At 48.9% G+C, this 57,671-nt stretch carries 50 protein-coding genes, 2 rRNA genes and 2 riboswitches; of the genes, 47 read left to right on the forward strand and 5 right to left on the reverse strand.

The features are described from left to right. The 22 genes from BW42_RS13655 to ligA all read left to right on the forward strand — a co-directional run. Positions 1-99: ribosomal RNA gene (locus tag BW42_RS13655) — 23S ribosomal RNA — on the forward strand; the annotation flags it as partial. Positions 100-146: 47 nt separating this feature from the next. Further along, positions 147-262 (forward strand): 5S ribosomal RNA (gene rrf / locus BW42_RS13660). 99 nt (positions 263-361) lie between these two features. Further along, positions 362-559: an NETI motif-containing protein gene (locus BW42_RS13665; RefSeq protein WP_023467064.1), complete on the forward strand. Its 198-nt coding sequence runs from the start codon at positions 362-364 to the stop codon at positions 557-559. 208 nt (positions 560-767) lie between these two features. Beyond that, a riboswitch (purine riboswitch) is annotated at positions 768-869 on the forward strand. Positions 870-958: 89 nt separating this feature from the next. Then, positions 959-1,450, forward strand: a complete 492-nt coding sequence (gene purE, locus BW42_RS13670; RefSeq protein WP_035412271.1) for a 5-(carboxyamino)imidazole ribonucleotide mutase — start codon at positions 959-961, stop codon at positions 1,448-1,450. Further along, on the forward strand, positions 1,447-2,550 hold the full coding sequence (purK, locus tag BW42_RS13675; protein WP_035412274.1) for a 5-(carboxyamino)imidazole ribonucleotide synthase: 1,104 nt from the start codon (positions 1,447-1,449) through the stop codon (positions 2,548-2,550). Before purE ends, purK begins: the two co-directional genes overlap by 4 nt. Then, a complete protein-coding gene (gene purB / locus BW42_RS13680) occupies positions 2,547-3,842 on the forward strand; it encodes an adenylosuccinate lyase (protein ID WP_035412277.1) in 1,296 nt (431 codons plus the stop codon). The genes purK and purB overlap by 4 nt, the downstream gene beginning before the upstream one ends. Before the next feature lie 59 nt (positions 3,843-3,901). Further along, complete coding sequence (purC, locus tag BW42_RS13685) at positions 3,902-4,609, forward strand: phosphoribosylaminoimidazolesuccinocarboxamide synthase (RefSeq protein ID WP_035412280.1); 708 nt, start codon at positions 3,902-3,904, stop codon at positions 4,607-4,609. Next, the gene (gene purS / locus BW42_RS13690; protein ID WP_023467069.1) at positions 4,606-4,854 is read left to right on the forward strand and encodes a phosphoribosylformylglycinamidine synthase subunit PurS; all 249 of its coding nucleotides are present in this window, start codon (positions 4,606-4,608) and stop codon (positions 4,852-4,854) included. The genes purC and purS overlap by 4 nt, the downstream gene beginning before the upstream one ends. Then, positions 4,851-5,534 (forward strand): phosphoribosylformylglycinamidine synthase subunit PurQ, encoded by a 684-nt coding sequence (gene purQ, locus BW42_RS13695; RefSeq protein ID WP_035412283.1) that lies wholly within the window; start codon positions 4,851-4,853, stop codon positions 5,532-5,534. The genes purS and purQ overlap by 4 nt, the downstream gene beginning before the upstream one ends. Further along, entirely contained in the window at positions 5,515-7,734 is a 2,220-nt protein-coding gene (purL, locus tag BW42_RS13700) for a phosphoribosylformylglycinamidine synthase subunit PurL (protein WP_035412286.1), read from the forward strand. The genes purQ and purL overlap by 20 nt, the downstream gene beginning before the upstream one ends. Then, positions 7,710-9,119 carry an amidophosphoribosyltransferase gene (gene purF / locus BW42_RS13705; RefSeq protein WP_035412745.1) on the forward strand — a complete coding sequence of 470 codons (1,410 nt, stop codon included), beginning with the start codon at positions 7,710-7,712 and terminating at the stop codon, positions 9,117-9,119. Before purL ends, purF begins: the two co-directional genes overlap by 25 nt. Before the next feature lie 16 nt (positions 9,120-9,135). After that, entirely contained in the window at positions 9,136-10,170 is a 1,035-nt protein-coding gene (gene purM / locus BW42_RS13710; protein ID WP_035412289.1) for a phosphoribosylformylglycinamidine cyclo-ligase, read from the forward strand. Beyond that, positions 10,167-10,742 (forward strand): phosphoribosylglycinamide formyltransferase, encoded by a 576-nt coding sequence (gene purN, locus BW42_RS13715; RefSeq protein ID WP_035412293.1) that lies wholly within the window; start codon positions 10,167-10,169, stop codon positions 10,740-10,742. The genes purM and purN overlap by 4 nt, the downstream gene beginning before the upstream one ends. Continuing rightward, positions 10,739-12,259: a bifunctional phosphoribosylaminoimidazolecarboxamide formyltransferase/IMP cyclohydrolase gene (gene purH / locus BW42_RS13720; RefSeq protein ID WP_035412295.1), complete on the forward strand. Its 1,521-nt coding sequence runs from the start codon at positions 10,739-10,741 to the stop codon at positions 12,257-12,259. The genes purN and purH overlap by 4 nt, the downstream gene beginning before the upstream one ends. 15 nt (positions 12,260-12,274) lie before the next feature. Then, positions 12,275-13,537, forward strand: coding sequence for a phosphoribosylamine--glycine ligase (gene purD, locus BW42_RS13725; protein ID WP_035412298.1), 1,263 nt, complete (start codon positions 12,275-12,277; stop codon positions 13,535-13,537). A gap of 211 nt (positions 13,538-13,748) precedes the next feature. Then, positions 13,749-15,488 carry an adenine deaminase C-terminal domain-containing protein gene (locus BW42_RS13730; RefSeq protein WP_035412301.1) on the forward strand — a complete coding sequence of 580 codons (1,740 nt, stop codon included), beginning with the start codon at positions 13,749-13,751 and terminating at the stop codon, positions 15,486-15,488. 68 nt (positions 15,489-15,556) lie between these two features. Further along, the gene (locus BW42_RS13735; protein ID WP_023467078.1) at positions 15,557-15,871 is read left to right on the forward strand and encodes a YerC/YecD family TrpR-related protein; all 315 of its coding nucleotides are present in this window, start codon (positions 15,557-15,559) and stop codon (positions 15,869-15,871) included. A gap of 37 nt (positions 15,872-15,908) precedes the next feature. After that, positions 15,909-17,288 (forward strand): TrkH family potassium uptake protein, encoded by a 1,380-nt coding sequence (locus BW42_RS13740; protein WP_035412305.1) that lies wholly within the window; start codon positions 15,909-15,911, stop codon positions 17,286-17,288. A gap of 12 nt (positions 17,289-17,300) precedes the next feature. Continuing rightward, positions 17,301-17,525, forward strand: a complete 225-nt coding sequence (locus tag BW42_RS13745; protein WP_035398958.1) for a hypothetical protein — start codon at positions 17,301-17,303, stop codon at positions 17,523-17,525. A gap of 62 nt (positions 17,526-17,587) precedes the next feature. Next, positions 17,588-18,283, forward strand: coding sequence for a heptaprenylglyceryl phosphate synthase (locus tag BW42_RS13750; RefSeq protein WP_023467081.1), 696 nt, complete (start codon positions 17,588-17,590; stop codon positions 18,281-18,283). Positions 18,284-18,328: 45 nt separating this feature from the next. After that, positions 18,329-20,554, forward strand: a complete 2,226-nt coding sequence (pcrA, locus tag BW42_RS13755; RefSeq protein ID WP_035412308.1) for a DNA helicase PcrA — start codon at positions 18,329-18,331, stop codon at positions 20,552-20,554. A gap of 14 nt (positions 20,555-20,568) precedes the next feature. Then, positions 20,569-22,563, forward strand: a complete 1,995-nt coding sequence (gene ligA, locus BW42_RS13760) for an NAD-dependent DNA ligase LigA (protein ID WP_035412310.1) — start codon at positions 20,569-20,571, stop codon at positions 22,561-22,563. Between the two features lie 74 nt (positions 22,564-22,637). Here the strand turns inward: ligA and BW42_RS13765 are convergent, their stop codons facing one another. Beyond that, a complete protein-coding gene (locus BW42_RS13765; protein ID WP_035412313.1) occupies positions 22,638-23,219 on the reverse strand; it encodes a class D sortase in 582 nt (193 codons plus the stop codon). A gap of 134 nt (positions 23,220-23,353) precedes the next feature. On the opposite strand from BW42_RS13765, the gene BW42_RS13770 reads away from it, so the two are divergent. From BW42_RS13770 to BW42_RS13780, 3 genes are all read left to right on the forward strand, one after another. After that, complete coding sequence (locus BW42_RS13770) at positions 23,354-24,532, forward strand: CamS family sex pheromone protein (protein ID WP_035412315.1); 1,179 nt, start codon at positions 23,354-23,356, stop codon at positions 24,530-24,532. Between the two features lie 260 nt (positions 24,533-24,792). Beyond that, positions 24,793-25,647, forward strand: a complete 855-nt coding sequence (locus BW42_RS13775) for a MurR/RpiR family transcriptional regulator (RefSeq protein WP_035412318.1) — start codon at positions 24,793-24,795, stop codon at positions 25,645-25,647. A gap of 13 nt (positions 25,648-25,660) precedes the next feature. Then, entirely contained in the window at positions 25,661-26,836 is a 1,176-nt protein-coding gene (locus BW42_RS13780) for a M20 family metallopeptidase (RefSeq protein WP_035412321.1), read from the forward strand. 55 nt (positions 26,837-26,891) lie between these two features. Here the strand turns inward: BW42_RS13780 and BW42_RS13785 are convergent, their stop codons facing one another. Then, positions 26,892-27,086, reverse strand: coding sequence for a YwbE family protein (locus BW42_RS13785; protein ID WP_023467094.1), 195 nt, complete (start codon positions 27,084-27,086; stop codon positions 26,892-26,894). 195 nt (positions 27,087-27,281) lie between these two features. On the opposite strand from BW42_RS13785, the gene BW42_RS13790 reads away from it, so the two are divergent. The 3 genes from BW42_RS13790 to glsA all read left to right on the forward strand — a co-directional run bounded on the left by BW42_RS13790 (position 27,282) and on the right by glsA (position 31,782). Beyond that, the gene (locus BW42_RS13790; protein WP_035412324.1) at positions 27,282-28,139 is read left to right on the forward strand and encodes a DnaJ C-terminal domain-containing protein; all 858 of its coding nucleotides are present in this window, start codon (positions 27,282-27,284) and stop codon (positions 28,137-28,139) included. A gap of 6 nt (positions 28,140-28,145) precedes the next feature. After that, positions 28,146-30,722 (forward strand): ATP-dependent chaperone ClpB, encoded by a 2,577-nt coding sequence (gene clpB, locus BW42_RS13795; protein WP_035412327.1) that lies wholly within the window; start codon positions 28,146-28,148, stop codon positions 30,720-30,722. Between the two features lie 127 nt (positions 30,723-30,849). Continuing rightward, the gene (glsA, locus tag BW42_RS13800) at positions 30,850-31,782 is read left to right on the forward strand and encodes a glutaminase A (protein ID WP_035412330.1); all 933 of its coding nucleotides are present in this window, start codon (positions 30,850-30,852) and stop codon (positions 31,780-31,782) included. On the opposite strand, the gene BW42_RS13805 is transcribed toward glsA, so the two are convergent. Next, on the reverse strand, positions 31,773-32,561 hold the full coding sequence (locus tag BW42_RS13805; RefSeq protein ID WP_035412333.1) for a CHAD domain-containing protein: 789 nt from the start codon (positions 32,559-32,561) through the stop codon (positions 31,773-31,775). The two genes, glsA and BW42_RS13805, sit on opposite strands and share 10 nt — an antisense overlap. A gap of 92 nt (positions 32,562-32,653) precedes the next feature. On the opposite strand from BW42_RS13805, the gene BW42_RS13810 reads away from it, so the two are divergent. The 5 genes from BW42_RS13810 (at position 32,654) to BW42_RS13830 (ending at position 40,098) form a co-directional block, all read left to right on the forward strand. After that, positions 32,654-34,009 (forward strand): MATE family efflux transporter, encoded by a 1,356-nt coding sequence (locus BW42_RS13810; RefSeq protein WP_035412336.1) that lies wholly within the window; start codon positions 32,654-32,656, stop codon positions 34,007-34,009. Beyond that, positions 34,006-36,564 (forward strand): bifunctional lysylphosphatidylglycerol flippase/synthetase MprF, encoded by a 2,559-nt coding sequence (gene mprF / locus BW42_RS13815; protein ID WP_035412340.1) that lies wholly within the window; start codon positions 34,006-34,008, stop codon positions 36,562-36,564. The genes BW42_RS13810 and mprF overlap by 4 nt, the downstream gene beginning before the upstream one ends. 184 nt (positions 36,565-36,748) lie before the next feature. Continuing rightward, entirely contained in the window at positions 36,749-37,906 is a 1,158-nt protein-coding gene (gene nagA / locus BW42_RS13820) for an N-acetylglucosamine-6-phosphate deacetylase (protein ID WP_035412343.1), read from the forward strand. Next, positions 37,903-38,664, forward strand: a complete 762-nt coding sequence (gene nagB, locus BW42_RS13825; RefSeq protein WP_035412346.1) for a glucosamine-6-phosphate deaminase — start codon at positions 37,903-37,905, stop codon at positions 38,662-38,664. Before nagA ends, nagB begins: the two co-directional genes overlap by 4 nt. A 324-nt stretch (positions 38,665-38,988) precedes the next feature. After that, positions 38,989-40,098 (forward strand): LCP family protein, encoded by a 1,110-nt coding sequence (locus BW42_RS13830; protein WP_231496922.1) that lies wholly within the window; start codon positions 38,989-38,991, stop codon positions 40,096-40,098. A gap of 56 nt (positions 40,099-40,154) precedes the next feature. Here the strand turns inward: BW42_RS13830 and phnF are convergent, their stop codons facing one another. Next, positions 40,155-40,889, reverse strand: coding sequence for a phosphonate metabolism transcriptional regulator PhnF (gene phnF, locus BW42_RS13835; RefSeq protein ID WP_081780439.1), 735 nt, complete (start codon positions 40,887-40,889; stop codon positions 40,155-40,157). Between the two features lie 128 nt (positions 40,890-41,017). On the opposite strand from phnF, the gene BW42_RS13840 reads away from it, so the two are divergent. From BW42_RS13840 to lysA, 12 genes are all read left to right on the forward strand, one after another. After that, positions 41,018-42,166 (forward strand): DHHA1 domain-containing protein, encoded by a 1,149-nt coding sequence (locus BW42_RS13840; RefSeq protein WP_035412347.1) that lies wholly within the window; start codon positions 41,018-41,020, stop codon positions 42,164-42,166. After that, complete coding sequence (locus tag BW42_RS13845; protein ID WP_035412350.1) at positions 42,163-42,591, forward strand: GNAT family N-acetyltransferase; 429 nt, start codon at positions 42,163-42,165, stop codon at positions 42,589-42,591. The genes BW42_RS13840 and BW42_RS13845 overlap by 4 nt, the downstream gene beginning before the upstream one ends. A gap of 118 nt (positions 42,592-42,709) precedes the next feature. Beyond that, positions 42,710-43,915 (forward strand): argininosuccinate synthase, encoded by a 1,206-nt coding sequence (locus BW42_RS13850; RefSeq protein ID WP_035412353.1) that lies wholly within the window; start codon positions 42,710-42,712, stop codon positions 43,913-43,915. Then, positions 43,912-45,282 carry an argininosuccinate lyase gene (gene argH, locus BW42_RS13855; RefSeq protein ID WP_035412358.1) on the forward strand — a complete coding sequence of 457 codons (1,371 nt, stop codon included), beginning with the start codon at positions 43,912-43,914 and terminating at the stop codon, positions 45,280-45,282. Before BW42_RS13850 ends, argH begins: the two co-directional genes overlap by 4 nt. Positions 45,283-45,352: 70 nt before the next feature. Beyond that, a riboswitch (Lysine riboswitch) is annotated at positions 45,353-45,530 on the forward strand. A 112-nt stretch (positions 45,531-45,642) separates the two neighbouring features. Further along, positions 45,643-46,842 (forward strand): aspartate kinase, encoded by a 1,200-nt coding sequence (locus BW42_RS13860; protein ID WP_035412361.1) that lies wholly within the window; start codon positions 45,643-45,645, stop codon positions 46,840-46,842. A 13-nt stretch (positions 46,843-46,855) separates the two neighbouring features. Beyond that, the gene (locus tag BW42_RS13865) at positions 46,856-47,848 is read left to right on the forward strand and encodes an aspartate-semialdehyde dehydrogenase (protein WP_035412364.1); all 993 of its coding nucleotides are present in this window, start codon (positions 46,856-46,858) and stop codon (positions 47,846-47,848) included. Positions 47,849-47,865: 17 nt separating this feature from the next. Beyond that, positions 47,866-48,747, forward strand: a complete 882-nt coding sequence (gene dapA, locus BW42_RS13870; protein ID WP_035412367.1) for a 4-hydroxy-tetrahydrodipicolinate synthase — start codon at positions 47,866-47,868, stop codon at positions 48,745-48,747. Next, positions 48,744-49,490, forward strand: a complete 747-nt coding sequence (gene dapB / locus BW42_RS13875) for a 4-hydroxy-tetrahydrodipicolinate reductase (RefSeq protein WP_035412370.1) — start codon at positions 48,744-48,746, stop codon at positions 49,488-49,490. Before dapA ends, dapB begins: the two co-directional genes overlap by 4 nt. Further along, the gene (gene dapD, locus BW42_RS13880) at positions 49,477-50,184 is read left to right on the forward strand and encodes a 2,3,4,5-tetrahydropyridine-2,6-dicarboxylate N-acetyltransferase (protein WP_035412373.1); all 708 of its coding nucleotides are present in this window, start codon (positions 49,477-49,479) and stop codon (positions 50,182-50,184) included. Before dapB ends, dapD begins: the two co-directional genes overlap by 14 nt. A gap of 25 nt (positions 50,185-50,209) precedes the next feature. After that, the gene (locus BW42_RS13885; protein WP_023467124.1) at positions 50,210-51,142 is read left to right on the forward strand and encodes a branched-chain amino acid transaminase; all 933 of its coding nucleotides are present in this window, start codon (positions 50,210-50,212) and stop codon (positions 51,140-51,142) included. Then, positions 51,139-52,197: an alanine racemase gene (alr, locus tag BW42_RS13890; RefSeq protein WP_035412376.1), complete on the forward strand. Its 1,059-nt coding sequence runs from the start codon at positions 51,139-51,141 to the stop codon at positions 52,195-52,197. Before BW42_RS13885 ends, alr begins: the two co-directional genes overlap by 4 nt. A 13-nt stretch (positions 52,198-52,210) precedes the next feature. Next, positions 52,211-53,527, forward strand: a complete 1,317-nt coding sequence (gene lysA / locus BW42_RS13895; RefSeq protein WP_035412379.1) for a diaminopimelate decarboxylase — start codon at positions 52,211-52,213, stop codon at positions 53,525-53,527. A 122-nt stretch (positions 53,528-53,649) separates the two neighbouring features. Here lysA and BW42_RS13900 read toward each other — a convergent pair whose 3' ends face one another. Continuing rightward, a complete protein-coding gene (locus BW42_RS13900) occupies positions 53,650-54,645 on the reverse strand; it encodes a LysM peptidoglycan-binding domain-containing protein (RefSeq protein WP_035412382.1) in 996 nt (331 codons plus the stop codon). Positions 54,646-54,837: 192 nt separating this feature from the next. Here BW42_RS13900 and BW42_RS13905 point away from each other — a divergent pair, with 192 nt between their 5' ends. Both BW42_RS13905 and BW42_RS13910 read left to right on the forward strand, forming a co-directional pair. Next, complete coding sequence (locus BW42_RS13905; protein ID WP_035412384.1) at positions 54,838-55,965, forward strand: ABC transporter ATP-binding protein; 1,128 nt, start codon at positions 54,838-54,840, stop codon at positions 55,963-55,965. Continuing rightward, positions 55,962-57,545, forward strand: a complete 1,584-nt coding sequence (locus BW42_RS13910; RefSeq protein ID WP_035412388.1) for a glycine betaine ABC transporter substrate-binding protein — start codon at positions 55,962-55,964, stop codon at positions 57,543-57,545. The genes BW42_RS13905 and BW42_RS13910 overlap by 4 nt, the downstream gene beginning before the upstream one ends. The last annotated feature ends 126 nt before the right edge of the window (positions 57,546-57,671 follow it).

Below are 57,671 nucleotides of genomic sequence, written 5' to 3' on the forward strand. Positions count from 1 at the left end.
AAGAAAGACCCCTCAGAGACGATGAGGTAGATAGGTCACGGGTGGAAGCATGGCGACATGTGGAGCTGAGTGATACTAATCGGTCGAGGCCTTGTTCTAGCAGATGCTTTGTTGATGACTTCAGTTTTGAGGGCGCGAGCCCGTCGTCTGGTGACGATAGCCAAGTGGTCACACCCGTTCCCATGCCGAACACGGAAGTTAAGCACTTGAACGCCGAAAGTAGTTGGGGGCTTCCCCCTGTGAGGATAGGACGTTGCCAGGCAAACGGTGGTTCTGGAGCATACGCTCAAGGGCCGCCGCTTTTTTGTGTCTTTTTGTAGAAAGACATGTATCCATTTTAATGAAGGGACTGAACAGGGATATGGCGAAAAAAACGAAACTACGCGTAGCCGTCGAAGAGAACGAGACGATTGGTGCTTGTTTGGATCGTATCGATGCCATGGGATACCGCCCGACGGTCCGACGAGAAGAACCGATCTTTGGATTAGACGCTAATGGCGAACCGTATCCAATTCGTCAACAAATCGTCTTCGATTGTAAAGTGAAAGAGAATGAATAACTGCCTAGAGCATCCTCCGATTCATGTGGAGGATGCTCTTTTCGTTCTTGATTCCATGTGATGCCTTTCAAGAAAATAAACTCCGAATGGACAATCGATGAAATCAGAAAAACCGCTTTTAAAACCGAACGATAAATTTTCAGACAATTAAATTGTTCGCCTTTGGTTGACGCCTTGGGATGGACTTGTTAAGATGAAGTCGTGACAGGATGATTGAATATAAACACCTCGTATAATAGCAGGGATATGGCTTGCAAGTTTCTACCCAACGACCCTAAATCGTTGGACTATGGGGTATATGGATGTTCGTCGATATTTCTTTGGCGTACCTTTTTATACCCTAAGCCACCCTTTTAGCCGTGGTTTGGGCTTTTTTTATGCACAAAGGAGGAAACAGCGATGGGAAATGTAGAAGTCGGCGTCATCATGGGAAGTCAATCGGATTGGGAAACGATGAAACATACATGCGATGTGTTGGAGCAACTTGAGATTCCGTATGAAAAAAAAGTCGTCTCCGCACACCGGACACCGGATCTGATGTTTCGTTATGCTGAATCAGCACGTGAACGAGGACTGAAGGTCATTATTGCCGGTGCAGGCGGTGCCGCTCATCTACCAGGCATGGTCGCCGCTAAAACGACATTACCCGTCGTCGGTGTTCCTGTGAAGAGTAAAGCGCTCCAAGGAATTGATTCCTTGCTCTCGATTGTTCAAATGCCAGGTGGTGTACCGGTCGCAACAGTCGCGATTGGAGAAGCAGGCGCAAAAAACGCTGGATTGCTAGCCGCTCAAATTCTGTCGATTCAAGATGAACGAGTTGCCCGTAAGCTCGATCATATGCGTGTTGAACTCGAAGGGGACGTCATTGCATCTGGAGGGAACCTACTATGAAGCGAATCGGAATATTAGGTGGAGGTCAACTCGGTCGAATGATGGCACTGTCCGCCCGTGAGATGGGCTTTGAGATTCTGACACTTGATCCAACGGACAACGCACCGTGTGCGCAAGTGGCGGACCAACATATCCAAGCTGCTTTCACGGATGTCGAGGCAGCGAAACAACTCGCAGCTAAATCAGATGTCGTCACCTACGAATTCGAGAACATCTCGACAGAAGTCGCTGAAGCGATCGGAACAAAACTGATTCACGGAACGGATCTTCTTTTTCAAACGCAACACAGGGTACGCGAAAAAGAGATGATCGAACGCATCGGGCATTCCGTCGCTCCATACTATCCGGTGACAGATCCTGCTGACTTAGAGGAAGCGAAGCAACGACTCGGGTTACCATTCGTCTTGAAGACAGCACGATTCGGCTACGACGGAAAAGGACAGACCGTCATTCGGACGGAAGAACAGTTCCAAGCGGCAATCGAACGATTCGAACCGACTGAGTATGTCGCGGAGCAATGGTTACCGTTTGATCAGGAAATTTCCGTCATCGTCACTCGAAGCGCAACAGAGACTCGTGTTTTCCCGGTCAGTGAGAACATTCATCGGGAAAATATCTTGCATCTATCGATCGTACCGGCTCGCATTTCGGAATCGCTCGAACAAGAAGCAATTGCGCTCGCTGAATCGATCGCGGATGCTGTCGGGTTGATCGGTACACTCGCCATCGAGTTGTTCGTCGTAGGTTCTAGATTGATCGTCAATGAACTAGCACCTCGACCACACAATTCGGGTCACTATTCAATCGATGCTTGCGAAACATCCCAATTCGAGCAACATATCCGTGCCATCAGTGGTCTTCCACTCGGTGATACCCGTCTGACGACACCGGTCGTCATGGCGAACATCCTGGGTCAGCACGTCACAGCATTATACGAGCAACTGCCGAGACTGAACGCTCGGACGAAAGTTCACTTATATGGAAAAGCAGAAGCCAAGACAGGTCGCAAGATGGGACATTTAAACATCCTTGCGGACACGGTCGACGATGCTTTGGCAGAAGTCGAACGCCTGTCGATATGGAAGGAGACAGTTCAATGATCGAACGGTATACACGTCCTGAGATGAAAGCGATCTGGACCGAACAAAACAAATTCGAGGCTTGGTTAAAAGTAGAGATTCTTGCGTGTGAAGCATGGAGTGAACTAGGAGTCATCCCGAAAGAGGACGTTCAATTACTTTGGGACAATGCCTCTTTTGATGTCAACCGCATCCTTGAAATCGAACAAGAGACACGTCATGATGTCATCGCCTTTACGCGTGCTGTCTCTGAAACACTCGGAGAAGAACGCAAGTGGGTCCATTACGGACTAACGTCAACGGACGTCGTCGATACAGCACTCTCATATCTGTTGAAGCAAGCAAATGACATTCTTGCTGCGGATCTCGATCGATTCATCGACATCTTAAAAGTCAAAGCGAACGAACATAAATATACGGTCATGATGGGACGAACGCATGGCGTACATGCAGAACCGACGACGTTCGGTCTGAAACTAGCGCTTTGGTACGAAGAGATGAAACGAAACAAAGCCCGTTTCGAAGCAGCACGTGAGACGGTCGAATACGGCAAGATGTCAGGAGCCGTCGGAACATTCGCGAATATCGATCCGTTCATTGAAAAATACGTCTGCGAAAAGTTAGGAACAAAACCAGCTCCAGTTTCCACACAGACGTTACAACGCGATCGTCATGCACACTATATGTCGACGCTTGCTCTGATCGCGACATCGATTGAAAAGATGGCAACGGAGATCCGCGGTCTACAAAAGACGGAAACGCGTGAAGTCGAAGAATTCTTCGCTAAAGGTCAAAAAGGATCATCGGCGATGCCGCACAAGCGGAATCCGATCGGCTCTGAGAACATGACAGGTCTTGCCCGAGTCATCCGTGGACACATGGTGACGGCGTACGAGAACGTCTCACTCTGGCACGAACGGGATATCTCGCACTCTTCGGCAGAACGCATCATTCTTCCGGACGCAACAGGACTGCTCAACTACATGTTGAACCGTTTCGGAAACATCGTGAAGAACTTGACGGTCTTCCCGGACAACATGAAGCGGAACATGGACCGGACGTTTGGGGTCATCTTCTCTGGACATGTCTTACTCGCTTTAATCGAAAAAGGCTGGTCGCGTGAAGCAGCGTATGATTTCGTTCAACCGCGTGCGATGCAGGCGTGGGAAGAGCAAATCATGTTCCGTGACTTATTGTGGCAAGAACAGGACATTCAACAGCTGTTCACAGAAGAAGAGCTTGATGCGTGTTTCGATCCGACGTACCATACGAGTCGTGTCGATGAAATTTTTGAACGGTGTGGCTTGAACTAATCAACCTGAGACGGGGCACTTGCCCCGTCTACATCTTAGGATCATGGGGGACGAAAGCGATGCAACCACTTTATGAAGGAAAAGCAAAACGATTGTACACGACGCAGGAGCAGGATGTGCTCCGGATCGTCTATAAAGACGAGGCCACGGCATTCAACGGCGAGAAAAAAGAAGTATTTGCTGGAAAAGGCGAATTGAACAACCGATTGACGAGTCATTTCTTTGAAATCCTCGAACAAGCGGGCATTCCGACACATTTCATTGAGCGTGTCTCGGAGCGCGAACAGCTCGTACGTCGTGTCACTATCATTCCACTCGAAGTCGTCGTCCGGAACGTCGTCGCAGGAAGCTTGAGTAAACGGCTCGGTATCGAAGAAGGTACGGTGCTCGAAACACCAATCGTTGAGTTCTACTATAAAGATGATACGTTAGGCGATCCACTCGTCACCTCATCACACATCAATTTACTGAAGATTGCGACTTCTGAGGAGCTAGAAGAGCTGTCGGACAAAGCACTTCGCGTGAATGAAGTCTTGCACCCTTACTTCCGTCAAAACGGAATCACGTTGATTGATTTTAAATTGGAATACGGCAAGACGGCAGATGGAACGATTCTACTGGCTGATGAGATTTCACCTGATACATGCCGCCTTTGGGATCAGGAAACTGGAGAACATCTCGATAAAGATGTTTTTCGACGCAACATTGGTTCACTGACAGAGACATACCAAACACTATTCAATCGCCTAGGGGGAAACACACAATGAAAAAAGTCATCGTATCGATCGCATTACGGGAAAGCATTTTAGATCCACAAGGAGTTGCTGTAAAAGGCGGATTGCAACAGCTTGGTTTTACGGGTGTCGAGAGTGTTCGAATCGGAAAACAGATTGAACTGCTCGTTGAAACGGAAACGACAGAAGCGATGATTCATGAGATGTGTCAAAAACTACTCGTTAACACGGTGATGGAAGATTATCAGATTACGATCGAAGAGGTGACGCCAGCATGAAGTTCGCGGTCATCGTCTTTCCGGGATCGAACTGTGATTTAGATATGTACCATGCGGTTAAGGATGCGCTCGGAGAAGAAGCCGAATACGTCTTCCATACCGAAACCTCACTTGAGGGTTATGACGGCGTCCTGTTACCAGGAGGATTTTCCTACGGAGATTACCTTCGTTGCGGGGCAATCGCACGCTTCTCACCGATTATGGAAGAGGTCAAACGTTTTGCAACAGAAGGAAAAACCGTCCTTGGTGTCTGTAACGGATTCCAGATTCTTGTCGAAGCGGGACTCTTACCAGGTGTCTTGCATCGAAATAACGGTTTGAAGTTCATGTGTCGGACGGTCGAACTGAAGGTTGAAAACACGAAGACGCGGTTTACATCAGATTATCTGCCAGGCGAGACGATCTCGATTCCAATCGCACATGGCGAAGGAAACTACTACTGCGACGATGCGACTTACGCGATGCTCCAAACGAACGGGCAAATCGCCTTCACATATGTCGATAATCCGAACGGTTCGCGCGGCGATATCGCCGGGATCACGAATAAAGCTGGCAATGTTCTTGGGATGATGCCACACCCAGAACGAGCAGTCGAGCTATTGACTGGCGGAACAGATGGATTGAAACTCTTTACTTCACTCGTCAAACAGGGGGCACACCATGCTAAAACAACAGTCTGAACCAACACCAGAATTGATTCAAGAGCAACGCGTTTATGCCACGATGGGCTTAAGTGATGCGGAATACCAGATGGTCGTCGATTTACTCGGACGCCAACCGAACTACACAGAAACAGGACTATTCTCGGTCATGTGGTCTGAGCATTGTTCATACAAGACATCTAAACCCGTCCTTCGTCAATTCCCGACGACTGGACCACGTGTCTTACAGGGACCGGGTGAAGGAGCAGGAGTCGTTGATATCGGTGATGAGCAGGCTGTCGTCTTTAAGATTGAAAGCCACAACCATCCATCCGCTGTTGAACCGTATCAAGGCGCTGCAACAGGCGTCGGCGGTATCATTCGTGACATCTTCTCGATGGGCGCACGCCCAGTTGCGCTCATGAACTCGCTTCGTTTCGGTCATCTCGGTACACCGCGTGTTAATCAACTGTTCGAACAAGTTGTTGCAGGGATCGCGGGTTATGGCAACTGTGTCGGTATCCCAACGATCGGTGGCGAAATCGGATTTGATCGCTCGTATGAAGGAAATCCACTCGTCAATGCGATGTGTATCGGTTTGATCAACCATGCCGATATTCAAAAAGGTCAGGCAAAAGGTGTCGGGAACTCAGTCATGTATGTCGGTGCAGCGACTGGACGCGATGGTATTCATGGTGCGACGTTTGCCTCGGAAGATCTCGGAGAAGATACGGAAGCAAAACGACCGGCTGTTCAAGTCGGCGATCCGTTCATGGAGAAGCTATTGATTGAAGCTTGTCTTGAGATCGTTGGTCATCCAGCACTGGTCGGGATGCAGGATATGGGCGCTGCTGGACTAACATCTTCTTCAGCAGAGATGGCTTCAAAAGCAGGCATGGGCATCGAGATGCACCTCGATGACGTCCCGCAACGGGAGACAGGGATGACAGCCTACGAAATGATGCTCTCAGAATCACAAGAGCGAATGTTACTCGTCGTTAAACGGGGGCGCGAAGCAGAGATTGAAGCAATCGTCAGCAAATGGGGACTCCATGCCGTTCACGTCGGAGAAGTCATTGAAGAGAAAGTCTTACGGTTGATCCATCATGGGGATATCGTGGCGGAAGTTCCGGTTGACGCGTTAGCGGAAGAAGCACCAGTCTATGAAAAACCATCTCGCATTCCTGCGTATTATGAAGAATTTCAAGCGATGGAAGAGACACTTCCAGTCGTCGAGGACGTTGTTGAGACATGGCGAGCACTACTCCGTCAGCCGACGATCGCTTCAAAACGCTGGGTCTACGATCAGTACGATCATATGGTCCAGACATCGACGGTCGTCGCACCGGGATCAGATGCAGCCGTCATCCGTGTCCGTGGTACGAACAAGGCACTCGCCATGACGACCGACTGTAACAGTCGCTTCGTCTACTTGGATCCATATGTCGGTGGACAGATCGCCGTTGCAGAAGCAGCTCGTAATATTGTCGCGAGTGGGGCGACACCACTTGCCATCACGGATTGTCTGAACTTCGGAAATCCGGATAAACCAGAAGGCTTCTGGCAGTTGCAGCAAGCAACAGCTGGTATGGCGGAAGCATGTCGTGTCCTTGAGACACCGGTCATCGGTGGAAACGTCTCGCTCTACAATGAGTCAGCTGGTCAAGCGGTTCACCCGACACCGGTCGTTGGAATGGTTGGATTACACGAGCAGACAGAATGGATTACGACACAACACGTCAAACAAGCAGGTGACCAGATTTATCTGTTAGGCGAAACAACAGCCGAGTTTGGTGGTAGTGAGCTTCAATATATGCAATTCGGTAAATCATTCGGTCGCGCACCACAAATTGATTTAGCGATCGAATACGCACGCTTACAATTGTTACAACAAGCAGTACAAGCAGGTGAAGTCAATGCGATGCATGATGTTTCAGAAGGTGGTCTCGCAATCGCCCTCGCTGAGATGACGTTTGGAACGAACTTTGGGTTGACGGTTCAGTTTGATGGACCAACGTTACATCTGTTCAGTGAATCGCAATCACGTTTCGTCGTCACTGTGCCACAAACGCACGTTGCAGCATTCGAACAACGGACCGGTGCTCAAGCGATCGGTGTCGTCACGAACGATGAGCTTCTTGTCATCGAGACGGCAGACACACGAATCGAAGCAGACCGTTCGACCTTACAGGGAGACTGGGAAGGAGCAATCGCGTGTTATATGACATCAAAGGACTAAATGAGGAGTGTGGCGTCTTCGGGATCTTCGGACAACCGAATGCAGCGCAACTCGCTTACTACGGCTTGCATAGTTTGCAACACCGGGGACAGGAAGGGGCAGGCATCGTCACGAGTGACGGCGACGACCTCTTCCCGCACCGCGGGCAAGGACTGGTGACGGAAGTCTTTTCGGAAGAGATACTGACGAATCTTAAAGGACATCATGCGATCGGACATGTTCGGTATTCGACAGCAGGTGGAAACACGCTTGAGAATACCCAACCGCTGCATTTCAAGTCGCGGACGGGAGATCTCGCTCTCGCACACAACGGGAACCTCGTCAACGCGGATTCACTGAAGCATCTACTCGAAGCAGAAGGTGCAATCTTTCAGACGACGAGCGACACAGAAGTCGTCGCCCATCTCGTCAAACGCAGTAAGCTCGACACACTTGAAGACCGGATTGCCGACAGTCTCGCGCGTCTTGTCGGGGCATTTGCCTTCCTCTTTTTAACGGAAGATACGTTATTCGTGGCGGTTGATCCACACGGACTGCGTCCACTGTCACTCGGGAAGACACCGGACGGCGGCATCGTATTTGCGTCAGAGACATGTGCCTTTGATATCGTTGGTGCAGAGTTCATTCGTGATATCGAGCCGGGGGAGCTCGTGACGATCACAAAACACGGCATGTCGTCTCGTCAATACATGGAACCACGCGAACGAGCGATGTGTTCGATGGAATACATCTACTTCTCACGTCCGGATTCAATCATTGATGGCGTCAACGTTCATACGGCTCGGAAAGCACTCGGGAAAAAGATGTATGAAGAAGCACCGGTCGAAGCAGACGTCGTTACAGGGGTACCGGATTCCAGTATCTCGGCAGCGATCGGTTACGCGGAAGCGAGTGGTATTCCGTATGAAATGGGATTGATCAAGAATCGTTATGTCGGACGGACGTTCATCCAGCCGTCACAGGAGTTACGGGAACGTGGGGTCAAAATGAAGTTGTCTGCGTTACGCGGTGTCGTACAAGGGAAGCGTGTCATCATGGTCGATGATTCGATCGTCCGGGGAACGACGAGTCGCCGCATCGTCGGTTTATTACGTGAAGCCGGTGCAACGGAAGTTCATGTCCGCATCACGGCACCACCGATTACGAATCCATGTTATTACGGGATTGATACATCGTCAAAAGACGAGTTGATCTCTGCCCGGTTGATGCCGGAAGAAATCCGTCAAGAAATCGGTGCTGATTCACTTGAATTCCTAACTGTACCGGGGATGGTCGATGCAATCGACCGCCCGTTTGAAGGACCATTAAAAGGACAATGTACCGCTTGCTTCACAGGAGAGTATCCGACACCGCTCGGTTCGCTCGAGTTAGAAGCTAAACTTTGATAGATGGGGGAAGAACATGAGCAAACATTACGAAGCAGCAGGTGTGAGTCTGACGGCAGGATATGAGTCCGTCACTCGAATGAAAAAACACGTCGCCCGTTCGATGCGCAAAGAAGTATTAACGGGACTCGGTAGCTTTGGTGCGATGTTCGACCTCAGCCAATTGCAGTTGAAAGAACCGGTCCTCGTCAGTGGGACAGACGGGGTCGGTACGAAACTCAAGCTTGCCTTCGCACTCGAACAACACGATACGATCGGGATCGACTGTGTTGCGATGTGTGTGAACGATATCATCGTCCAAGGTGCAGAACCGCTTTATTTCCTCGACTACATCGCGCTCGGTCAGGCGATTCCAGCGAAGATCGAACGGATCGTCGCCGGTGTTGCTGAAGGATGTGTCCAAGCGGGCTGTACGTTGATTGGTGGTGAGACGGCAGAAATGCCAGGGATGTATGCGGATGGCGAATACGACATCGCTGGTTTTGCCGTCGGTGCCGTTGAGAAGCAAAAATTGATTACCGGTGACAAGGTCGCAGCAGGCGATGTCATTCTCGGTCTTGCTTCGTCCGGTGTCCATTCGAACGGCTTTTCACTTGTCCGTAAAATTGTCGCCGAGAGTGGTCTTAGCTACGAAGATGAAGTCATGATGCTCGGTCATACGCTTGGTAATGCGCTTCTCATGCCGACACGTATCTACGTCGAAGCGGTCAAAGCTGCCCTTGAGACGGAAAAGATTCAAGCGATGGTCCATATTACAGGTGGCGGTTTCTACGAAAACGTACCACGCGTCTTGCCAGAGGGTCTTGGTGCATCGTTTGATCCGAAAAAGTGGCCGACGTTACCGGTCTTCGACTGGCTCGAGCAAGCAGGTGATCTGCCACGACATGACATGTATAATGTCTTCAACATGGGGATTGGTTTCATGTTGATCGTCAAACCGGAAGATGTCGCGGAAGTAACAGCACGCCTCGCTCGTGAAAATGAGACGGCGTACGTGATTGGTCACGTGACCGATCAAGAAGGTGTCCGGATTCAAGGGGTCGACGCATGAAGATCGCCTGTTTTGCATCAGGAAGCGGTAGTAATGTCGAAGCACTTTTTGAAGCAATCGAGGCAGGGACGTTACATGCCTCGATCGAACTAATCGTCTGCGACCAACCGGACGCAACAGTCATCGAGCGAGCAAAACGACGTGGATGTGACGTCTTCGTCTTTCGGGCAAAGGACTATCCGGATAAACCGAGCTTTGAGCGGGAGATCATCGCTCGTCTTGAAGCAAAAGGTGTTGAACGGATCATCCTTGCCGGTTACATGCGTTTGATCGGGGAAGAGTTGCTCGGACGATACGCAGGGCGAATCGTCAACATTCATCCGTCGCTGCTTCCGGCGTTCCCGGGAAAAGATGCGATCGGACAAGCGTTTCGTGGCGGAGTTAAAATCACAGGTGTTACAATTCATATAGTCGATGAAGGAATGGACACAGGACCCATCATGGCTCAAGAAGCCGTTCGGATTACAGAAGAGATGACGCGTGAAACGTTGCAACAAGCGATTCAGCGTGTCGAACATAGACTGTATCCGCAAGTCATCGAAGAGTGGATGAAAGAGGAGGCAAACGTATGAGAGCGTTAATTAGTGTGTCGGATAAAACAGGGATCGTCGAACTAGGACGAGCGTTTCACGAAGCAGGTATCGAGCTTGTCTCGACAGGCGGAACACATCAAGCATTAGAGGAAGCTGGGCTTCCGGTCATTGGTATCAGTGAAGTCACACAATTCCCAGAGATGCTCGATGGACGTGTCAAGACACTTCATCCGATGGTCCACGGTGGACTACTTGGTCGTCGTGATCTTGAATCCCATCGCGAACAGATGGCTGCGCAACAGATCCAACCGATTGATTTCGTCGTCGTCAATCTGTATCCGTTCAAGCAAACAGTTTTACAAGAAGACGTTGCGTATGCGGATGCGATTGAGAACATCGATATCGGTGGTCCAAGCATGTTGCGATCTGCAGCGAAGAACCACGCGGCTGTGACGGTCGTCGTCGATCCAGCTGATTACGAAACAGTCGTTGCTGAGGTTCGTGAAGGTGGAACAACGTTTGAGACACGCCAACGTCTTGCAGCGAAAGCCTTCCGTCATACAGCGGCGTACGATGCGTTGATCGCGGATTATTTCTTGACGCAAACAGGCGAGAAGTTCCCGGACCAGTTGACGATCACGCTTGAGAAAGTCCAGGATCTCCGTTACGGAGAAAATCCACACCAAGAAGCAGCCTTTTATAAAACACCAATTTACCGTGGGGCTTCCCTCGCTTCAGCGAAACAGTTGCATGGTAAAGAGTTGTCGTATAACAACATCCAAGATGCGAACGCTGCACTCGAAATTCTCGACGAGTTCCGCGAAGCAGCAGCCGTCGTCGTCAAACACATGAACCCGTGTGGTGTTGCCGTCGGTCCAACGATCGGAGAGGCATTCCGTCGCGCGCATGCAGCCGATCCGGTTTCGATTTTCGGAGGCATCGTCGCCTTGAACCGTGAAGTCGACTTAGAGACAGCAGAACAACTAAGCGGTATCTTCCTTGAGATCATCATTGCCCCGTCCTTCACGGAAGAAGCCTTCGCATTATTGTCAGCGAAAAAGAACATTCGTCTGCTTGAACTCGACGTCAAACGTGTCCAAGCGATCCGCTATACAGCAGTTGCAGGCGGTATGCTCGTCCAAGACAGTGACGATGAGACATTAGATGATGCAGCAGCACGTGTCGTGACAGACCGCAAACCGACAGCAGCGGAATGGGAAGACTTGAAACTCGCATGGCGCGCTGTCAAACACGTCAAGTCGAATGCGATCGTTCTCGCAAAAGACGAAGTAACCGTCGGTGTCGGTGCAGGACAGATGAACCGTGTTGGTTCAGCGAACATTGCAATCACGCAAGCTGGAGAAAAAGCGATCGGCGCGTCCCTTGCTTCCGATGCCTTCTTCCCAATGGGCGATACGGTCGAAGCGGCAGCAGCAGCTGGCATTACAGCTATCATTCAACCAGGCGGCTCGATTCGCGATCAAGAGTCGATCGATGCGTGTAACCAACACGGCATCACGATGGTCTTTACGAACGTTCGACATTTCAAACACTAAGCGGAGGCGATTTGAATGAAGATATTGGTGATTGGTAAAGGAGGGCGTGAACACGCGCTCGTCTGGAAGCTGGCACAGGATGAACGGATCGAGACAGTGTATGCTGCGCCTGGGAATGCCGGGATGACACAAGCTACATGTGTTCCGATCGCCGAAAATGCCATCGATGAACTCGTGGCGTTCGCACAAGACGAACAGATTGATTGGACGATCGTCGGACCAGAAGGACCACTCGTTCTCGGGGTCGTTAACGCCTTTCAGGCAGCGGGACTGCAGGTTTTCGGACCGACACGGGAAGCTGCGGCAATCGAGGGAAGTAAGCAGTTCGCGAAAGAATTGATGGCGCGTGCCGGTATTCCGACCGCTGCTCACGCCGTCTTTACTTCAGCAGCAGAGGCAGAAGCGTATGTTCGCAAAGCGGGTGCACCGATTGTCATCAAAGCCGACGGCCTCGCTGCCGGAAAAGGGGTCACGGTCGCAGAAACTGTGGACCAGGCACTTGCAGCGATCCACGATACGTTTGCCGGGGAATACGGGCAGCAAAGCCGCGTCGTCATCGAAGAGTGTTTGGTCGGGGAAGAATGTTCGTTGATGGCGTTCGTCCACGAGGAGACGGTCATTCCGATGGTGTTGTCGCAAGATCATAAACGGGCATTTGACGGTGACTTAGGTCCGAACACAGGAGGAATGGGCGCGTATTCACCGTTACCTCAGTGGGACGAAGCAGCGTTGACGACAGAAGCTGTTGATCGCATCATACAGCCGCTCGTCGATCAGATGGCAAGCGAAGGAATACCGTTCACTGGCTTCCTCTATGCCGGTCTGATGTTGACGAAACAAGGACCGTTCGTCATCGAGTTCAATGCTCGGTTCGGTGATCCGGAAACGGAAGTCATTCTCCCACGCTTAGAGACACCGTTACTTGATGTCATCAGACCACTGATGGACGGACAGACACCAGAAGTCGTTTGGACGGACCAAGCAGCTGTCGGTGTCGTCGTCGCTGCAGAAGGATATCCAGAAGCGCCAAAAACGGGACAAATGATTCCACTCGATCAGATCGGGGATGACCTTCTCGTTTTTCATGCCGGAACAGCAGAACAATCCGGTCAACTTGTCTCAGCCGGTGGACGTGTCCTCGTCTGTGTCAGTCGTGCAGAGACGATCGAGCAAGCTGTCGAACAGGTCTATGCGAACTTACCAGACGTAACGGATCAGCCATTCTTTTACCGAACTGATATCGCTCAAAAAGCCTTTCGTGCCTCACATGAATCATGATAGTTGAACCGGACGCACTCGACAGAGTCTCGTCTGGTTTTTTTATTTCTTGGCGAAGTGCACGAAAAGATTTGTCTTCCATGGCGAATTTGTGTTATTTTGACCAAATGAATCCGGAACGGGGCAAAACTTCTTGAAACTTACTTAGCAACATTTTAGTATAAGAACTATAAGAAAGCGTTTTCAATAAAATAAAGGAGGTCGAGCTTTCGTGAAAAAAAATTGTGGAAGATCCCCTTGGACGAAATCTGAAGTACGAACACACCAAGCGGTCATCAGCGGAAAGCTTGCACCGACACTTGTCATACAGAATGCCACTTACCTAAATCATGGCGTCAAAGCATGGCGGACGGCGAACATCTGGATCAGTGGCGACCGGATCGTCTATGTCGGTCCAGAGATGCCGGAACAAGCCGATGCCTACCATGATGCGACAGGTCAATATATCGTACCCGGTTACATTGAACCTCATGCCCATCCGTTTCAACTTTATAATCCAGCGAGTCTTGCAAAATTCGCAGCAGAGCGAGGAACATCGACCCTCGTCAACGACAACATGTTGTTATTATTAGAGCCGACGGAGCAAGCGTTTGCTCAAGTCGAGGCGCTAGCGGACCTACCGACCTCGATGTACTGGTGGGCACGACTCGACGCGCAGACCGAGCTTGATGCCGATAGTATCTCGATCGATAATCGCCGGATTCAAGCATGGCTTAAACATCCACAAGTCATCCAAGCGGGTGAGTTGACGGGATGGCCACGTCTCTCGCAAGGGGACGATGAACTGCTCCACTGGATGCAGGATGCGATCAAACTTGGAAAACCAATCGAAGGTCATTTTCCTGGTGCTTCAGCGAAGACGCTGACAAAGATGGCGCTGTATGGTGTGACGAGTGATCACGAGGCAATGACGGTCGAAGAAGCGATGACACGTCTTGAACTTGGTTATACGACGACGATTCGTTATTCATCGATTCGTCCGGATCTACCGGATATCTTTAAGGGGCTTGTCGAAGCGGGATTGACGCAGTTCGATAAGGTACTAGTGACAACAGATGGTTCGACACCGTCCTTTTATAAAGCGGGTATGATGGATGAGACGATCCGACTGATGCTCGAGGCAGGCATTCCGGTCGAAGAAGCATACCGGATTGCGTCATACAATGCAGCACGTCATTTTAATCTCGATCATCTACTCGGAAGTATCGCGCCAGGACGGATTGCACATCTCAATTTCCTTGAGGCAAAAGATGCTCCGACACCTGTCGCTGTACTTGCGCGCGGCATATGGGTCCGTCAAGCCGACATTCCATGTTACCCAGCAGAAGCGCTTGATGCTGCTTATGCCCTTATGCCACGATCAGAAGTCCAGATTTCCTTAACGGAGCAGGATTTTTCATTCAGCATGCCGGTTGGTCTTGAAATGGTCAATTCCGTCATCATGAAGCTCTATCAAGTCGAGCATGACACGAGTGTACCTATGCTACCAGCAGGTTGCGATGAATCCTTCCTGATGCTACTGGACCGCGAAGGGAAGTGGCGTTTGAATACCGTCTTGAAGAACTTTGCGACACAAGTCGGAGGTCTCGTCAGTTCGTACTCGATTAGTAGTGATATTTTGATGATCGGTAAATCAAAACGAGATATGCAAGTCGCGTTTGAGCGGATGAAAACATTTGGCGGTGGAATCGTTCTCGTCGAAGACGGAGAAGTCATCGCTGAAGTTCCATTGACCTTAATGGGGCAGACGTCCGACTTACCACTCGAGGATTTGATCGTTCAAGAAACCGCTTTACGGGAGGCATTATTTGCCCGTGGATATGCCTTTGAAGATCCGGTCTATACGTTGCTATTCTTAGCATCGACACATCTACCATATGTGCGAATCACACCACAAGGTATTTACGAAGTCCTTCGGAAAAAAGTCCTTTTCCCGGCGATTTTGCGATGACGCTTGAATTTTAAAACGTCGCGCTTTAAACTATTAAAGAGCAATTGAATGGGAAAGGGAGTCACAAGATGCAACTCGATAAATTGCGTGGAAAAGAATTAGATCAGTTATTTACAGCCATCATGAAGATGGATTCATTAGAAGATTGTTATACGTTGTTCGAAGACTTAGCGACCGTCAACGAAATCCAGGCGCTTGCCCAACGTCTGGAAGTCGCACGTCAATTACGTGAAGGCAATACGTATCACAAAATCGAAAAGGCGACCGGTGCTTCAACAGCAACGATCTCGCGTGTCAAACGTTGCTTGAACTACGGTTCTGGTGGTTATGACTTAGCACTCGCCCGTTTAGGTCTTATCGAGCAAGAAGTAGCGGATAACTAATGTTATCCGCTACTTCTATGAAGGGGGGCGCACCGATATGGATTTTGCGTTACAACAAAGAATTCAACATTTCATTCGAAAGCTGACGCCTATCCAGTCGCTCGTCATCATCTACTTCGTTGCTGTCATCATTGGGATCATTCTGCTCGGCTTACCGTGGTCGACGAAAGGAAATTACGACTGGGACTTCACGGACCTGGTCTTCATGGCGGTCAGTTGTGTTAGTGTCACCGGTCTGACGACGGTCTCGGTTTCGGATACCTTTACGACGTTCGGGTACTTCATGATCATGATTTTAGTACAAGTCAGCGGGATCGGCTTGATGTCGCTTCATATCGCGATGTGGGTCATCCTCGGAAAACGAATTGGCTTTCGGGAACGTCAACTTGTCGTCCGAGATCAAAACCAGACGACGATGCAAGGTGTCGTCAAATACATTCGGGAAGTCATCTTGATCATCGTCTCGATTGAGTTGATCGGAGCATTGATTCTCGGGCTGTACTACACAAAGTATTTTCCGACGCTCGGAGAAGCGATGCTTCAAGGGTTGTTCGGATCGGTCAGTGCGACAACGAACGCCGGTTTTGATATCACGGGAGAATCGTTACTGCCGTTTCGCGGGGATTTGTTCGTCGTCTTCATGCAAATTCTGCTTTTGACGCTCGGCGCGATCGGTTTTCCGGTACTCGTTGAAGTCCGGCGTTATATTTCGTACCGGGCAACACGTCAGGCGACACGTCAACCGTATCATTTTTCACTGTTCACGAAATTGACGGCGTCGACGTTCTTCATTCTCGTTCTCTTTGGAATGGTAGCACTACTACTATTCGAATGGAACCAATCCTTTAAAAGCTTACCAATCGATGAGAAGCTCGTCGACGCCTTGTTCCAATCCGTTACGACTCGTAACGGTGGATTGACGACGATCGATATCACGTCCTTCTCACAAGCCTCGATTTTTGTCTTGTCGCTCTTAATGTTCATCGGAGCGTCACCGTCTTCCGTTGGTGGGGGGATTCGAACGACGACGTTCGCCGTCGCTGTCTTGAGTGTCATCGCCTTCATACGAGGGGAATATGGTATCAAAATCTTCGGTCGTGAGATTGGTCAATCGGATATTTGGAAAGCCTTTGTCGTCATCGTCGTCTCGACTGGCGTGACGATGGTTGGATTGATCGTCTTGTTGATCGTTGAGGACGCGCCGTTCCTGGTGCTGTTCTTTGAAGCGTGTTCAGCGTTCGGTACGACCGGTCTATCACTCGGCATCACGGATCAATTATCGGATATCGGAAAATGGACGTTGTCTGTGCTGATGTTCATTGGTCGAATCGGTGTCATCTCGTTCGTTCTTCTGTTGAAAGCGAACCAACCGAAACGTAACTACAACTATCCGAAGGAATCCGTCATTATCGGATAAGGAGGCTCTTGTATGAAACGTGCCTTTTGGATCAACTTCGCGTATATCTTTGCTGTGCCTGTCTTACCGTTTTTGGCGCTCGTCAATGGGCGAGCGCTCTGTTCGCCAGATTCACCGTTACTGGACGTTCCGGTACTCGGCTTCTTTTTGGCAGAACCGTGGGCATTCGTGCCGGTATATGCCGTCTTTGCGTTGTTACTGGCGTCACTGTTGACGAAACGACGGACACACGTCTGACCATCTCGCTCTGCGCGAGATGGTTTTTTGTTTTATACTGAATGTGGAATGAGAAAGAGAGGATGGGACGAACCGTGTTATTACCTTTTAATGAATGGCGACATGTCTTTAAACTAGATCCAGCAAAACCAATTGATGATGCTAGCCTACAGGCGATTGCGACGTCCGGAACGGATGCGATTCTTGTCGGTGGAACAGATGACATCACACTCGATGCAACGCTTGATCTCTTAATGCGTTTGCGACGATATCCAGTCGCGGTGGCACTTGAGATTTCAGAACTCGAAGCCGCAACGATGGGATTCGATACGTATTTGACGCCGACGGTCCTGAATGCGGGAACATTAGAGTATGTCGTCGAAAAACAGGTCGAGGCATTAGAACAAGTCGGTCATATGCTGGCGCACGCTGATCTTGTCGGGGAAGGGTATATCGTCCTGAATCCTGATGCGAAGGTCGCGCGTGTGACACAAGCAAAGCCGTTAACGTTGGATGAAACCGTCGCTTACGCACAACTTGCGGATAGCGTCTTCCGCTTACCGGTCGTCTATCTCGAATACAGTGGCGTTTACGGGGAACCGGAACGAGTAGCAGCCGTTCGCGATGTGTTGAAGCAGGCACGCCTGTTTTACGGCGGCGGCATCGACTCCGAGGAGCGGGCGCGTGAGATGTTGCAGTATGCGGATACGATCGTCGTTGGGAACGTCATTTATGAGGATTTAAAAGCAGCGCTTGCGACCGTCGCAGCGACACGATAAAATATAGGAACAAAAGTTCGGAATATAAGAAATGAGGCTATTGATATGTTTAATTTGAGTGAACAGCTCGTCAGTGGACTAAACCCTGAGCAAGCAAGAGCAGTCAAGCATACGGAAGGTCCACTGCTGATCATGGCAGGAGCCGGTTCCGGGAAGACACGCGTCCTGACACACCGGGTCGCTTATTTGATGGCGGCTAAACAAGTCGCGCCGTGGAACATCCTTGCGATTACGTTCACGAACAAGGCAGCGCGGGAAATGCGGGACCGGATTGGTCGTTTGGTCGGTGGTGTCGCAAACGATATTTGGGTCTCGACCTTCCACTCGATGTGTGTCCGGATGTTACGTCGCGACATCGATCAGCTTGGATACGATCGCAACTTCACGATCCTTGATTCAAGTGATCAGCAATCGGCGATCAAGCTCGTCTTAAAGGAACAAAACTTGGACCCTAAAAAATGGGATCCGCGATCGATGCTGACGATCATCTCGTCACAGAAAAATGAATTACGCAGTGCTGAATTCTACGCCTCGATCGTGACGAGTCCGTATGAGAAGACCGTTGCTGAAATCTATAAAGGATACGAAGCGGTCCTACGCCGGAACAACGCGCTCGACTTTGATGATCTAATCGGAAAAACGACAGAGTTATTCAAGAAGAGTCCGGATGTCCTTGCGTACTATCAGAAGAAGTTTCGCTACATTCATGTTGATGAGTATCAAGATACGAACAAAGCTCAGTATGATCTCGTCAATCTGTTAGCTTCGGGACATCAGAATCTCTGTGTCGTTGGGGACTCGGATCAGTCGATTTACCGCTGGCGTGGTGCTGACATTGCGAACATCCTCTCGTTCGAAGAGGATTATCCGAATGCAGCCGTCATTCTACTCGAGCAAAACTACCGTTCCTCGAAACGAATTTTGGAAGCGGCCAACCATGTCATCCAAAACAACTCAACACGTAAAGATAAGAAACTTTGGACGGATAACGACGAAGGCGAGAAGCTGATCGTTCATACGGCAGAGAACGAGCGGGAAGAAGCATTTTATATCGTCCAGGAAATTCGGAATTCACTTCGCTACGGGATGAAACTGAGTGATATCGCGATTTTATACCGGACGAACGCACAATCGCGTGCGATCGAGGAAACACTTCTCAAATCGAACGTTCCGTACAAAATGATTGGCGGCACGAAGTTCTACGATCGTAAAGAGATCAAAGACGTGCTCGCTTATCTCCGTTTAATTTCGAATCCGGACGAAGACCTGTCCTTCGCGCGAATCGTCAATGAACCAAAACGCGGTATCGGCGCGACGACAATTGATAAGCTGCGTGATTTCGCCGATTTACAAGGCGTGTCACTGATGGAAGCGATTCGCGATATCGAATTGTCGAGTATCGCACCAAAAACGGCAGCGAAATTGACGGATTTCCGGACGATGATTCTCGGACTCAGTCAAATGCAAGAATTCATCAGTCTTTCAGAACTGGTTGAAGAAGTGCTTGAGAAATCGGGCTATCGTCAAGTGCTGAAGGAAGATAAGACGCTTGAAGCACAGAGTCGTCTTGAGAACATCAACGAGTTTATCACCGTTGCACAGAACTTTGAGAAGGAGACGGCAAAAGCCGATCCGGAAGACCGGACGATCATCGCCTTCTTGACTGACTTGACACTCGTCGCCGATGTCGATTCACTCGACGAGACGGATCCGGAAGAACAAGTCACGTTGATGACACTCCACTCGGCAAAAGGACTCGAGTTTCCAGTCGTTTTCTTGATTGGGATGGAGGAAGGTTTGTTCCCGCATAGCCGTTCGCTTCAAGATGAAGACGAGATGGAAGAAGAACGTCGCCTCGCGTATGTCGGGATCACACGTGCTGAGAAACGTCTTTACTTGTCACATGCGCGGATGCGCTCCCTGTACGGACGAACGAACGCAAACCAAGAATCAAGGTTCCTAGCGGAGCTGCCGGAAGTCGTCATCGAGCGGACCGGTAAAAAAGCGAAGCCACTCCCATGGGAAGATCGCCCTGTCCCACAAGGCAAAGCGGTCATCGGTCGTTCAATCAGTAAACCGACAGCAATGAAGACGTCAGGTGCGGAAACGCTCGGTTGGTCGGTCGGAGATAAGGCAGAGCATGGGAAATGGGGACTCGGTACAGTCGTCCAGACTCGGGGTGAAGGAGATAATCTTGAAATCGATATCGCATTCCCAGCAGTCGGAATTAAACGATTGCTCGCAAAATTCGCACCGATTAAAAAGGTATGACGGGAGGTCCACAGATGGATGCAAGCCAGCGTATAGATGAGATTCGTCAAACATTGAACCGATATAGCTACGAATATTATGTACTGGATCAACCAACGGTACCAGATGCGACGTACGATCAATTGCTTCGTGAACTGACGGAGCTAGAAACAGCGCACCCGGAACTGATCACACCAGACTCGCCAACGCAGCGCGTCGGTGCAGCACCGCTTGAAGCGTTCGAGAAAGTGACGCATGACTTACCGATGCTGTCACTCGGAAACGTCTTTGATGAGACAGAAATTCGCGAATGGGTCGCTCGGATTGAGCGGTCGCTCGGACGTTCGACAACTTATGTCGCCGAACTGAAATTCGATGGACTTGCCATCTCGCTGAAATACGAAGACGGTCGATTCGTTCGTGGGGCGACGCGGGGTGATGGAACAGTCGGCGAAAACATCACGCAGAATCTACGGACAATCAAAGCCTTACCACTTCGTCTGCAGGCAGAAGAGACGGTCGAAGTTCGCGGTGAAGCCTATATGCCGAAACAATCGTTCGAACGATTGAATGAAGACCGGGCAAGCCGGGAAGAGACGTTGTTCGCGAATCCACGTAACGCGGCAGCAGGTAGTCTGCGTCAGCTGGATTCGTCGATCACGGCGTCGCGTAATCTGTCGTTGTTCGTGTATGGCGTCGGCGTCAATACGTTGACGGCTCGTTCACATAGCGAAGCGATGGCACAACTCGCTTCACTTGGCTTACCGACCAATCAACATATGCAGACGTGTGAGACGGTCGAAGAGATTCTTGCCTACATCGCACATTGGACAGAAGCACGTGCGAGCCTGCCATATGAGATCGACGGAATCGTCCTGAAAGTCGATCGATACGATGATCAGGAAGAGCTCGGCTTCACAGCAAAAAGTCCCCGCTTCGCGACAGCCTATAAGTTTGCGGCGGAAGAAGTCATGACGACAGTCGAAGACGTTGATTTCAGTGTCGGTCGGACCGGGAAAGTGACACCGCGTGCCCGTTTTGCACCGGTCGTCGTTGCAGGATCGACGGTGACGTATGCAACACTGCATAACGCTGATTTCATCGCCGAAAAAGATATTCGCCTTCAAGATTCGGTCATCATCAAAAAAGCGGGAGATGTCATCCCGGCAGTCGTACAAGTCGTCACGGCAGAGCGAACGGGAGAAGAGACACCAATCGTCTTCCCGACCCATTGTCCGGCCTGTCAATCGGAACTCGTCCGTCTCGAAGGCGAAGTCGACATCCGCTGTGTCAGTCCGGAATGTCCAGCGCAATTGATGGAAGGTATCATTCACTTCGTTTCGCGTCAAGCGATGAACATCGATGGTCTCGGTGAAAAAGTCGTCCGTCAATTGTATGACCATGAAGCAATCCGGACGATTGCCGATTTATATCGACTCGATCGCGACGAGTTGTTGACGTTCGACCGAATGGGTGAGACGTCCGTTGATAAATTACTTGCGGCGATCGAAGCCTCGAAGCAGAACTCAGTCGAACGTCTCTTGTTTGGTCTCGGAATTCGACTCGTCGGTCAAAAAGCGGCGTATCTCTTAGCGGAACGTTTTGATTCGTTAGCAGGGATTGCGGCAGCTAGCTACGAGGAGATCGTCGCGATCGATGGTATCGGTGGGAAAATCGCGGACTCCATCGTAAAGTACTTCGAGCACCCAGAAGCACAAGCATTGATTCGTGATTTGGAACAACTCGGTGTTAATCAACAGTTCCTTGGTGAACGAGTTGATCAGACGAATGCACCGCTCGGTGGAAAAACGATCGTCTTGACGGGAACACTCGAAAGCCTAAAACGGTCAGAGGCAGGGAAGCGTCTTGAAGCACTTGGTGCCGATGTGACGGGAAGCGTCAGTAAAAAGACAGACGTGCTCGTCGCAGGGGAAAAGGCAGGTTCTAAGCTGACGAAAGCAGAATCGCTCGGCATCGAAATTTGGGATGAAGCGCGTCTGTTAGAAGAATTAGCCAAACACGAGGCTTAAGACCACTGCTATATGAACTAAATGAATAAAGGAAGGCGGGATTCCGCCTTCCTTTATTCGTATTGATCCAATTGTCACGAAGCAATCGTCTCGCTTCGAATTAAGGTACCTTGTTTGATGAGACGATTCGTTGCCGTTTCCGGTGGATCGCAAGTGATCAACGTAATCGTCGGAGAGGCGACGGATTGATTGAGAACGGACAACGTCGTCGGTGTGACGAGACGACTTGACGTGATCCGGTACGTATACCGATGTGTTTTCGTCGTGACGATAACGGTATCGCCTTTCTTGACGTCAGGCAGACGATTGAAGTGGAGACCTTCTGTGAAGCTTCGGTGTCCGGCGAGCGCATAATTGCCTTTTCCAGGCGATCCGGTTTTCGGAATATGACCGATACTTCGATCGAGGACTGCTGTCGTCGACCCCTCTAAGATGACTTGTTCAAAATCAATGCTTGGTATCGAGAGTAATCCGACACCTGATTTTGCAAGAGGTTGTTTGGTTTCTTTTGCATCGACGATTTTTAGACTGTTGGTCCATTGTTTCTTTAAATGTTCAGCTTCTTGTTCGCGCTGATAATCACTGATGAAGGGCCAAACGATGAGTGCGATGCCTGCTAACAAAAAAAGCAGACCGATGAATTTACGGCGTGTCATGATAAAAAGTCCTTTCGGATGCGTGAGGGCGCATCATCTTTTTTGAAAAACAGGGGAAAACTTGTCCTTCCCCGATGGAAAACGATTCTGTTATGATAAAGAGAACGATTTGAAAACATGGGGTGCAAATAGAGATGAACTATAAAAAAGCAGTAGCGTTGACGTTATCGAGCACGTTATTTTTGGGTGCTTGTTCGTTCGACCTTTCGCCAAGTAGCGATACAAAAGAAGTCATTACTGAAAGTGAACAAGGTAAGGAAGTCCAAGCCGTCGTCAGTCCAGCCATTGATACGACGGATTCGTATTACCGGACGGTCTTACCGTTTCGTCCAAGCGTCGCACGTGGAATGACACAAAAGCGTGTCAGTTCGCGTCTTGAACTCGATGAAATCGAAACAGGATTGATGCGTCATTCGACACAATTTTTTGATCCGGAAAAATACTATTACCAAGAAGGTCAGTTACTCGAAGCCGACCAAATCGCAAAATGGTTGTTACGAAAAGGGAAAGCAGGCGATGGCGTCAGCGATCCTGAAGGTTTAAACCCAGCCTACACGTCAGGTAAGTCATATAAAGAAAAAAATCAAAAGTCACCTATGATTCTATCGCATATCTTAGAGCAAGACTACATGCTTGAAGAAGATAAGAAGCTTGAACTCGGTGGTACATCAATCGCTCTCGTCTTAAATAGTGAGTATGTTTTCCAAGATGAAAACTATGGACCGACCTATACCGTTAAACTTGATGAAAAGAAAGTCGTTGCTGAAGGGAAGCGGATGGCAAACAATTTAGTCAAGAAAATGCGTAAGACGCAGGGTATGAAGACGACACCGATTCACGTCGCCCTCTACCTCCAGGAAAAAGAAGGTTCACCGGTTTCCGGTCATTATCTCTCGTCTGCATTCATCGGTCGCGGGAATCAAATCAGCGCGAATGATTGGAAGAACTACAATGAACGCTATTACTACTACCCGTCAGCACGTGCAACGAATGATGTTCGTGATGATGCGGCGAAATTTGATTTATTCAAAGACCGTCTAGAAGACTACTTCCCGAACTACACCGGTATGATGGGGGAAGGCTTCTATCAAGAAGATGAACTTAAAAAGCTTGAAATGAAGATTCCCGTTCAATTTTACGGAAAAGCAGAACTCGTCGCATTCGTTCAGTACGTGACGTACCTGCTTGAGAATCGCTGGGAATATAATCGAAACATTCCGACGACGATCACTGTGACGAACTTGAACGGTGATACGGAAGCGATGCTATTCCTCGATCCGGATACAAAAAAACCAATCGTCAAGATTCGTTGATTTCTCCATTTACTTTATAAAGCGACATTCCTTATTTAGCGGAATGTCGCTTTTTTGTATGACGAACGCTTGAAGATAGAAGTATATGAGTATGAAAGGAAGGGTATGGAAGAAGAATGATATTTTGTTTCACTTTCCCATTTTTTAGATTTACGAAAGTCAGTAGGAGAGAGCATAATGGAAGAAGAACAGTTCTATAAACGGGGACGGCGCGATGAATCGCCAGTTCTTTTAAAGAAGATGATAAAGGAGAGATCTAGATGAATGGCGGTATCTATTCACAAATCGGAGCAGTTCGAGAAGAACTACCATCGTCCTCACGAAAAGTCGCAGACTACGTTTTGACGCATATGAACCAAATTGCGCGCATGACGATCCACCAACTCGCAGAGGAGTCGGATACAAGTGCTGCTGCAGTCGTTCGCTTTTGCCGTGCACTCGGATTAAAGGGATATCCAGAGCTGCGGATGCGGATTTCGGCTGATACGGCACGCACGGATTTAAAAGGATATCATGATATCGAAAAGGATGAACGTCCGGTCGACTTGATTGAAAAAACGCTTAGTAACAGTATTCAAGCGTTGCAGGATACAGCGAAGCAGTTAAATGATGATTGGATTGCAGAAGCGATCGGCGTTATCGACCAAGCACGTGCAATCTATTTTTACGGAATCGGGGCGTCACATGTCGTAGCGGAAGACGCTGCTCAAAAATGGACGCGTGTCGGGAAACTAGCGATTCAAGAAACGGATCAGCATCTACTTGCGACGATTTTAGCAAATGCACGCCCAGAAGATGTCTTTTTTGCGATTTCCTACAGTGGTGAGACAGAAGAAGTCGTCGAGTTGATTCGCTTGGCGAAAATCCAAGGGTTAAAGGTTATTAGTCTGACGCGTTTTGGGGACAATCGGATCAGCCAACTAGCAGATATTGCGCTTTGGACTTCGCGCGCACCGGAAGCACCGCTTCGTAGCGCGGCACTCAGTTCACGACTGGCTCAACTGTTTGCGATTGACGTCTTATTCTTGTCCTATGCTGCGGGACACTATGAAGATACACTCGAACGTCTCCAATTTACGCGGAAAAGCGTTAAGACACTGCATCAAAAAAAATAAGGGGGATACATACATGTCAGAACGAACTGCCGGACTAGACGCGTTGTATCCGGAAATGGTGGAGCGTCGTCGTTATCTCCATCAGCACCCGGAGTTATCGTTTCAAGAAGTCGAGACACCGCGTTATATCGCGCAACATTTAAAAACGCTCGGAATCGAAGTCAAGACAGGAGTGGGTGGACGTGGTGTCGTCGGGTACATTCGTGGAGGAAAACCGGGGAAGACCGTCGCGTTACGTGCCGACTTCGATGCTTTACCGATTGCTGACGGAAAAGAGGTCGCGTATCGATCGACAGTTCCGGGCGTGATGCATGCGTGCGGTCATGACGGTCATACGGCGACGTTGCTTGCCGTCGCAAAGACGCTCATGCAACAGCGGGAATCGTTACCGGGGAATGTCGTCTTGATTCATCAACATGCGGAGGAAGTCGTCCCGGGTGGTGCGCGAGATATGATTGCCGACGGTTGTCTTGAAGGGGTCGATGTCATCTTCGGAACGCATCTTTGGTCAACGATCGATCAAGGACACGTCGGTATTCGAATCGGTCCGATCATGGCAGCGGCTGATAAGTTCGAGCTGATCTTATATGGAAAAGGCGGACACGGTGCGAAGCCACACGAGACGATTGATGCTGTCTTACTCGGGGCAACGATCGTCAAGGAATTACAATCGATCGTCAGTCGTCAACTTAATCCGCTAGAGCCGGCAGTCGTGACCGTCGGAACGTTGCACGCGGGGGATACGTTTAATGTCATCGCAGATCAAGCGACATTAACAGGAACGGTCCGAACGTTTAATGAAGCGACAGCGGACGAAATCATTGAGCGGATGGAGCAGACGATCAAAGGAATCTGTCAGGCGGTCGGAGCGACGTATCAATTTACATACGAAAAAGGGTATCCAGCTGTCGTCAACCATGCGGTACCCACCGTATTGATCGAATCCGTCGCACGAGAAATCTTAGGAGACAAGCATGTATTTGAAATCGAACCGACAATGGGCGGCGAGGACTTCGCGTATTATCTGCAACACGTACCCGGTGCATTTTTCTTTACAGGAGCCGGGGACGCTTCCTATCCACCGCATCATCATCCCCAGTTTGATTTTAAAGAGCCAGCGATGCTTGACGCAGCGCGTATTCTAGTCGAAGCAACGTGGCGGTATTTAGAACAAACTGCTGAAGCATGAAAAAATCGCTCGTCTTGACTCCGAAAAGGAATCAGGGCGAGCGATTATTGTCTTTTTAACCTAAAATTTCTTGAACACGACCAACTTGTCCGTCTTCTAGGCGTACTTTGATCCCGTGCGGATGCTGCGGTGATTTCGTGAGAAGGTCTTTAACGATGCCTTCTGTTCGTTTACCTGTTCGTTGATCTTGTTTCAACACGATGCTGACTTTAAGACCAGGTGTGATATTTTTACGTGTTTTACCGTCCATCTGTAGATCCTCCCATCGTTCATTTCCTGTTTGGCTATCAGTATAACATGGTTCAGCCGGTGAAACTTGTTTGTCGCAAGGACGTAAAGTGAAAAGAGAACAGAATGTCAGAAAAAAGTTTGACTATATTTGACCAATTAAGATGTGACTTTTATAATTAAGGTAATGAAGTATAGGAAAAGGAAGTGAACTCGAATGGCAAAAGACTATTATCAAACACTCGGTGTCGCAAAGGATGCATCGAATCAAGATATCAAGCGCGCGTACCGCAAACTGGCGAAGCAATATCACCCAGACGTCAACAAGGAGGCGAGTGCGGACCAGCGCTTCAAGGATATCCAAGAAGCCTTCGATGTGCTTGGGGATGAGGAGAAACGAGCCCAGTACGATCGATACGGCAGTAACTTCGACCGGATGGCAGGTGCTGGAGCTGGGGGCGCTGGAGATTATGAAGATCTGTTCCGACAGTTCGGAGGTGGTGGACGGACACGACCTGGACAATCGTTCGGATTTGAAGACATGTTCGGTTCGTTCTTTAGTCAGGAAGAAGTGTCGACCGATGAAGAGCTTGAATTGACGGTTCCACTCAGTCATCTCAGTACGAATGAAAAAGTCACGGTGCGTCTTGCGACTGGTTCGATTCAGTTGACGCTACCGAAAGATGTCTATGACGGCAAAAAAGTCCGCTTACGTGGAAAAAGTTCGATGCGTAACCGACAAGGTGTCGCGGGAGATGTTTACGTGACGATTCACCTGAAGGATGACGATCAGTTCCGACGGGTCGACCAAGACGTCATCTCGACCGTCCGCGTTCATCCGACGACACTTGTACTTGGAGGAGAAGTCGTCGCAGATACACTTGAAGGAAAACGAATTAAACTGAAAGTCAAACCGGGCACAAAACCAGGAGCACGACTTCGGATTCCAAATCGTGGTCTGAGTCAAGCGAATGGTCATCGTGGGGCATTACTCGTCCAACTCGAAGTCAAGTTACCTGAGATGGACCGCGCCTTTTATGAAGAGTGGGAACGTCAACTTGCAGTGAAGGAGTGATCAAGGATGGATTTTGAACGTTTAACGAATCGGGCACATGAGGGAATCGTCTCTGCCCAAGCGATTGCGAAACAACGTCGTCATAGTGAAATCACAGAGTGGCATTTGTTACTTGCCTTACTTGCTCAAGAAGAGGGAATTGCACGGGTCATTTTTGAAAAGTTGAATCAACGGATTGAGACATTGAATGCAGCGATTGACGAAGCGATTGGTAAGCTTCCGGCTCTGTCCCAGGCGACGACGCCACGGATCGGGGGCTCGTTGCTGAACGTGTTGACGGAAGCGGAGACGGAAGCGCGACTCATGCAGGATGACTACGTCTCCGTTGAGCACTTATTATTAGCCCTGATCAAACAATCAAGTCCAGCAACTCAATATTTACGTCGTCAAGGCATTACGGAAGAGACACTTCGGGAAGCGATCGTCAGTATGCGAGGCAATCGCAAGGTCACGACGAAAAATCCCGAAGAGACGTTTGATGTGCTGAAAAAATATGGACGCGATCTCGTAGCGGACTTCCGGTCCGGGAAAACGGATCCAGTCATCGGTCGTGACGATGAAATTCGACGTGTCATCCGGATTTTAAGTCGGAAGACTAAAAATAATCCCGTCTTAATCGGAGAACCTGGTGTCGGGAAAACGGCAATCGTTGAAGGACTCGCGCAACGGATCGTCCGAGGAGATGTACCCGAGAGTCTCAAAAACAAGCAGTTGTTCAGTTTAGACATGAGTGCGCTCGTCGCTGGTGCAAAATACCGTGGTGAGTTCGAAGAGCGCCTGCAGGCGGTCTTGAATGAAGTCAAGGAAGCCGAAGGACAGATTCTCTTATTCATCGATGAGCTGCATACGATCGTTGGTGCCGGAAAGACGGACGGCGCAATGGATGCCGGAAACATGCTCAAGCCGATGCTTGCGCGAGGAGAATTGCACTGTATCGGTGCGACGACGCTTGACGAGTACCGGAAGTATATCGAAAAGGACCCAGCGCTCGAACGTCGCTTCCAACAAGTCCTCGTCGCGGAACCGGATGTCGAGGATACGATTTCTATTCTGCGTGGATTAAAGGAACGGTTCGAGATTCACCACGGTGTGCGGATTCATGACAATGCACTCGTCGCGGCGGCGATGTTATCCGATCGGTATATTACGGATCGGTTCATGCCAGATAAAGCGATTGATCTCGTCGATGAAGCATGTGCGATGATTCGGACGGATATGGAGTCGATGCCGGCTGAACTCGATTCCCTCGTCCGCCGGGTCATGCAGCTCGAGATCGAGGAAGCAGCATTAAAGAAAGAGACGGATGAAGCATCCCGGAAACGACTTGCCGTCTTACAGCAAGAACTCAGTTCTGCCCGAGAAGATGAGAGTGCGCTTCGGACAAGATGGGAACGGGAAAAAGAGAGTTCGCAAAGTGTCCAACAGTTACGCGCGGATCTTGAGAAAGCGAAACTGGCGTTACAAGAAGCCGAGGGGCGCTATGACTTAAACCGGGCATCAGAAATCAAGTACGGTCAAATTCCAGACCTTGAAGCGCGTCTGAAAGTCGCGGAAGAATCATCTGAACACGTCTCCCACGAACTGGTTCGGGAAGCGGTGACGGAAGAAGAAATCTCCGACATCGTCTCGAAATGGACCGGCATTCCAGTGACGCGGCTCGCGCAGGGCGAACGGGAAAAGCTACTCTATCTCGAGGATACGCTTCATGAGCGTGTCTTCGGTCAAGACGAAGCGGTTCGTCTCGTCGCGGATGCTGTCATTCGAGCGCGAGCAGGTATCAAGGATCCGAATCGTCCGATCGGCTCGTTCTTGTTCCTCGGTCCGACAGGAGTCGGGAAGACAGAACTTGCAAAAGCCTTGGCGGCAGCGATGTTTGATAGTGAAGATCATATCGTCCGCATCGATATGTCGGAGTATATGGAAAAACACAATGTCTCCCGCCTAGTCGGTGCGCCTCCAGGATACGTTGGTTATGAAGAAGGCGGTCAATTGACGGAAGCCGTCCGACGGAGCCCGTATTCGGTTCTTCTATTCGATGAGATCGAAAAAGCGCACGGAGATGTCTTCAATATCTTGCTTCAGTTGCTCGACGATGGTCGGTTAACAGATGCGCAAGGACGTGTCGTCGACTTCAAGAACACGATCGTCATCATGACATCAAACATCGGTGCGCCCATCTTGCTTGAAGCAGCAAAAGATGGTGTCATCGATGCGGCGGAAGAAGAAGCCGTTCGCCAAGAACTGAAGCGTCACTTCCGACCGGAATTTTTAAACCGGATTGATGATACGATTTTGTTCCATCCACTCCACCGGACAGAGATCGAACGAATCATCGACAAAGCGGTCGAGAAGATGACTTCTCGCTTGTCTGGACGCGGCATTACGATTAATGTCACGGATGCTGCGAAGACGCTGATCTTTGAAGAAGCATTCGAACCGCAATACGGTGCGCGTCCAATCAACCGTTATATGCAACGGACGATTGAGACGAAGCTTGCCCGAGCTTTGATCAGTGGGGCGATTCAAGATGGTTCCCAGATTGCGATCGATGTAGCAGACGGTGAACTAGTCGTAAACGGATAAAGCAGATGCTAGAAAAAGGAGTCGACTCGGCTGAAACGAGTCGACTCCTTTTAGCGTTTACGGAAGAACCATATCCGCATCCACCAGATGCGTGATAAGCTAGAAAAAAAGAGAAAGAGGGAACGCCATGAATGTTACACAAGCCCAACTTGAGGAGTTGATTGAGGAGTGTCGTCCGTATACGGTGCTTGGACAAGTCGCAAGTTACATCCCAGAGCTTGCGAAAGTTGATCCGACCCAACTTGGTATCGCTGTCTGTAATGCCGACGGGACGTTCGTTTCGGCAGGTGATGCGGATACGATGTTTACATTACAGAGTGTGTCGAAGATCATTACACTGGCATTCGTCCTCGAGACATTCGGAGAAGATTATGTCTTTTCGAAAGTTGGGATGGAACCGACGGGTGATGCGTTCAATTCGATTGCGAAACTTGAAGAGACGATTCCGACAAAACCGCTCAATCCAATGATCAATGCAGGAGCACTAGCAGTGACCAGCATGTTGCCGGGAACGGATGCTGCGGATAAATTACTGCAATTGCGTCAATTCATCGCAAAACTATTGGATATTAAAGTAGAAATGGTAAAATATGACGCAGATGTCGCTGAATCAGAATTCGAAACAACAGATTTGAACCGAGCGTTGCTCTACTTCATGCGCTATCACGGCGTCATCGAAGGCAACGTCGAAGAGATCATCGACGTCTACACGAAACAATGTGCGATTTTGACGAACTGTAAAGGACTTGCCATGATGGGGAAAATTTTAAGTACATCTGGAAAAACGCCATCCGGGCGTCAAGTCATCTCGCGTCGTAACGCACGAATCATCCGGGCCATCATGACGACATGTGGCATGTATGATGCATCTGGAGAATTTTCTGTCCAAGTCGGACTTCCTGGAAAAAGTGGTGTTTCCGGTGCGGTCGTTGCCTGTGGTAGAAGTGATTTCGATATGGCTGATCTCGGAATCGGTGTGTTTGGTCCTTCCCTTGACGCGAAAGGCAATTCGATTGCCGGAACAAAGATGCTTGAACTACTTGTTCAACGTCACCCGTGAGCGATCTCAACTTGATCGAGTGCGTTACGCAGTTCATCCTCTAAGCGTTTGATCTGATGCAAGCGCTCTGCTTGATAAGCAGTCGGAACCTCGAATGACCGCCATCTTTCTAGTCGCTGATACGTGTCATTGATATGTCCGAGTTGCGTCTGGGTAGTTTTTAGACGATCGACAGCGGACTTCGGTTGATTCGTATAGGGACGCAAGTACTCGACCGTATAGCGGTACGCTTTCGTCGCAAGCCGCAACTCATGCATCCGTTCGATACGTTTTGGACCATCCTTTCGTTGTACTTTTTCAAATTGTTCACGTTTTTTCTCATAGCGTTTCTCCGCGGCATGAATCAGTTCTTTTTCTGACATCCGCTTGAGGCGTTTTGTCATCGGACTCGCTAAAAATCGACGGACGGATCGATCTAGTTCATTTGAGATCAAGAGATGCATCGTCTCAATCAAGGTCGAACGTTTTCCTTGGAGTTGTAAGGCGACATGGTTTGCGAACAATTGGTCGATTTCTGTTTTTTTCGAAGTCGCTTCGAGCTGTACGTCGAGATCGCGCACTTCACCGAAGGCGTGCATCAGACGCTTCCAAATCAAATAGACGGGTTCTTCCGTCAACTCGACCAATCGAGCGAACGTGATCAGTTTCCGCAAGCGAATCCGGGCTTGATGGATATCTTCCGGATTTTCAAACGTTTGTGATTCTTTGGCATAATGATTGAAGGTAGACCAGGTCTCGAGTAGTTCAAAAGTTAGCTTTTCAGTATCTCGATGGTTCATGAGATGAATCCCTCCTTGGATTGATTTCGTAAGAGTTCAAGAATGATGCGTTTTAAAATTAAGGAGGACTCCTCCTGAAATGTGGTGGAAACATGTTAGAAACAGTTACGTTCTCAGGAAAGATGAAACAATTCATGAAAATCTTCTTTCCAATTCTCGTAACGCAAGTCGCGTTTTATTTAATCAGTTTTTTTGATACGGTCATGGCCGGTCGATATGGCTCTGCTGATTTAGCAGGAGTCGGTGTCGGAACGAGTCTATGGGCACCTGTTTACACAGGATTGACCGGTATTCTACTTGCCGTCGCGCCGCTCGTTTCCCAAGCGATGGGAGCGAAACGCGAGCGGGAAGTCAAACGGATCGTCATGCAGGCGTTGTACGTCGCTGTCGTGATCATCGGTTTGACAGTCGTCATCGGACTTCTCGCTGTCAATCCGATTCTCGAGCGGATGGAGTTATCGGTAGAAGCGCGCGAAGTCGCGCGGAACTATCTCGTGATGCTAGCGCTCGGCATCGTGCCGATGTTCGTTTTCTTCGTCTTACGAACACTCATCGATTCATTAGGAAAATCGAACATTACGATGGTCTTACTACTAATCTCTTTACCCATTAACGTCCTTTTCAATTATCTATTCATTTTCGGAAACTTCGGTTTTCCGGAACTCGGTGGTGTCGGTGCGGGAGTTGCGACTGCCATCACGTACTGGATTCTTTGTCTAGCAATCATCGCTGTCGTCATGAAAGGAGAGCTGTTCCAGCGTCTTGGTGTTCTCCGACGTTTTTACCGTCCGGACATGAAGCGGATCAAGGAATTGATTCTACTCGGTGCGCCGATCGGTCTCGCGATTTTTTCAGAAGTCAGTATTTTTTCAGCCGTCACCTTGTTGCTTGGAGCGTATGGCGACGTCATCATCGGTGCCTATCAGGCTGCCATCAACTTCGCCTCGTTCGTCTATATGATTCCGTTGTCCGCTGCGTCCGCATTGACAATCACAGTCGGTTTCGAGGTCGGTGCTAAACGGATCAAGGATGCGGTTCAGTATGTTGGCATCGGGTTGACGATGTGTGTTGCGGTTTCCGTGTTTTCCGGTATCCTGTTGTACTTAAAGAATGAAGAACTCGCAGCGTTATATAGTCGAGACCCAAAAGTCATCGAAGCAGCTGCACACTTTATGATTCTCGCGATTTTCTTCCAATTGTCAGATGCCGTCGCTGCACCAACGCAAGGTGCACTACGTGGGTTCAAGGACGTCAACGTCACCTTCTTATTGACGATCGTAGCCTACTGGGTCATTGGACTACCATTAGGTTTTTATCTTGAACGCTACACAGCACTTGGACCAGATGGATACTGGTGGGGATTGATCATCGGTCTTGCGGTCGGAGCGACACTATTGCTTGTTCGTCTTATGTACTTAATCCGTAAATCAAGGAGGCTGGCATCTTGAAATTCTCAAAACAACGGCTCATGACGATTGCGAAGATCATCTTGCCGATCGTCTTGATCGGATTCATTTTTTATCAAGGACAAAATGAATTACGCAGTTTGTCTCTAAAGGAATCGATTCAAGCGATCCGCCAAGTACCATCTTGGCAGTTCATCCTGTTGATTCTCGCAGGTCTCGTGGCAGTCTCGACAATGTTCTTTTATGACTTCTTTTTGTTGCGCTCGCTAGAAGCAAAAGCACCAGTCGGATTGATTTTCCGAGCGTCCTGGATTGCGAACTCCTTTAATGGCATCATCGGTTTCGGAGGTCTCGCAGGGGTGGCCATCCGGTCCGCCCTGTATCGACCATTCGTTGAAGGCGGACGCCTGTTGAAAGCGATCGGTTGGATGGCGCCGACATTGATTAGCGGTTTGTCAATCTTATCGACGTTATCCCTCTTGCACGTCTTCCCAGCGTTTGAAGTGCTTGAAATGAAGAAATGGTTATGGCCTGTCATCATCGGTGTTGCCTTATTCTTCCCGCTCTATCTATTGTTCTCGTTTCGACGTGGGAACAGCAGCATTCATCCGAAATCGATTGCCTTATACTCCGTTGTATCGTTTGCGGAGTGGTTTAGTGCCGGTGTCGTCGTCTATCTCATTTTGGCAGCACTCGGAACAGACGTCAGTTTTGCAAAAGTGATCGGTGTCTTCATCATCGCTGCGACAGCCGGTTTGATTTCGATGGTACCCGGCGGATTCGGTTCATTCGACTTAGTCTTTTTGATCGGCATGCAACGTGCAGGAGTCGAGGAAGGCATCGTCTTGACGGGATTATTGATTTATCGTCTCGTTTATTACTTAATTCCCTTCTTAATCGGTGTCGTCTTCTCGGCTCGAGAGTTTAGTGGTCCAGTCGTCAAGATGATCGAAGATAAACCCATTGTTGGTCCGTCGGTTGAGGTCGGGGGTGTCATTTGGCGCTTGCAATTGCGATTCCTCAGTAAAATTCGTCACTTCACCTTAGCGTTGATTACGCTTGTCGCGGGTATCACGATCTGGGGGCTAGCGATTTTGCCACCGGTCTCGACACAATATGAATATCTGGAATCTAAATTGCCCCATGAAGCGTTGTTGCTCGCAAACAGTTTCTTTTTGATGGGCGGACTATTATTTGTCCTCTTATCGACGGCGCTCTATCGTCGAACGAAGCGTTCCTTGTATATGATGTATGGCGCATCGTTCTTCGCGCTGGTCGGGATGGCACTTCGTGGATTTAACTTGATTTCCTTCCTTGCCGTCGTCGTCGTCCTCGGATTGTTACTGATGTCTCGTAACGCGTTTCATCGGGAACGGACACTGATTACGACGTCGCGTTTCATCCGGGTTGCGTTCGTTGGTCTGTTGTACATTGGCGGGTTCGTCTTTTTCGGATACGCTTTTTATACACTCGGGTCGGCAGACGGAACAGAAGTGTATCCGTCGCATGAGATTTTCATGTTTGCCGCGAGCTCATCCATCTTTGCGCTCGTTTATGGATTAGTTTTCATACGCTTGTTTAACACATTTAATCAACCGGTGCTCGGGGAGCGGTTCGATGCTGAAAAAATCGAAACGGTATTACGTGAACAGGGTGGCAATTATTTGAGCCATTTGGCGTTTCTCGGAGATAAGCGCTTCTTCTTTTCCGAAACAGGTCGTTCGTTCATTCAGTTCAGTCAGACTGGCAACCGGATCATGGTACTCGGTGATCCAAGTGGAGATCCAAAGGAGCATTCACAAGTCATCGCCTCCTTCCTGCGCCGTGTCGAAGATCTCGGATACATTCCGAACATCTATCAGATTCAAGCACAAAACATGTCGCTGTATCATGATTTCGGCTTCAACTTCTTCAAACTCGGCGAAGAAGCGATCGTCGATATTCCGTCTTTCACCGTATCAGGAAAAAAACGAGCTGGACTTCGCTCGATTAAAAATCGCTTTGAACGAGAAGGTATGACGTTTGAAGTGATCGAGCCACCTTTTTCGGATACATTGTTAGCAGAACTGCAAGAGGTCTCGGATGAATGGTTAGGTGGGAAGTCTGAAAAAGGCTTCTCACTCGGTTACTTCCACAAACCTTACTTAAATCGAGCACCAATCGGCATCATGCGTGAAGCGGAAGGACGGTTGATCGGATTCATGACGTTCATGCCTGCTTACCAAGAGGGGGTCCTATCGATTGACTTGATGCGTTTTCGACCGGACGGACCGAACGGGATCATGGATGCGATGTTCATTCGGCTATTCGAATATGCGAAAGAAGAAGGCTACCGGACATTCAACATGGGAATGGCGCCACTCTCGTCCGTCGGCGAGGATGAAACGTCCTTCTGGCAAGAACGTGTGGCGGCAGATGTCTTCAATAATATTCGTTACATGTATAGTTTCACGGGTCTACGACGATACAAAGAAAAATACGATCCAAAATGGGAAGGGCGCTACCTTGCTTACCGAAAGCGGCAATCGTTACCGATAGCAATCTTAAAAGCGACGCGTCTGATTTCTCGAAAGAAAGACCGAATTTTATTACCCTGATCGACTGACGCATGAAGATGGCAGTAGACGGGTATACAAAGGGCGACCCTTTGTCTAATGACAAACGGGATCGCCCTTTTGCAATTTCAGTTCAAATGTATAAAGGTCTATACAACTAGAAATAATCACGTTATACTAAATACGAAAGCAAGTCATGGAACGGATAGAGAAAGGGTGATGCCAGATGACAGTGATCATCAATGCCCGGATTTACACGGGAGAGCAGACGATTGAAGACGGGTTCATTCGCTTTGACCGAACCATCGAGGCGATTGGAACAATGTCGGAATTTGAGGAAATCGCAGGAGAAGAGACGATTGATGCGCACCATCAATCACTCATTCCTGGAATGATCGATGTGCACATTCATGGGGGATATGATGTCGATGTCATGGATGGAGATGCCGAAAGGTTGCATCATTTCAGCCGACAGATGTTACAAGAAGGCGTGACGTCCTTTTTAGCGACGACGATCACCCAAGATTGGGCAGACATCACACGAGCGCTCGAGACGGTGCGAACAGTCGTTGAGGAAAAGGACACGACGATCGTCGGTGTTCATCTCGAAGGACCGTTTATCAACCCGGATTATGCTGGTGCGCAACCGCGCGAATATATCGTTGAACCCGATGTCGAACAGTTCCTGAAATGGCAGGAAGCGTCTGGCAATACGATCAAACTCGTGACCTATGCCCCAGAACGCCCGGGAGCGCGTGCATTCGAGGAGGCAGTGCGATTAACGGGTGCGATTCCGTCTGCCGGCCATACGGATGCGACGTATACCCAAAACCAAGCTGGTCATGTCACCCATGGTACTCATCTCTACAATCAAATGCGTGCGCTGCATCACCGGGAACCGGGAACAGTCGGGTACTGTCTCCTAACGCCGGAAGTCTATGCCGAGATCATTCCGGACGGGATTCATAGTGCACCGGAAATGGTGGACTTCGCCTACCGGATGAAGGGTGCAGATCGATTGATCGTCATCACGGATGCGATGCGCGCCAAAGGACTCGCAGAAGGTGAATACGAGTTAGGGGGACAAGCTGTATTCGTTCGAGACGGTGCGGCACGCCTTGAGAATGGTAGTTTAGCCGGAAGTATTTTGACGATGGACGCCGCTTTACGAAACATCATCGCCTATACAGGTTGTACGCTCGAAGAAGCGGTTCGTATGACATCGGTCAATGCGGCAAAAGAGCTTCAGTTGACACAAAAGGGAAGTCTCTCGGTCGGTAAGGATGCGGATATTGTGTTGCTCGACGAGGGATTACACATTCAAGAAACGATTCATCGTGGTACGCGATACCGGATCACGAACGGAAAGGAGTCTACCTCATGAAATGGATGATTGTAGAAAAAGGAGAAGAATTAGCGCATGTGGCGTATCAATTTTTGAAACAGGAAATTGAGCGTCATCCGGAAGGATTAACAGTAGGGCTTGCGACGGGCAGTTCACCAGTCGGTGTGTATGAAGAATGGCGGAAGGACTCGCTTGACTGCAGACATGTGACGACGGTCAATCTAGATGAATATGTCGGTCTCAGCCCAGAACATCCACAAAGCTACCATACGTTCATGCAAGAACACTTGTTTAATGATGTACGTTTCAAGGAGTCTTTCGTACCAATCGGGAATACGGAAGATCCGGTTAAAGAAAGTGAACGATACGAGGCGCTCGTGCGCAAGCGAGGAATCGATATCCAATTGCTCGGAATCGGAGCGAATGGACACATCGCCTTCAATGAACCGGGTACGCCGTTCGATGCGAAGACACACGTGACGGAATTAACGGAATCGACGCGAGAAGCGAATCAACGTTTCTTTGATCGATTGGAGGAAGTGCCGACGAAAGCGATCACGATGGGAATCGGTACGATCATGGAAGCAAAAAAAATCCTTCTCGTTGCTTCAAGCGAACGAAAGGCAGAAGCCGTCCGCGATATGATGGAAGGGGTCGCGACAACGGATTGTCCGGCGACCGTACTCAAACGCCATGCCGATGTCATGGTGATCCTCGACGAAGAGGCCGCCTCTTTATTGTCAGATGACGCTAAACGTACAGGGCGGGCTGCTTATTTGAATTTCATGCAAGCATGATGGAGAAACACGAATGAATTAGAAGGTACAGAGCCACCCCATCAATTGGCTTTGTACCTTTTTTGTAGTTCTTGAAAGAAGGGAATAAAGCCCGGTCTCATGCGATTTTATATTTTAAGGCGAGATAGGTAAGGAAATCACGAAAGACGACATGCTGGTAGCATTCATGCTAATCAGGCAAAGTGCTACGATACCGGAATTATTTTAGATGCAACTATTCTGTGCGGTTTCTTTAATCGAAACGTAAATTGACATTTCATTAAATGTCCGGATAATGGAGATTAGCGAACTTTACGGAAAATTTACATGAAAATGAGGGTTTACATGATGGAAACGCGATCCGCACGAAAGAGACAGCCAAGTGCTGGCAAGATGTTCATGAAAGTCGTCGCTGCACTCGTCCTGCTCGTCACAATCATCGGTTCTGGTTATGCTGGAGCTGTTTTTATCAAAACGCAAGAAACATTGGCAAAGACGCAGATTAAGATTCCCGGCTCAAAAGTGAGCTCTAAATATGATGATGTTCCGTCTGAATCATTCTTGATTCTCGGAACGGATGAAACGAAAAAAAGCAAGGAACGTCATGAACCAGCTCGTTCAGACGTCATGATCGTCGGAATTTTGAACAAAAAGACGGAGCAATTAGTGTTGACGAGTATCCCACGTGATTCACTCGTGAACATCGATTATTCGAAGTATGATATCCCTTACGGCAAGACAGGTGTTGAGCAAGATAAGATCACACATGCCCTTTACTTCGGTTCGATGGATAAATCGAATTCCTACAACGGCATTAAATTAGCACGTGAAACGACAGAAAACCTACTCGGGATTCAAATCGATCACGTCATCAAAGTTAATTTCCAAGGATTCGTTCAATTGATTGATGCATTAGATGGTGTCAATATCGATGTACGGTATGCGTTTAAAGAACAAGATTCAAAACGTAAAGCGGGTACCATCACCGTTGATAAAGGAAAGCAACATTTGACGGGGGAACAGGCACTGGCCTATGTCCGGAACCGTCATGATGATCCGCTCGGTGATATCGGTCGCGGACAAAAACAGATGCAAGTCATTCAAGCGGTCGCAAAAGAAGCGGCAAGTTTCCGTTCGCTCAGTGCATACCGTGATATTTTGGATGCCGTGGGTGATAATGTTGAAACAAACTTAGGACCGAATGATTACACACGCTTAGCAGATTTCACTGCAGCACTCCGTGACACAACGGAGTATCAGCTCGCTGGAGAAGGCTATATCGGCATTAGCGGGAAATGGGAATACCACCTCGATCCGAATCAACTGGAACAAGTGAAGAGCAACTTAGCGAAAGCGATGCAAGGTCAAGAAGTCAAGCCGATCGCAGATGAAACGGATGCTGTACAAGATACGACAGAACAAGCACCAGAGACAGAAACGATCCCTGCGCAGTAATCTATACACGAAAACCCCTCGAATCACCGTCACAGCATGGCGATTCGAGGGGTTTTTCAGCGTTGGCGTTCCATTTCGACAGTGAAGGTATATCGGTCTCCTCGGTAAGCAGAGATGACGTATTCAAACGGTTGTTCCGTCGCGAGATACGTCAGTTGCTCGACGGATAAGACAGGCGAAGCGGTCGACAAGCCAAGGTGACTCGCTTCTTCCTTTGTCGCGAGACGTGATTCAAACGTTTGACTCGCACGTCCGAGGTTTAATCCACTCGCTTCAGCAAATGCATAGAGTGATGCGGTCGCGACGTCTTGATCGAGTCCAGGCAAGAGTTGCTCTGGGATGTAGACAGTTTCAAGAGCAAGAGCTTGCTCATCAGCAATACGTAAACGTTTCAATTCATATACGGATGCGCCTTCACGAATCCGGAGCTTATTTGCGATCGTCATCGACGCGTCGATGATTTGATAGGAGAGGAGCGCACTCGTCGGTTCTAGTCCAAGATGTTCCATCTCTTCCGAGAAACTCGTCAAACCGGAAAGTTGCATGACGATTTTTTTATTCGCGACGAATGTTCCTCGTCCTTTTTGACGAATCAAGTAACCAGCGTTGACCAAGTTTGAAATGGCTTGACGAACCGTCATTCGGCTAATTTGGTGGGCCTCGGCGAATTCGCGCTCGGACGGAATCAAATCTCCAGGTTGAAGGACGCCGCTTTCGATTTGTTGTTTTAAGGCAGCTTCAATTTGATAGTAAATGGGGAGTGGTGAATTTTTATTGATATGCTGAATCACGGCATTTCGTCCCTTCGCGATCGGTAGTCTTTCGTCTAGTGTACTAGGAAAAAGGCAAGTCGACAAACGGTTCTGGATGAAATATGGCATAATACAGAGTGAAACTGACAGAGAAAGGTGGTCGAGGCATGCGCCCCGAACAAATAGAATCCGATGTCCGAACCTTTCAGACATCCCTTCGTGCGACAAAACAAGTAGACGGTTATTGGGTTGCTTTAGAGAAAAGTTACTTTTATCCGGAGAGCGGTGGACAGCCAGCGGATCGTGGAACATTGAACAACCAACCTGTCCTTGACGTTCAAATCGAAGACGGTGTCGTCTGGCATCAACTGGCGACTCCGCTCACAGAAGACGTCGCCGGTATCATAGATGATGCGGTCCGGATCGATCATGCGGCGCAACATACGGCACAACACGTCATCTCAGCGATCTTACACGATGAATCGAATATCAAAACGCTTAGTTTTCGGACGGGAAGTGAAGTTTCGACGCTTGATATCGAGACACCTGAATGGACAACTCTTCAACAAGAACAGCTGGATCGACGATTACGGCATGTGATTGAACAAGGATTACCGATCACGGCGACTGAATATGACGAGGTGGAAGCACTACGTCTACCATTACGAAAAACACCACAAGTCGAGGGACGAATTCGTGTCGTTCAAATCGGCACACTTGATTATAGTGCCTGTGGTGGGACGCATCTCGATTCGACGGCACAGCTCGAGTTGATTCTCTTTACTGGGGTCGAACGGATTCGTGGGAACATTCGTCTATCCTATGTCGCAAAGGAACGGGCATACCAACTCATTCAGTCAGAACGACGAGTCTTACGGGAAGCGGCGCAAGCTTTGTCAGTCAAGCCGGTTCAAATGCTAGAAGCCGTTCAAGCGTTACAAGAAGAACAGAAACGCTTAACGAAACAGGTCGAACACGCTCAGGAACAACTTGCAACATTCACGCTCACTCAAGCTTTAGAACAACAAGAAGGCATTCTGGTATTTGAACATCTGAATGAAGAAATCAAAACGTCCGAGCAACTCGCTAAAGCGATCCAAGAAGCGGGACGCGTCGGCGTCGTCTGGAATGCGACGACAAACAAACTACTGATGAGTAGTCCAGGGGAACCCCATCTTGGGAAGTTCGCTAAAGCGCATGTCCAAGCATTCAATGGACGAGGTGGAGGAAGTGCAGTTCAGGCACAAGCACAATTTACGAATCGGGATGATGCGATGGCATATGTCGATCGATTACGGGAGGAATATCACTCATGACAGTCATTCAAGTACGTACAGCAGAACAACAACAAGCCGTTCGGATGATCCGGGAGCGTGTCTTTGTCGAGGAACAAGGCGTACCACGTCATCTTGAATACGATACACATGATGAAACAGCGATTCATCTGCTTGTCCTCGATGAACAGAGTCGACCGGTTGCAACGGGTCGCACACGTCCATATGACGACCAACGGATGAAGGTGGAACGTGTGGCGACGCTGTCGACAGCCCGAGGAAAAGGATACGGTGGTGAGTTGATGCAGGCGATGGAACGTATCGCGCGACGTGAAGGAAAACAACTGCTGACACTCGGTGCACAAGTCCAAGCCATCCTGTTTTATCAAGGTCTTGGGTATACGATCGTCTCCGATGAATTCGACGATGCGGGCATTCCACACCGGACGATGGAGAAGAAAATGTAAGTTGTTTTGAAAGAAATCCTGCAAAAAGGGTTTCTTTTTTTTGTTTTCTATGTATATATATAATTCATAGTGAATTTTTATACAGACAAATGAATTAAAAACCAGGAGGGAATTATACATGTCAAAGCAAAAATTAATCTTAGCGTACTCTGGAGGACTCGATACATCAGTAGCCATCAAATGGTTGAGCAAGGACTATGATGTCATTGCCTTATGCATGGATGTCGGAGAAGGAAAAGATTTATCCGTCATCAAGGAAAAAGCACTCCTCGTCGGTGCGATCGAATCAATCGTTCTCGATGTCAAAGAAGAATTCGCACAAGACTTTGTCTTGCCAGCACTTCAATATGGCGCCCATTACGAAAATGCCTATCCGTTGATCTCAGCGCTTTCGCGTCCGTTGATCGCAGAAAAACTCGTCGAAGTCGCGCATGAATATGGTGCAACGGCGGTCGCACATGGATGTACCGGAAAAGGGAATGACCAGGTCCGGTTCGAAGTTTCGGTCGCGGCACTTGATCCGTCACTCGAAGTCATCGCACCGGTTCGGGAATGGAAATGGTCACGGGAAGAAGAGATCGCCTATGCGAAAGAAAACAATGTGCCAATCCCGATCAACCTCGATAGCCCATACTCGATTGACATGAACCTTTGGGGACGGAGTAATGAATGTGGCGTCCTAGAAAATCCATGGACAGAACCACCACAAGACGCATATGCGTTGACGGTAGCACCAGAAGACGCTCCGGATCAGGCAGAAGAAGTCATTATCGGCTTTGAAGCAGGTGTTCCAGTTTCTATCAACGGGACGACGTATCCATTAGCGAAACTGATTACGGAACTGAATATCATCGCTGGAGCACATGGGGTCGGACGGATCGACCACGTCGAGAACCGTCTCGTCGGTATCAAATCGCGGGAAGTCTATGAGTGCCCAGGCGCAACTGTTTTACTCAAAGCGCACGCTGCACTCGAGACGATTACATTGACGAAGGACGTCGCGCATTTCAAACCATTACTCAGCAAACAATATGCAGAAACGATCTACAACGGTCTCTTCCATGCGCCATTGACGAAAGGATTGAAAGCTTTCTTGACGGCGACACAACAGGACGTCACAGGAGAAGTTCGCGTTAAACTGTTCAAAGGAAATGCAACTGTCACAGGTCGTCAGTCGGCTGTCTCGCTTTATGATGAGAAACTTGCGACGTACACGAAAGAAGATGCATTCGATCATGAAGCAGCAAAAGGCTTCATCAAATTACACGGTCTTGCCGTTTCAACGCATGCGAGTGTACATCGTCAGGCGGGTGTAACGAAATGACCAAACTCTGGGGTGGACGTTTTACGGAAAGTGCTTCCGCTCAAGCGGAAGCCTTCGGAGCATCAATCACGTTCGATCAAAAATTAGCAAGCGTTGATTTGAAAGGCAGTCTCGCACATGCACAGATGTTATTTGAACAAGGGATTCTCGCTCAAGATGAGTGGACACAAATCCAGCAAGGATTAAAGCAACTCGAAGCGACGTTAAAGGACCATTCCTACACATTAGCGGACGAAGACATTCATATGAATCTTGAGCGTTTGTTGACGGAACAGATCGGTCCAGTTGCAGGGAAACTGCATACGGCACGGAGCCGAAACGATCAAGTCGCAACCGATTTACATCTATGGATGGAGCAGCATGTCGAAGCGTTGACGACGGCATTACGCGAGCTCCAATCGGTCATTACGGAACAAGCTGAGCAACATATCGAGACGGTTATGCCGGGGTATACGCATTTGCAACGGGCACAACCAATCTCGCTTGCGCATCACTTGCTCGCTTATTTCTGGATGTTCGAACGTGATGTCGAACGGTTGACGGACAATCAAAAACGGATCCGGAAATCACCACTCGGGGCAGGCGCGCTCGCGGGGACCACGTTCCCGATCGACCGTTTCCGTTCTGCCGAGTTGCTCGGTTTTGAGTCGGTCTATCCGAACAGTCTCGATGCTGTCTCCGATCGCGACTTCGTCATTGAATATCTCGGAATCGCCGCGACCGTCATGATGCATCTCTCACGTTTTTGTGAAGAAATCATCATCTGGGCGTCGCAAGAATTCGGCTTCATCGAGTTGTCTGACGCCTTCTCGACAGGTTCGAGCATGATGCCACAAAAGAAAAATCCTGATTTTGCTGAATTGATTCGTGGAAAAACAGGTCGCGTCTACGGCAACCTGATGGGCTTCTTGACGACGATGAAGGCATTACCACTCGCTTACAACAAAGACATGCAAGAGGATAAGGAAGGGGTCTTCGATACAGCAGATACCGTTCTCAAGTCCGTTCAAATCTTCACCGGAATGATTGAATCTGCGACGTTTAAGACCGAAGCGCTCAAGAAGGCGACAATGCAAGACTTCTCGAATGCAACGGAACTCGCTGACTACCTTGTAACGAAAGGCATACCGTTCCGGGAAGCGCATGAAATCGTCGGCAAAGCCGTCCTTTACTGTGTGCAGAACGGTTGTTTCCTGAAGGATTTGAACCTCGAGACGTATCAAACGTTCCATCCTGATATCACAGAAGACGTCTATCCGCTCCTCGATCCGGTTCAAGCAGTAGCACGCCGGACTAGCTACGGCGGGACAGGGTTTGCTGCCGTGTCGGAGCAACTCGAACTCGCGAAACAGCATCTTGCGAATTGACGAATTTTGAAAAAAAACAGTCAAATGACTGGATTTAACAAAAGATGTCTGCTATAACTGTAACTAACAACCGACAGATAGAGGCGCGGATGACATGAGTAGCATCATTCTTGAAGGCAAGCATGCCGAATGATGTGAAAGGGGAAGTCCGCCGAAGTGAACGAGAAGATGCTTCTTCTTGTTTGCTGGTACAACGGTTAAGATCCGTTGTACTGCCGAAACCGATGTTTCGGAGCGCTATCTTACGTAAAAGAACGAATGACTTTGTCTTCGTTTGTCCGATCGTGATAACGACGGGCCGTAGGAACGCTCCTACCGGCCCGTCGTTTTTTTCTGTATCGGGACAAAGGAGATAGGATTGTGACAACTGTACTTAAATTTGGTGGAAGCTCGGTTGCGACTGTCGAACAGATTCAGTCTATTGCGAATTATTTGAAGAGTCGCGCAGCCGAAGGTGAAAAACTCGTCGTCGTCGTTTCGGCGATGGGCAAGATGACAGATTCTTTGATCGCTCAGGCGCAAGCCATCACGGATCGCCCCGAGCGAAGAGAACTCGATCGACTGCTTGCCATCGGAGAAGAACAGACGATTTCATTACTCAGCATCGCCCTCAACTCGCTCGGTGTCAAAGCGTTATCGCAAACAGGCGCTCAAGCAGGAATCAGCACGATGGGCGTGCATACGAAAAGTAAGATCAAACAGATCGATGGAGATCTGTTACGACAAAAACTCGAAACGTACGATGTCGTCATCGTCGCCGGATTCCAGGGTGTCAACGAACTTGGTGACGTGACGACACTCGGACGAGGTGGGTCGGATACAACGGCAGTTGCCCTTGCGGCAGTCCTTGATAAACGGTGCGAAATCTATACCGATGTCGACGGTGTCTATACAGCTGATCCGCGAATCCATGCCGCTGCTCAACCGATTCCACATATCTCGTATGATGAGATGATGGAAATGAGCGCCCTCGGGTCGAAGGTCATGGAAATGCGAAGTGTCGAACTAGGAAAAAAATACGGCGTACACATCTTCGTCGGGAAAACACTTGAATCGAAAAGGGGAACATGGATCATGGAAGCGACGGAAACAATGGAACAAAAAGCGGTGACGAGTGTCAGTGTGACGAAGAACGTCTTGACGGTATCAATCAAACACGTACCGCAAACGAATGCAGCAGTAGCCGATATCTTCGAACTCTTATCGAACCGTCACGTCAATATCGACATGATCAGTCAAACGACGTTCGACAGTGACATCTTCTTATCGTTCTCTTGTCCACTCGACGAGGAAGAGTTCCTCGATGAAGCATTGAAAGATATCATGGATCGCTTCACGACAGTCAAGGTCGACCGCCACGATCAGCACGCGAAGTTGTCTGTCGTCGGAATCGGAATGCGGGATGCAACAGGTGTTGCTTCGAAATTGTTCGCAATCTTCCGAGCGGAGAATATCCCGTTCTATCAAGTCACGACATCAGAAATCAGCATCTCGTACACGATTGCACAAGCAGACATTGAACGGACGGTTGCAGCGATTGCAAACGCGTTCGAGTTATAAGGAGGAAAACAGCATGTATCATGTAGCCGTCATTGGAGCAACCGGCGCCGTCGGTCAAAAAATGTTACAAGTACTCGCAGAACTGGACTTCCCGGTCAGCCGCCTGTCCGCTTACGCTTCTGCTCGTTCAGCAGGGAACACGGTGCAGTTCAAGGGAGAAGATATTACGATCCAAGCGCTGACGCCAAACATCACGGAAGACGGGATCGATGTCGCGTTGTTCGCAGCAGGCGGAACGATCAGTGAGCAATATGCCCCATTACTAGCTGAAAACGGAACACTCGTCGTTGATAATTCAAGTGCCTTCCGGATGCAGGAGACGATTCCACTCGTCGTGCCAGAAGTCAATCCGCAAGCGATTCAAGCGACAGACCGCTTGATCGCAAATCCGAACTGTTCGACGATTCAATCCGTCGTCGCTTTAGCACCGCTCCAGTCACTGGGATTCGAACGGATCAACTATACGACGTATCAGGCCGTATCCGGTTCCGGTCAAAAAGGAATCGAGGATCTGGCACGCGGGGCACGCGGAGAAGAGCCCGTCAATTATCCGCATCCGATTCACGATAACATCTTGCCGCATATCGATGTGTTCCTTGAGAACGGCTATACGAAAGAAGAGCAGAAGATGATTGATGAAACACGGAAAATCTTCAATCTTCCAGCATTACCAGTCAGTGCGACATGTGTACGGGTTCCAGTCACGAATTCTCACTCGGTTGCAATCAACGTCACGTTTACACAACTGACGACGGTCGAAGCGATCCGTGAAGCACTGGAAGGCGCACCGGGCGTCGTCCTCATCGATGATGTCGCAAATACGCGTTATCCGATGCCACTTGACGCAAGCGGGACGGACGACGTCTACGTCGGTCGGATTCGACAAGATGATAGTCTCGCGAACACGTTCCATCTCTGGTGTGTAGCCGACAACATTCGAAAAGGTGCCGCGTCAAACGCCGTACAAGTCGCACGCCAAGCGATCGAACAGTCGATTCATTCATAAAAAAGGAGGAGTTCTTCATGTTCAAAGGAGCAGGTACAGCACTCGTCACACCATTTAATGAAGCAGGCGAGTTGGATTTACATGTATTCGAACGCTTGATCGAGCAACAACTCGCAGCAGGGATTCAGGCACTTGTCGTCGGAGGGACGACAGGAGAAGGCTCGACATTGACGAATACGGAATTCGAACAACTACTGACGACTGCCGTTCAGGTCACGGCAGGACGAGTACCCATCATTGCAGGAACGGGTTCGAACAACACGGCAGTAACGATCGAGAAAACATTACTCGCAGAACGCCTCGGTGCGGACGCGGCGATGCTTGTGACGCCTTATTACAATAAAACATCACAAGCTGGTCTCATCGCACACTTCACGGCAGTTGCTGATGCTACACAATTACCAATCATGCTGTACAACGTCCCGTCACGGACTGGTGTTGCGATTGCCGTCGAAACAGCGGTGACATTGGCACGTCATCCTCGGATCCAGGCGTTTAAAGAAGCGAGTGGAGACGTCAGCTTCATGGGTGAACTGATGGCGGCGATTCCGGAAGACTTCGCGGTCTTCTGTGGAAATGATGATCAAATCCTACCTTACATGGCATGGGGTGCACAGGGGGTTATCTCGGTTCTTTCAAATCCGTATCCAGCAGAGACACAAGCACTTGCTGAAGCGTTACTCGCGCAAGATCTCGCCACGGCCCGCCGGATTCAGGCAGACTTGTTACCAGTCATCGGTGCTTTGTTCAGTGACGTCAATCCGATTCCAGTTAAAGCATCGCTTGAAGAACTTGGCTTTGCTGTCGGTGCACCGCGCTTGCCACTCGTCCGTCAATCGGAAGTGGGTCATGCCCATTTACTTGAAACAATGCGTGCTTACAAAGGAGTGGTTCGATGAGACTCGCGTTACACGGTTATGGGGCGACAGGACAATACGTCGTCGAACTAGCAGCGCAAAGTGTCGTTGCGATCGTTGACCGGACGAAGTCATCCGATACAATCGCTTCATATGCCGAGCTGACGGAGATGTCAGAAACGGTCGATGCGATCATCGACTTCTCGCATCCGAGTTTGCTACCGGATCTACTCGCATACGGGCTGGCGACAAAGACGCCACTCGTTATCGCGACGACTGGTTTTTCTGAAGCGGATCTTGCGTCCATCAAGAACGCTGCAAAAGAAATTCCGATCTTCCAGTCGTATAACATGTCGTATGGTATCGCAATGGTGCAGCAACTACTGAAGACACTGGTGCCACTGGCAGGGGCGTATGACATCGAATTGCTTGAGAAACATCATAATCAAAAAGTCGATGCTCCAAGTGGGACGGCCGAGTTGTTACTGCAAACGATTCAGACGGCACGTGACGTCACACCTGTGTATGACCGGTCACAGACGCGGCAAAAGCGGGAGACGAACGAGATCGGGATGCATGCGATGCGCGGTGGAACGATCTTCGGAGAACACGAAGTCTTATTCGCAGGTGTCGACGAGTTGATTGAAATCAAACATACAGCGCTATCGAAAAAAGTATTTGCTTCTGGTGCGATCAAAGCAGCTGAAGCACTCATTCAAAAAACAGCGGGACTCTATACGTTAGAGACGCTCTACACACAGGAGGATTCACATGTTACTCACTGATGCTTACGAAATTGCTAAATTCATTAAAGATGCAAAAAAACAAACACCGGTAAAACTTTATGTCAACGGCGATTTGGCGGGCTTGACGATCGAAGGTGCTACAGCGTTCGGATCAGATGAATCAAAAATTTTCTTCGCAGATGCAGGACTTGCGGCTACTTTCTTAGAAAAGTATTCAGATCGCATCACGGATGTTCATGTGGAGTATGACCGTCGCAACAGTGCGGTACCTATGCTTGATACACGTCATTTGAATGCGCGAATCGAACCAGGTTCATGGATTCGTGATCATGTCGTCATTGGTGACAACGCGGTCGTTATGATGGGTGCCATCATTAATATCGGCGCATCGATCGGAGATGGTACAATGATTGATATGAACGCTGTCGTCGGTGCACGTGGGACGATCGGGAAAAACGTTCATGTTGGCGCAGGTGCCGTGGTCGCGGGTGTCCTCGAACCACCTTCAAAAACACCTGTCATCATTGAAGACGGTGTCTTGATTGGTGCGAATGCAGTCATTCTCGAAGGCGTCAAAGTCGGTAAAGATTCCGTCGTCGCTGCCGGTAGTGTCGTCACAGAAGACGTACCTGCTGGAAGCGTCGTTGCCGGAACACCTGCACGTGTCATCAAACAGAAAGATGCGAAAACAGAAGAGAAGACGCAATTGGTGGATGATTTACGTTCACTCTGATTGACGTCGAAGAGGAGGAAAACACATGGCAGTGGATACACAGTATGGAGAAGCAATTTGGTTAGATGGAGTCTTTCATGATCCGAAAGATGCGAACACGAGCGTCATGTCACATGCGATTCACTATGGTAGTGGATTCTTTGAAGGAATTCGTGCCTACGCGACACCGGACGGACCGGCGATTTTCCAATTGAAGGAACATATCGAACGTCTTTTCCGTAGTTGCGCCTATTACCACGTCACAATTCCGTATACGGTTGATGAACTCGTCCAGGCGACGATTGATCTAGTTGCGAAAAACGGATTCGAATCTTGTTATATCCGTCCATTCGTGTTCCTCGGTACGCCATGGCAAGCATTGATGGCGAAAGATACGACGGTTCATGTCGGCATCTCTTGCTGGGAGCTTGGGGAATACTTCGATAAAGGTGCTGGCATCCGTGCCAAAGTCGCATCATACCGCCGCGTCTCATCAACGATGATGCCGATGCAAGCGAAAGCGGCTGCCAACTATATGAACTCACAACTCTTAAAAGGTGAAGCCATCCGTGATGGATTTGATGAAGCAATCGCGCTCGACATGAACGGAAACGTTAGTGAAGCGAGTGTTGCGAATCTTTTCCTTCTTAAAAACGGAACGATTCATACACCGTCACTTGATTGTTCAGTACTCGACGGTATCACACGCCAAGTCATCATCCGTTTGGCACAAGATCAAGGCTATCCTGTCGTCGAACGTCACATCGGACGCGATGAGTTATATGTCGCAGATGAGATTTTCTTAACAGGAACAGCTGCTGAAATCACGAGTGTCGGTGAAATCGATCATATCTCCATCAACGGCGGAACACGGAACGTCGCAGATGAGTTGCTCGATCTTTACCGTCAAGCCGTCACAGGTCAATTGCCGCAATATGCGGATTGGTTGACGTATGTGACACCAGCTGTCGCAGAATGACGACGCGTACACTCGTCACGATCGATCGGAAGGCGGTGCGACAGAACGTCGCATCGGTCTTCGCTCGATCACGTAAACATATTTTTGCCGTGGTCAAGAACAATGCGTACAACTTAGGCATGCTCGAGATGGTCGAAACGCTGACGGCGTCTGATGTGCATCACTTTGCTGTCGCCGAGTTGTATGAAGCCATTGAAATCAAAACGAATTTTCCAGACAGTTATGTACTGGTGATGAATCCGACGGAGGATTTTGAAACAGCACGACGTTTCGGAATTGCACTCGGTGTCTCATCGCTAGAATGGCTCGCCCTAAACAGTAAACAGCTGCAAGGAATCGAGTTACATTTGAAGATCAACGTCGGGATGAATCGTTTTGGTGTCAGTTCGCTTCAAGAGGCGGAAGCTGTTCTTGCGCTTGCGCAAGCAGATTCGCTCGCTTTAACAGGTTTATATACACATTTTCCGCTTGCCGATGAGCCGGATGCGGATCACGATGGACAAGTCGAACGTTTCGTCGCCATTGCCGATGTGTTACGAAAGCGCCATACGTTTACGTATATGCACTCGGAAAACAGTGCGACGATCGTCAAACACGATCCGCGTCTCGCATTTTGTAATTATGTCCGCCCTGGAATCTTCTTATTCGGCTATTCACCGATTGAAAAGATGGACTGGCTCGTTCCTTCGCTACGGATGACGACGGAGGTCGTTGAAATTCGCGAAATCGGACCGGGTGAACACGTTGGGTACGGGACGAATTTTACGAGTACAGAACCGATGCGGATTGCCATCTTACCAGTCGGCTATGGAGACGGTGTCGTCCGTGGGCGTGCCGCTCTGCCTGTTCATATTAAAGAAAAACCTTATCCGGTCATCAATAAATTATTCATGAGTCATACGTTCGTCGCTGTCGATGGGACGGTTGAGGTCGGAGACGAGGTCGTGCTATACGGGGATGGCGTTGAAATTGACGATATTACTCGGACAGGAGCAGCGAACAATTCAGAGCAGATGTGTGCCCGGTCTTGGCGTTTGACGCATCAGTATCTATAAGGAGGAACTTATTATGTATGGAAGTCAATACCTGACAGAAGAAAACAACACGTTGCACATCGATGGTGTCGCAGCGACCGATCTTGCAGCACAGTATGGAACACCATTGTACGTGATGGCAGAACGGGAGCTGACGGATCGACTGGCGACCGTCCGGGAACACTTCCTTGATAAGTATCCGAATACGTATGCTTCCTTCGCTTCTAAAGCATTGACTGTCAGTGCGGTGTATGAACAAGTCGTGCGTCATGGTCTTGGAATTGACGTCGTCACGGGCGGGGAACTCTTCATCGCCCGTCAATCGGGCGTTCCAGCAGAGCGAATTTATTTCCATGGTTCGAATAAATCAACGGCTGATCTTCAGTATGCTGTCGAAGAAGGTGTCGGACGAATCGTCATCGATCACTTTGCAGAGATTGCACAACTGGAAGCGATTGCGGCACAAGCTGGTCGAACGGTTCATGTCTTGATTCGGATCGTGCCACAAGTCATCGGTGGAGCGCATGCGAAAATTCAGACAGGTGGTGTCGATACGAAATTCGGTTTCTCGACACATGCGTCAGATTACCTGGACGCAATCGAAGCGATTTTAGCATCAGAACATCTATCGTTACTTGGCATCCATTGTCATGTCGGTTCGCAAATCCAAGATCCGTCGCTGTTCGAACAGACGGCTCGGACGATGATGGGCTTCGTCGAAACAATTCGTGTACAACATGATTTCACAGTCAGCGAAGTCAACGTTGGAGGTGGGTTCGGAATTGCCTATACGCAGGACGACCAGCCACTTGATTTTGAAGCGACGATCGCACGCGTCATGGATGTCATTGAGACGGAAACGGCACGACTTGGCATCGAACGTCCTCGAATCGGTATCGAACCAGGACGCTGGGTCGTTGCGAATGCAGGGACGACACTTTATACAGTTGGGGCAATCAAAGAGATCGAAGGCGTCCGGACATATCTTTCGGTGGACGGTGGAATGACGGATAACATTCGTCCCGCACTTTACGGAGCGGTTTATGAAACCGTCATCGCTAACCGGATGAGTGGCGAAACGACCGAAATGACTGTCGTTGGAGCAGCTTGTGAATCAGGTGATCTCGTCGCTGAAAAAGCGCAGTTAGTTACGCCAAAGAGTGGCGATACCCTCGCTGTATTTGGAACGGGAGCGTATAACTTCTCGATGGCAAGCAACTACAATCAATTCTTACGTCCGGCACTCGTCTTCGTTCGGGACGGGGAATCCCGCGAAGTCGTCCGTCGACAAACATATGCGGACTTAGTTCAGTGTGATCTTGGAATCAATGGGGTCCGTTCGGAGTCATAAGAGGTGAGGGGTCAAGCGATTGACGACAAAAAAACCGGCGCAATCTCGCCGGTTTTTCATACATGTGACGATTCTTCTCGCGACTAGAGAGGAATCGTTTTTTTTTGCTGTGATCAGTATATTCATTTTGGGATTTTCAAGACTTGTCCAACGAGTAAGAGATTCGGATTTGTGATGCCGTTCGCCTGCATTAATGCTGTGACGGTGACGCCGTAACGTGTCGCAATCGAGTAAAGTGTATCACCCGCTTTAACCGTATACGTCGTTGTCGGGATTTTTAAGACTTGACCGACATTGAGTAGACTCCAATTCGTGATGTTGTTCGCACTCGCGAGGGCAGAGACCGAGACATTGTATTTACGGGCAATCGAATAGAGTGTATCGCCCGCTTTGACAGTATACGTCGTACCGGTTGGGACCGTAGAACGCAACAGTTCTGAAATCGTGACGAACGAATAGCCTTTTGCTTTTAATTTCGAAATCATCGTCGGCAGGGCGGTTGGTGTTCCTTTCGCACCAGCCCCAGTGTGCATGAGGATGATTGATCCAGGAACGACTTTTGGTATTACACGATCCAAGATGGCTGTTGAAGAGATGCCTTTCCAATCCGTCGAATCGATATTCCATTGAATCGTTTTCGTATAACCAGCCGCTCCGACGACACTCAATACCTTACTGTTACTCGCACCGAACGGCGCCCGAAAAATCGGTTTCGTCGTTTTTCCGGTCAAGGATCGGATGAGCGACTCCGTCCGGGATAATTCACTTGTCATTTGGCTTGCTGATAAAGTCGTGAAATCCGGATGTGAATACGAGTGATTGCCGATTTGATGTGTTGGAGAGGCGGTTGTGATGTTTTTAATCGATTGAGGATGGTTGTTTGCACCACTGCCTGTTAAAAAGAAAGTAGCTTTCACTTGATTACTTTTTAAGACACTTAATATTTTGGCAATGTTCGTTCCATCTGAACCGTCATCAAATGTCAATGCGACGACTTTTTTGGTCGTCGTTCCTTTTGTGACAAACGTAGAACTCGCTGCATCGACCTGTGAGGGAATTGAAAGTGGGGTTAGGAGAAGCAATCCGATCATCATGATGATGGGTTTCTTGATGTTCATCGTTAAGGGCCTCCTTCATCAAAACATGCTTTATCAGTACTCTTTATTTAGGTATTCCCTTTATTTTTAAAAAAAGAACTAAAAATTTCCCCTTTTTCAAAGAAATAAAACTGATTTAATGGAAATTTGTTTAAACCGTAACCTTTTTGGGAAAACATAATATATGGAAATAGTAAAAAGGAGTGAGAAGGAATGATCGAATTCAAAAACGTCGGCAAGCAGTTTAAGGAAAATGTCGTCTTAAAAGGCTTATCGCTCGAGATTCAAAAGGGTGAACTCGTTGTTTTCATCGGACCAAGTGGTTGTGGGAAAACGACATCACTTAAAATGATCAATCGATTGATCGAACCTTCTTCAGGCACAATTTTGGTCAATGGGAAGGATATCATGAAGACGGATACGATTGAATTAAGACGCCATATGGGATATGTCATTCAGCAAACTGGTCTGTTCCCTCATATGACGGTCCGGGAAAACATTCAATTGATTGCTGGACTTGAGGGGAAAGATCACGATGAGATGGATCAGCGGACAGAACAACTATTAACGATGGTCGGGCTTGATCCGAGACAATTTATTGATCGTTATCCGAGCGAACTCAGTGGCGGACAGCAGCAACGTGTCGGTTTCGCGCGTGCTCTGATGAATGATCCTGATGTCATCCTGATGGATGAGCCGTTCAGTGCTCTCGATCCCGTTACTCGTAATGATTTGCAGGAAGAGCTTTTCAACTTACAAGAGGAAGTGAAAAAGACGATTGTTTTCGTCACTCATGATATGGATGAAGCGATCAAGTTAGCGGATCGGATATGTATCATGCGTGACGGGGAGATCGTTCAGTTCGATACTCCAGAAGAAATCCTGCGTCATCCAAAAGATGAATATGTCGAATCGTTCATCGGAAAAAATAAAATTTGGAGTAGTCCAGAATTCATCAAGGCAGAAGATATCATGATTGAGGATCCAGTTTCAATCAGTGGCAAACGTACATTGCTACAGGGAATTGAAATCATGCGTGGGCGAAAAGTCGACAGTCTATTGATCACTGATCGTGACCGCGTTTTACAAGGGCTGATTAAGTTAAAGAACATCCAAACGATCCCGGATAAGAGCCAACGAATTGAAGAAGTAATGGAGGGCGAAATCATTGCCGTCAATGAACACGATTCGTTACTTGATGTCCTTGAAGTCATGAATCAGGAAGAGACAGGTTATCTGCCGGTAACAGATGCAACAGGAAAACTAAGAGGATTAATCACGCGTAGTAGCTTACTTTCCGTCTTGAGTGAGCAATTCATTCATGAGGAGGAAGTTCAATGAACGGTTTCTTTGATTATGTAAAAAATAATACCGATCAAATCGGTGACTTATTACTGGAGCACTTACAGCTGACGGTCTTTGCCGTCGTCATCGCCGTCGTCCTTGGGATTCCGATCGGGATTTTAATCACGCGCTATCAAAAGTTCGCAAAACCGGTCCTCGCGCTGACGAGCGTCGTGCAAGCCGTCCCGAGTCTTGCCTTACTCGGTTTCTTAATTCCGTTCATCGGTATCGGATCGACACCAGCGATCATCATGGTCGTGCTCTATTCACTCTTGCCAATCGTCAAAAATACGTACACAGGTCTATCGAGTATTCCGGGAGATACGCTTGAAGCAGCAAAAGGAATTGGTTTGACGGATCGTCAAATCCTCAGTAAGGTCCAGATTCCGCTTGCCTTACCGATCATGATGGCAGGGATTCGGATTTCAGCCGTCACAGCGGTTGGTTTAATGACGATTTCAGCATTCATCGGTGCCGGTGGTCTTGGTTACCTTGTCTTTTCAGGTATTCAAACAGTTGATAATAATCAGATTCTCGCCGGAGCGATTCCAGCTGGTATCTTAGCGCTTATCATCGACTTCGTCGTCAGCCGGATTGAATATTCGGTGGCGCCGAACGGTATTCCGCTCGCAGATGGTCGAATTAAAAACAAGGCACGGAAGCGCCGTAAAGCGATGTCAGCGGGACGCAAGATCGCAATCGCAAGCATCGTCTTCCTATTGGTTGGTGGTACAGTCGCTTATTCTTTCCTCAAGGAAGATAAGATCGTCATCGGATCGAAGAACTTTACGGAACAGTTGATTCTTGGAAATATGTTAGCGGATTTAATCGAAGATAAAACGGATCTACAAGTCGAACGTCAATTAAATCTCGGGGGGACGAAGGTCGCTTACGGGGCGCTTGAAAAAGGGGAGATTGACGCGTATGTCGAGTACACAGGGACATTGTTGATCGACGTGCTCAAGCAGGAAGTCGAGACGGATCCGAAAACGGTCTATGCAAAAGTCGGGAAGATGATTCCCGAAAAAAGTCAGGTCGATGTCCTAGATCCGATCGGCTTCAACAATACGTATGCTCTTGCCATGACAAAAGAAGACATTAAGAAGTACGACTTGAAGACAGTGTCGGACATGTCAAAAGTCAGTGATCGCTTGATTCTCGGTTCAACGATTGAATTCGCGAACCGTGAAGATGGTTATCTTGGTCTAAAGAAGAAGTATCCGGATATGAAGTTCAAAGATGTACAACCAGTTGATGGAGGACTTCGCTATACAGCATTGACGAACGGTCGAACGAATGTCATCGATAGTTTTTCAACAGACGGTCTTTTGAAGAAGTTTGATTTGACTGTACTCAAAGATGATAAAGAGTTCTTCCCACCCTACTATGCGGTACCACTTGTTCGTCAAGAAACCCTTAAAGAACATCCAGAGCTGAAAAAAGTCCTCAACACATTGAAGGATAAAATCACGGATGAAAAAATGCAAGAACTGAACTACAAAGCAGATGTTGAGAAGCAGCGTCCTGAAAAAGTCGCGCGTGATTTCTTGATTAAAGAAGGATTGATTTCTAAATAAACAGATAGAGCCGAGGCGGGAATCCGCTTCGGCTCTTTTTGTATGCGCGCTGACGCGCTATATCGTTTTGGAAAATACGTAATCAAGTGATTAAATTATTTTTTGATGCGACTAGCGAGCCAAGCG

Origin of the sequence: Exiguobacterium sp. RIT341, assembly GCF_000632205.1 — a bacterium.
Taxonomy (GTDB): Bacteria; Bacillota; Bacilli; order Exiguobacteriales; family Exiguobacteriaceae; genus Exiguobacterium_A.

What these genes read in the sequence shown, in the direction of transcription:
- BW42_RS13665 (WP_023467064.1), top strand. Translation starts at nt 362, where the DNA reads ATGGCGAAAAAAACGAAACTACGCGTAGCCGTCGAAGAGAACGAGACG.
- purE (WP_035412271.1), top strand. Translation starts at nt 959, where the DNA reads ATGGGAAATGTAGAAGTCGGCGTCATCATGGGAAGTCAATCGGATTGG.
- purK (WP_035412274.1), top strand. Translation starts at nt 1,447, where the DNA reads ATGAAGCGAATCGGAATATTAGGTGGAGGTCAACTCGGTCGAATGATG.
- purB (WP_035412277.1), top strand. Translation starts at nt 2,547, where the DNA reads ATGATCGAACGGTATACACGTCCTGAGATGAAAGCGATCTGGACCGAA.
- purC (WP_035412280.1), top strand. Translation starts at nt 3,902, where the DNA reads ATGCAACCACTTTATGAAGGAAAAGCAAAACGATTGTACACGACGCAG.
- purS (WP_023467069.1), top strand. Translation starts at nt 4,606, where the DNA reads ATGAAAAAAGTCATCGTATCGATCGCATTACGGGAAAGCATTTTAGAT.
- purQ (WP_035412283.1), top strand. Translation starts at nt 4,851, where the DNA reads ATGAAGTTCGCGGTCATCGTCTTTCCGGGATCGAACTGTGATTTAGAT.
- purL (WP_035412286.1), top strand. Translation starts at nt 5,515, where the DNA reads ATGCTAAAACAACAGTCTGAACCAACACCAGAATTGATTCAAGAGCAA.
- purM (WP_035412289.1), top strand. Translation starts at nt 9,136, where the DNA reads ATGAGCAAACATTACGAAGCAGCAGGTGTGAGTCTGACGGCAGGATAT.
- purN (WP_035412293.1), top strand. Translation starts at nt 10,167, where the DNA reads ATGAAGATCGCCTGTTTTGCATCAGGAAGCGGTAGTAATGTCGAAGCA.
- purH (WP_035412295.1), top strand. Translation starts at nt 10,739, where the DNA reads ATGAGAGCGTTAATTAGTGTGTCGGATAAAACAGGGATCGTCGAACTA.
- purD (WP_035412298.1), top strand. Translation starts at nt 12,275, where the DNA reads ATGAAGATATTGGTGATTGGTAAAGGAGGGCGTGAACACGCGCTCGTC.
- BW42_RS13735 (WP_023467078.1), top strand. Translation starts at nt 15,557, where the DNA reads ATGCAACTCGATAAATTGCGTGGAAAAGAATTAGATCAGTTATTTACA.
- BW42_RS13740 (WP_035412305.1), top strand. Translation starts at nt 15,909, where the DNA reads ATGGATTTTGCGTTACAACAAAGAATTCAACATTTCATTCGAAAGCTG.
- BW42_RS13745 (WP_035398958.1), top strand. Translation starts at nt 17,301, where the DNA reads ATGAAACGTGCCTTTTGGATCAACTTCGCGTATATCTTTGCTGTGCCT.
- BW42_RS13750 (WP_023467081.1), top strand. Translation starts at nt 17,588, where the DNA reads ATGGGACGAACCGTGTTATTACCTTTTAATGAATGGCGACATGTCTTT.
- pcrA (WP_035412308.1), top strand. Translation starts at nt 18,329, where the DNA reads ATGTTTAATTTGAGTGAACAGCTCGTCAGTGGACTAAACCCTGAGCAA.
- ligA (WP_035412310.1), top strand. Translation starts at nt 20,569, where the DNA reads ATGGATGCAAGCCAGCGTATAGATGAGATTCGTCAAACATTGAACCGA.
- BW42_RS13765 (WP_035412313.1), bottom strand. Translation starts at nt 23,219, where the DNA reads ATGACACGCCGTAAATTCATCGGTCTGCTTTTTTTGTTAGCAGGCATC.
- BW42_RS13770 (WP_035412315.1), top strand. Translation starts at nt 23,354, where the DNA reads ATGAACTATAAAAAAGCAGTAGCGTTGACGTTATCGAGCACGTTATTT.
- BW42_RS13775 (WP_035412318.1), top strand. Translation starts at nt 24,793, where the DNA reads ATGAATGGCGGTATCTATTCACAAATCGGAGCAGTTCGAGAAGAACTA.
- BW42_RS13780 (WP_035412321.1), top strand. Translation starts at nt 25,661, where the DNA reads ATGTCAGAACGAACTGCCGGACTAGACGCGTTGTATCCGGAAATGGTG.
- BW42_RS13785 (WP_023467094.1), bottom strand. Translation starts at nt 27,086, where the DNA reads ATGGACGGTAAAACACGTAAAAATATCACACCTGGTCTTAAAGTCAGC.
- BW42_RS13790 (WP_035412324.1), top strand. Translation starts at nt 27,282, where the DNA reads ATGGCAAAAGACTATTATCAAACACTCGGTGTCGCAAAGGATGCATCG.
- clpB (WP_035412327.1), top strand. Translation starts at nt 28,146, where the DNA reads ATGGATTTTGAACGTTTAACGAATCGGGCACATGAGGGAATCGTCTCT.
- glsA (WP_035412330.1), top strand. Translation starts at nt 30,850, where the DNA reads ATGAATGTTACACAAGCCCAACTTGAGGAGTTGATTGAGGAGTGTCGT.
- BW42_RS13805 (WP_035412333.1), bottom strand. Translation starts at nt 32,561, where the DNA reads ATGAACCATCGAGATACTGAAAAGCTAACTTTTGAACTACTCGAGACC.
- BW42_RS13810 (WP_035412336.1), top strand. Translation starts at nt 32,654, where the DNA reads ATGTTAGAAACAGTTACGTTCTCAGGAAAGATGAAACAATTCATGAAA.
- nagA (WP_035412343.1), top strand. Translation starts at nt 36,749, where the DNA reads ATGACAGTGATCATCAATGCCCGGATTTACACGGGAGAGCAGACGATT.
- nagB (WP_035412346.1), top strand. Translation starts at nt 37,903, where the DNA reads ATGAAATGGATGATTGTAGAAAAAGGAGAAGAATTAGCGCATGTGGCG.
- BW42_RS13830 (WP_231496922.1), top strand. Translation starts at nt 38,989, where the DNA reads ATGATGGAAACGCGATCCGCACGAAAGAGACAGCCAAGTGCTGGCAAG.
- BW42_RS13840 (WP_035412347.1), top strand. Translation starts at nt 41,018, where the DNA reads ATGCGCCCCGAACAAATAGAATCCGATGTCCGAACCTTTCAGACATCC.
- BW42_RS13845 (WP_035412350.1), top strand. Translation starts at nt 42,163, where the DNA reads ATGACAGTCATTCAAGTACGTACAGCAGAACAACAACAAGCCGTTCGG.
- BW42_RS13850 (WP_035412353.1), top strand. Translation starts at nt 42,710, where the DNA reads ATGTCAAAGCAAAAATTAATCTTAGCGTACTCTGGAGGACTCGATACA.
- argH (WP_035412358.1), top strand. Translation starts at nt 43,912, where the DNA reads ATGACCAAACTCTGGGGTGGACGTTTTACGGAAAGTGCTTCCGCTCAA.
- BW42_RS13865 (WP_035412364.1), top strand. Translation starts at nt 46,856, where the DNA reads ATGTATCATGTAGCCGTCATTGGAGCAACCGGCGCCGTCGGTCAAAAA.
- dapA (WP_035412367.1), top strand. Translation starts at nt 47,866, where the DNA reads ATGTTCAAAGGAGCAGGTACAGCACTCGTCACACCATTTAATGAAGCA.
- dapB (WP_035412370.1), top strand. Translation starts at nt 48,744, where the DNA reads ATGAGACTCGCGTTACACGGTTATGGGGCGACAGGACAATACGTCGTC.
- dapD (WP_035412373.1), top strand. Translation starts at nt 49,477, where the DNA reads ATGTTACTCACTGATGCTTACGAAATTGCTAAATTCATTAAAGATGCA.
- BW42_RS13885 (WP_023467124.1), top strand. Translation starts at nt 50,210, where the DNA reads ATGGCAGTGGATACACAGTATGGAGAAGCAATTTGGTTAGATGGAGTC.
- alr (WP_035412376.1), top strand. Translation starts at nt 51,139, where the DNA reads ATGACGACGCGTACACTCGTCACGATCGATCGGAAGGCGGTGCGACAG.
- lysA (WP_035412379.1), top strand. Translation starts at nt 52,211, where the DNA reads ATGTATGGAAGTCAATACCTGACAGAAGAAAACAACACGTTGCACATC.
- BW42_RS13900 (WP_035412382.1), bottom strand. Translation starts at nt 54,645, where the DNA reads ATGAACATCAAGAAACCCATCATCATGATGATCGGATTGCTTCTCCTA.
- BW42_RS13905 (WP_035412384.1), top strand. Translation starts at nt 54,838, where the DNA reads ATGATCGAATTCAAAAACGTCGGCAAGCAGTTTAAGGAAAATGTCGTC.
- BW42_RS13910 (WP_035412388.1), top strand. Translation starts at nt 55,962, where the DNA reads ATGAACGGTTTCTTTGATTATGTAAAAAATAATACCGATCAAATCGGT.